The following is a 55,205-nucleotide window of genomic DNA, read 5'->3' on the forward strand; positions in this document are numbered from 1 at the left end:
AGGGTTGCGCTCGTTGCGGGACTTAACCCAACATCTCACGACACGAGCTGACGACAGCCATGCACCACCTGTACACCGACCACAAGGGGGCGCCTGTCTCCAGACGTTTCCGGTGTATGTCAAGCCTTGGTAAGGTTCTTCGCGTTGCGTCGAATTAAGCCACATGCTCCGGTCCACGAGGGTCAGCCGGTCCCCGGCCTGCACCTTCGGGCCCGTGGCCGAGGGAACCCCCTCCGTGCGGGCGGTGTCGACGATCACCTCCCACTGGCGGCCGTGGTCGACCGGCACCACGAAGTCCAGCGGCTTGGGCGAGGCGTTGAACATCAGCAGGAACGAGTCGTCGAAGATGCGTTCCCCGCGCGCGCCGGGCTCGGAGATCGCGTTGCCGTTCAGGAACACCGTGAGGGCCGACGCCCGCGCCGAGTTCCAGTCCCGCTGGGTCATCTCCGCACCCTCGGGGGTGAACCAGGCGATGTCCGACAGCTCGTCGTGGGTGCCTTCCACAGGACGCCCGTGGAAGAAGCGCCGCCTGCGGAAGACCGGGTGGTCCTTGCGCAGCCACACCATCGCGCGGGTGAACTCCAGCAGCCCGGTACCGGTGACGTCGCCGTCACCGTCGCCGTCCGGCCACGCCACCCACGCCAGCTCGTTGTCCTGGCAGTAGGCGTTGTTGTTGCCCCGCTGGGTGCGGGCGAACTCGTCACCGTGGCTGATCATCGGCACGCCCTGCGAGAGCAGCAGGGTGGCGATGAAGTTCCGCATCTGCCGCGCCCGCAGCTCCAGCACCGCCGGGTCGTCGGTGTCGCCCTCGGCTCCGCAGTTCCAGGACCGGTTGTGGCTCTCGCCGTCCCGGTTGTCCTCGCCGTTGGCGTGGTTGCGCTTGTCGTTGTACGCCACCATGTCGTGCAGGGTGAAGCCGTCGTGGCAGGTGACGAAGTTGATCGAGGCCAGCGGGCGGCGGCCGTCGTCCTGGTAGAGGTCGGACGATCCGGTCAGCCGGGACGCGAACTCCGCCAGCGTGCGCTGCTCGCCGCGCCACAGGTCCCGCACCGTGTCCCGGTACTTGCCGTTCCACTCGGTCCACAGCGGCGGGAAGTTGCCCACCTGGTAGCCGCCCTCGCCCACGTCCCACGGCTCGGCGATCAGTTTCACCTGCGAGACCACGGGATCCTGCTGCACCAGGTCGAAGAACGACGACAGCCGGTCCACCTCGTGGAACTGCCGGGCCAGGGTGGCGGCGAGGTCGAAGCGGAAGCCGTCGACGTGCATCTCGGTGACCCAGTACCGCAGCGAGTCCATGATCATCTGGAGGACGTGCGGGGAGCGCATGAGCAGGGAGTTCCCGGTGCCCGTGGTGTCCATGTAGTACCGGGGGTCGTCGGTCAGCCGGTAGTACGAGGCGTTGTCGATGCCCTTGAAGGACAGGGTCGGGCCCAGGTGGTTGCCCTCGGCGGTGTGGTTGTAGACCACGTCGAGGATGACCTCGATCCCGGCCTCGTGCAGCGCCTTCACCGCCGACTTGAACTCCAGCACCTGCTGGCCGCGGTCGCCCCAGGAGGCGTACGCGTTGTGCGGGGCGAAGAAGCCGATCGTGTTGTAGCCCCAGTAGTTGTTCAGGCCCATGTCCACGAGGCGGTGGTCGTTGACGAACTGGTGCACCGGCATCAGCTCCAGCGCGGTCACCCCCAGCTCGGTGAGGTGCTCGATGAGCGCCGGGTGCGCGAGGGCCGCGTAGGTGCCGCGCAGTTCCTCGGGGAGGCCCGGGTGCCGCATGGTCAGGCCCTTCACGTGGGCCTCGTAGAGCACCGTGTGGTGGTACTCCGTCCGGGGGCGCCGGTCGTCGCCCCAGTCGAAGTAGGGGTTGACCACCACCGAGGACATCATGTGCGGAGCCGAGTCGAGGTCGTTGCGCCGGTCGGGGTCGCCGAAGTGGTAGCCGTACACCTCCTCGCCCCACTGGATCGAGCCGCTGATCGCACGCGCGTACGGATCGAGGAGCAGCTTGGCGCTGTTGCAGCGCAGCCCGCGCTCCGGGGCGTACGGGCCGTGCACGCGGTAGCCGTACCGCTGCCCGGGCATCACGCCCGGCACGTACGCGTGCCGTACGAACGCGTCGCTCTCCCGCAGCTCGATCGCGGCCTCCGAGCCGTCGTCGTGCAGCAGACACAGCTCTACTCGGTCGGCGGCCTCCGTGAAGACCGCGAAGTTGGTGCCGGCGCCGTCGTACGTGGCACCGAGTGGATACGCCTCTCCAGGCCAGACCTGCATGGACACGACTCTTTCAGGTGTACGGCGCCGGTGCGGACGCCTTGGCTCCGAGTCCCCCGGAAGTCTCCCCGAAAGTGAGGCGACCTCTAGCACGTACGTCCTCCTACCCACCCTTCGGCATTCTCCTCCGCATGCGCCCCGGAGCGGGGTGCGAGGGAGTCTTCCCCGTACCCGGCCACGTCACCGCTATGAATCCGCTCACTCCCCGGTGTGCGGCCGACCGGAACGGGCTTGTGGATCACGGATGTTGGGAAAACCGGCCCGTCCATCGGGCTGCACCGCGGACCGCTCGCGGAGTACCCTTCCTTGATCGTTGGGACGGGGTCTCCCCGGTAGTGCTCCGGGGGAGCGGAAGGCGGTGCGCGGGTGGGCTCGGGAGGGCTGGAGCTGCCTCCTGGTGACGACGGTCACCAGGGGAACTCCGCGGACGTCCCGCCCGGTGCGGTGTCCCTGGCGCGGCCGATGAGCGCGGGCGCGATCGGTCCGGAACTGGACTGGGACACCGACGCCTGGCACGAGGTGCGCACCCGTGCGCAGCGGGCGGGCCGGGCCTACATCTGGCTCAACCTCGTCGAACAGCGGCTGCGCGCGGTCGTGGCCGCCGTCCTGCGGCCGGTCTACGAACCCGTCCACGGCGACGAATGGGTGGTCGCCGCGGCCGGACCCGCCGGCCAGGAGTGGGTGCAGCGCGCCGTCGCCGTCCGCGAGGTCAGCCGCCGCAAGGGCTACCTGCTCGACCCGGCCGACGACAACGTCCTCAGCTTCCTCACGCTGCCGCAGCTGCGCGAGCTGATGGTGCAGCACTGGCCCTGCTTCGAGCCGTACGTGGACGAGCGCCGCGACGTGGAACTCGCCCTGGACGAGCTGGAGGTCACCCGCAACGTCGTCTCCCGCAACCGGGCGCTGTCCGAGGCGGTCCTGAACCAGGCGGAGCGGGCCTCGGCGCGGCTGCTGGAGGTCCTCGGCGCGGGCGGCGACGTGCCGTCCACGCGCCGGCTGCCGGTCGACGCGGTGGAGGACCTGGTCGGCGACCGGTACGCCGACGTGGTCGCCGTGCACTCGGACCGGGTGCGGCTGCTGCGCCAGTTCCCGGCCGAGGACCTCTTCGGCAGCGCGCGGCGCGTGGACGCCCTCGGTATCGGCCTCAACCTGCTCGTGCAGAACTTCTCCGGCCGCCGCCTGCTGCGCCTGGCCGAGTCCGGTGGCCGGGTGCGGCTGCTCTTCCTGAACCCGGCCTCCAGCTCGATCAAGCGCCGCGAGCGCGAACTCGGTATCAAGCGCGGCGAGCTGAGCCGCGCCGTGGAGATGAACATCCTGCACATGCGCCGGGTGCGCTCCCGGCTGCGGGACCCGGGGGCGTTCGAGATCCAGGTCTTCGACGAGACGCCCCGCTTCACGGCCTACCTCGTCGACGGGGACGGCGCCGACGGCATCGCGGTCGTGCAGTCCTATCTGCGTCGGACGCGGGGAATGGAGGCGCCGGTGCTCGTCCTGCGGAACGGGCGCAACGGCGGCAAGGTCGTGAAGTCGGACCAGCTCGACGAAGGCGGACTTTTCCCCACCTATCGCGAGGAGTTCGAGCTGATGTGGGCGGATTCGCGGCCGGTGTCGTGAGCGCCGGTGCCGGGCCGGCCCGCCGCCGGACCGGGCGTAAGCGGAATGCGATCCTCTGATTGTCAGTGGGTCATGGGAAGGTGGTGACCACTGGGGGAACGCACCACCGAGAAGGGGGACCGCCCATGGGCTGGCACCGGGAGCTGCTGATCGGCTTCGACCTGGAGACGACGGGCACCGATCCGCGCGAGGCGCGCATCGTCACGGGGGCCGTGATCGAGGTCATGGGCGGGGAGCCGCGAGGACGCCGGGAGTGGCTGGCCGACCCCGGCGTGGAGATCCCGGCGGACGCGGTGGCGGTGCACGGCATCACCAATGAGCGGGCGGCCACCGAGGGCCGTCCCGCCGACCAGGTCGCCGACGCCATCGCCGGTGTGCTCGCGGCCTACTGGAAGACGGGCGTCCCGGTCGTCGCCTACAACGCGGCCTTCGACCTCACCCTGCTCTCCGCCGAACTGCGGCGCTACGGACTGCCGTCCCTGCGCGACCGCCTCGGCGGCCTGGACCCGGCCCCGGTCATCGACCCGTACACCATCGACCGCTCCGTCGACCGTTACCGCCGCGGCAAGCGCAACCTGGAAGCGGTCTGCCGGGAGTACGGCGTCCCGCTCGACGCCGCCCACGACGCCACGGCCGACGCCCTCGCCGCGGCCCGGCTGGCCTGCGCGATAGCCGGCCGCCACCCCAAGGTGGCGTCCCTCGGACCGGCGGACCTGCACCACCGCCAGATCGAGTGGTACGCCGAGTGGGCGGCGGACTTCCAGAGCTTCCTGCGCCGCAAGGGCGACGCCACGGCCGTCGTCGACGGGACGTGGCCGCTGCGCGAACCGGCCGACGAACGGGTCTGACCGGGCATCGGACGGCGACGCGCCCGTCAGAGGCGACGCGCGGTCAGAGGCGACGCGCGGTCAAAACGGATACCACCGCACGGTCGGGTCCCCGTCCCGCAGCGACGCCACCCGGCGTTCGAACTCCGCCAGTGCCTTCGGATTGCTCGGCGCGTGCTGGGCCACCCACGCGCAGCTGGCCGTCTCCCGGGCGCCGCGCAGCACCGCACAGCCGTCCCACTCGCGCACGTCCCAGCCGTAGGTCGCGGTGAAGGCGTCGTGCGCCTCGGCGGGCAGCCCGTAGCGGTCCCGGCTGAGCGCCATCACCACCAGGTCGTGCTCGCGCAGGTCGGCGGAGAAGGTCTCCAGGTCGACCAGGACCGGCCCGTCGGGACCGACGTGCACATTGCGGGGCAGCGCGTCGCCGTGGATCGGGCCGGGCGTCAGGTGGGGGGTGAGCGCGGCGGCGGCCGTCGCGAAGCCGTCGCGGCGCTCACGCAGATACGCGGCGTCCGCCGGATCGATCACGTCGCCCGCGAGTCGCAGCCAGCGTTCCACACCGCCCAGCAGTTCGCGGGGCGGCAGCTCGAAGGAGGGGGAGGGCAGCGCGTGGACCAGCCGGAGCAGCGCGGCCACGTCCCGGGGCTCGGCGGGCCGCACCGGGTCGGGCAGCCGCCGCCACACGGTCACCGGATGCCCCGCGACGAACAGTGCCGAGGGGTCGGCCGCCCGCACCGCCGGCACACCGGCCTCTTCCAGCCACACCGCGACGGCCAGTTCCCGGCGCGCCCGGTCGAGGAGTTCGGCGTCACGGCCCACCTTGACCGCGAGGTCACCGGCGGCGAACACCGCGTTCTCGCCGAGGGCGAGCAGCCGCGCCTCCCGCGCCGGGCCGGGCAGCACCCCTGCCGCGGCCAGCACCTCCCGCGCCCGTGCCTCGTCCATCGTCGCCTGCCTCCGTGTCGGTCGTGTCCGTGGTGCCGGTCCTCCGGTCGTGTCCGTCATGTCCGCCGGGTTCCCGCCATCCGTCGGCCAGTGTCGCATTCGCACAGGTGGGAGCGTGTGCGCGGGCTCTTGACGGGGCACGGCGCCTTCACGACCATGACCAGGCCCGTTCGAGCCGTGCAAAGGGGCTGATTCCGTGACATTGGTGACCGAGTCGAGAAAGCCGGCGCGCCGCGCGCCCGGTACGGACCGGCCACGGCGCGGCCCCGACCACGGCGCCTGGTTCCTGGTGCTGCCGGCCCTGCTTCCCATCCTGGTCCTCAGCGTCGGGCCACTGGTCTACGGCATCCTGCTCGCGTTCACCGACGCCCAGTCGGGCCGGACGGAGCCCACCGAGTGGGTCGGCACCCTGAACTTCCAGGACCTGATGCACGACACGCTGTTCTGGGAGTCGTTCAGGATCGGGCTGGTCTGGGCCGTCGGGGTCACGGTGCCGCAGTTCCTGCTCGCGCTCGGCCTCGCCCTGCTGCTCAACCAGAACCTGCGGCTGCGCTGGCTGGCCCGCGCCCTGGCGATCATCCCCTGGGCGATGCCCGAGGTCGTCGTCGGCATCATGTGGCGGCTGGTCTACAACCCGGACGCGGGCATCCTCAACGAGACCCTGCGCGATTTCGGCCTCGGCGACGGCCGGGACTGGCTCAGCGGCCTCGCCACCGCCCTGCCCGCCGTCATCGTCGTCGGCGTCTGGGCCGGCATGCCGCAGACGACGGTGGCCCTGCTCGCCGGACTGCAGAACACCCCGCGCGAGCTGCACGAGGCAGCCGCGGTCGACGGCGCCGGAGCCTGGCGCCGCTTCCGCACGGTCACCTGGCCCGCCCTCAGACCGGTCGCGCTCGCCATCACCGCGCTCAACCTCATCTGGAACTTCAACTCCTTCGCCCTGGTCTACGTGCTGACCAACGGAGGCCCCGGCGGCCGGACCCGGCTGCCGATGCTCTTCGCCTACGAGGAGGCCTTCCGGTACGGGCAGTTCGGCTATGCGGCGGCGATGGGCTGCGTCATGGTCGCCGTGATCTCGATCCTGCTGGCCGCCTTCCTCGTCGGCCGGCTCAGGGGAGGTGACGAGGCATGAGGACCTCGACCGGGGCCCGCGTGGGCCAGTACGCCGCGCTGCTCGCGTATCTCGTCTTCCTGGCCTTCCCGTTCCTCTGGCTGATCTCCACCGCGTTCAAACCGCCGCAGGAGCTTGCGAGTCTCCACCCCACCTGGATCCCGGAGAACCCCACCCTCGACAACTTCCGGCAGGCCTTCGACGAACAGCCGCTGCTGCGGGCCGCCCTCAACTCCCTGCTCGCCGCGCTCGGCGCCGCGGTGGTCGCCGTGGTGATCGCGACCCCGATGGCGTACGTCATGGCCCGGCACCGCGGCCGGCTCACCAAGGCGGCCACCGGGTGGGTCGTGGTCAGCCAGGCCTTCCCCTTCGTCCTGCTGATCATCCCGCTCTTCCTGGTCCTGAAGAACCTCCGGCTGATCAACTCCGTGCCCGGACTCGTGATGGTCTACGTCGTGTGGTCGCTGCCGTTCGCGCTGTGGATGCTCGCCGGGTACGTCCGGGCCGTGCCGGCCGAGTTGGAGGAGGCGGCGGCGGTCGACGGCGCCGGGCGGCTGCGCATCCTGGTCTCGGTGACCGCGCCACTGCTCGCGCCGGGGATCGTGGCGACGGCGATGTTCGCCTTCATCACCGCGTGGAACGAGTTCTTCTTCGCGCTGGTGCTGCTGAAGACACCGGAGAAACAGACCCTGCCGGTGATCCTCACCCACTTCATCGGCGCGGAGGGCGTCGCGGACCTCGGCCCGCTCGCCGCGGCGGCCTTCCTCGCGACGCTGCCCTCGCTGGTGGTCTTCTCACTCATCCAGCGGCGGATCACGGGCGGCATGCTCGCCGGGGCGGTGAAGAGCTGATGCCGACGCGTACGAGGATCGTGACCCTGCTGGTCTCCCTCGCCCTGCTGCTCGCGGGCTGCACGGGCGGCGGCGACGGAGCGGACGACGGGCGGATCACCCTGCGCTTCCAGTCCCTGGCCTGGCAGGACGAGTCCGTGGCGGCCAACAGGGAACTGGTGCGGGAGTGGAACGCCACCCACCCGGACGTGCGTGTCGAGTACGTCCAGGGCAGCTGGGACAGCGTCCACGACCAGCTCCTCACCTCCTTCGAGGGCGGCGAGGCCCCCGACATCATCCACGACGCCTCCGACGACCTCGCGGACTTCGCCTACGGCGGCTACCTCGCCGACCTGACCGGCCTGCTGCCCGAGCGGCTGAAGTCGGACATCCCGCAGCGCAGCTGGGAGACCGTCACCTTCGGCGACGGCGTCTACGGCGTGCCGTTCCTCCAGGAGCCCCGCGTCCTGATCGCCAACGCCGCCCTGCTGAAGAAGTCCGGCGTCCGGATCCCCACGCCCGGACACCCCTGGACCTGGGCGGAGTTCCGGCAGGTGACGAAGCGGCTGAGCGGCGACGGGAAGTACGGCGTGGCCTGGCCGCTGAAGGAGCCCGTGTCCGCCACGCTCAACCTGTCCCTGTCCACCGGCGGACAGCTGTTCCACCGCGGCGCGGACGGGAAGGTCACCGTCCGGTTCGAGGAGGGTGATCAGGTGGTGCCCCGCACCATCCACGACCAGGTCAACACGGACCACAGCGCCTCCTCCGCCACCCTCGGCAGCGGCGGCTCCGACACCCTGCCCGGCTTCTTCGCGGGCAAGTACGCGATGGTGCCGCTCGGGTTCTCCTACCGCCAGCAGATCGAGCAGCAGGCACCCGAGGGCTTCGACTGGCAGGTGCTGCCCGCCCCGGCCGGCACCGGCGGACTCACCCAGGGCGTCAGCCCGCAGACCCTGTCGATCGCCGAGGACAGCCCGCACAAGAAGGAAGCCGCCGCGTTCGTCGACTTCCTCCTCCAGCCGGACAACATGACGCGCCTCGCCCTCGGCGACTGGATGCTGCCCACCGGCACCGAGGCGCTGAAGGACCCCGCCCTGCACACGGCCGAGCACGGCTGGGCCACGGGCACCGCCCTCGCCGAAAACCTGCGCCTGGCGCCCGGGCAGTCCGTCCGGGGCTATCCCGAGTGGAAGGACAAGGTGGCCACCCCCGCACTCCAGGAGTACTACAGCGGAGCGATCGGCATGGAGGAGCTGCGCGACCGCCTGGAGAAGGACGGAAACCTCGTCCTCGCCCGCTACCAGCGCTGACGGCGCTCGCGCCGGGCGGGCGGAAAACCCGTTGCCCACCCGGCGCCCAGGTCTCTAGCGTCGTCTCCGTGGCAGCTTTCAACGCGATCTTCAACTCCGGTCTCGGCCGGGGCTGCACGCACTCCATCAGGATGCGTCGTGGCCCCGGAGCCCTGACCGGCCCGGGGTCCCCCCGCCGCTGACCAACGCGCCGGCGCATGTCACACACGCGCTGACGCATGTGACCCACGCGCGGCGGGGCTGAGCCTCCGCATCCCTTTTCGCCTTCGTCTTCCGGTCAGGGCCTTCGGCTGCCCTTTCCCCCCTTCACGGAAGACAAGGACCGCAGGCCATGGCCCGCCCCACCCAGCGTGCCCGCACGCTCTCGCAGAACTTCCTCGCCGACCGCGCCACCGCAGAGCACGTCGCCCGGCTCGCCGCCCCCGACCGTCGGCGCCCGCCCCTCGTCCTCGAAGTGGGCGCCGGCAAGGGCGCCCTCACCGAGCCGCTCGCCCGCCGCAGCCGGGAGCTGCGCGCCTACGAGATCGACCCCCGGCTCCTCCCCGGGCTCCGCGCCCGCTTCGCGGGCACGCCCCACGTCCACGTCGTCGCCGGTGACTTCCTCGCCGCGCGGCCCCCGCGCACGCCGTTCTCCGTCGCCGGGAACGTGCCCTTCTCCCGCACCGCGGACATCGTCCACTGGTGCCTCACCGCACCCGGCCTCACCGACGCCACGCTGCTCACCCAGCTCGAGTACGCCCGCAAACGCACCGGCGACTACGGCCGCTGGAGCCTGCTGACGGTCCGGACCTGGCCCCGCCACGAGTGGCGGCTGGCCGGGCGGGTGAGCCGGTACGGCTTCCGGCCGGCGCCCCGCGTCGACGCCGGGATCCTGCGCATCGAGCGCCGCCGCACCCCACTGCTCGCCGGCGCCGCCCACCGGAGCTGGCGGGATCTGGTCGAGCTGGGCTTCTCGGGAGTGGGCGGCTCCCTGCACGCGTCCCTGCGGCGTGCCCACCCCCGGCGCCGGGTGGACGCGGCGTTCCGGGCCGCGTGCCTCGACCCCGGTGTGCTCGTCGGCGAGGTGGCGCCGACGCGCTGGCTGCGGCTGCACGAGGAGCTGGCGGCATGAGGAGGAGCGTGCGAGGAAAAAGGTTGCACGAGACGTCTCGTCTCGCGTACATTCCATGCATGACCACTCCCGCTCACATCGCCATGTTCTCCATCGCCGCGCACGGCCACGTGAACCCCAGCCTGGAGGTGATCCGCGAGCTCGTCGCGCGAGGGCACCGGGTGACGTACGCGATCCCGCCGCTCTTCGCGGAGAAGGTCGCCGAGGCGGGTGCCGAACCCAAGCTGTGGAACAGCACGCTGCCCGGCCCCGACGCCGACCCGGAAGCGTGGGGGACCACGCTGCTGGACAACGTCGAGCCGTTCCTCAACGACGCGATCCAGGCGCTCCCGCAGCTCATCGAGGCGTACGAGGGAGACGAACCGGACCTGATCCTGCACGACATCTCCGCCTACCCGGCCCGGGTCCTCGGTCACCGCTGGGGCGTACCCGTGGTCTCCCTCTCGCCGTGCATGGTCGCCTGGGAGGGGTACGAGCAGGAGGTCGGCGAGCCGATGTGGGAGGAGCCTCTGAAGACCGAGCGCGGCCAGGCGTACTACGCCCGTTTCCACGCCTGGCTGGAGGAGAACGGGATCACCCAGCACCCCGACCCGTTCGCCGGCCGCCCCGACCGCTCCCTGGTGCTGATCCCCAAGGCACTCCAGCCCAACGCGGACCGGGTCGACGAGAAGAGGTACACCTTCGTCGGCGCCTGCCAGGGCGACCGCACCGCCGAGGGGGACTGGCAGCGTCCCGAGGGTGCCGAGAAGGTCGTCCTGGTGTCCCTCGGGTCCGCGTTCACCAAGCAGCCGGCCTTCTACCGGGAGTGCGTCGAGGCCTTCGCCGAGCTGCCCGGCTGGCACGTGGTGCTCCAGATCGGCAAGCACGTCGACGCCGCCGAGCTGGGTGACGTACCGGAGAACGTCGAAGTGCGCTCATGGGTGCCGCAGTTGGCGATCCTTCAGCAGGCCGACCTGTTCGTCACCCACGCGGGAGCCGGCGGCAGCCAGGAGGGACTGGCCACCGCCACGCCGATGATCGCCGTACCGCAGGCCGTGGACCAGTTCGGCAACGCGGACATGCTCCAGGGGCTCGGCGTCGCCCGCCACCTCCCCACCGAGGAGGCCACCGCCGAGGCGCTGCGCACCGCCGCCCTCGCCCTGGTCGACGACCCGGAGGTGGCCGGGCGGCTGAAGGAGTTCCAGGCCCAGATGGCACAGGAGGGCGGCACTCGACGGGCCGCGGACCTGATCGAGGCGGAGCTGGCGGCGGCGCGGGCCTGACCGCACCGAAGCGGAGGACGCCGAGACCGAAGGGCCCGTCGGTTCCCAGGGCAACTCCCGGGGAACCGACGGGCCCTTCGGCTCGCGGCCGCGCGTCGGCCGGACCGGCGGCGGTCGCTCACACCCCGACCCGCTCGCCGTCGTGATCAGGGTGTGACGCTGGTACGGGAGCCTTCCGCAGAGTTGTTGAATAAGTCACAGGAGTGTGTAGTGGTTGAACCGCGCACCCGCATCGGCGAGAGTGGCGCGCACGTCCGCGTGGCGCGCGGACCCGGCCGTCGTGCCCACCCCCACGGGGCACGACGGCCGTCCTATGGTGTGCACATGACGACGATGTACGCGGCGCTGCTGCGCGGTATCAACGTGGGCGGCGCGAAGAAGGTCCCGATGGCCGAACTGCGCTCGCTCCTGGAAGGCCTCGGCCATGACGCCGTACGCACCCATCTCCAGAGCGGCCAGGCCGTGTTCGCGTCCGGTCACGGGGACGAGGAGTCCCTGGCCGCCGAGTTGACGCGGGCGATCGAGGAGCGCTTCGGCTTCGCGGTGGACGTGATCGTGCGCGACCACGCCTATCTGCGGGCGGTCGCCGAGGAGTGCCCGTTCCCGGCCGCCGACCTGGAGGCCAAGCAGCTGCACGTCACGTACTTCTCCGCGCCGGTCGACGCGGAACGCTTCACGGCGATCGACCGGCCGGCCTTCCTCCCCGAGGAGTTCCGCCTCGGCGACCGTGCCCTGTACCTGTACGCGCCGGACGGCCTCGGCCGCTCGAAGCTCGCCGAGGCCCTCGCCAAGCCCCGTGTGAACAAGGGCGTGATCGCCACCACCCGCAACTGGAACACCGTCACCAAGCTCGTGGAGCTGACCACCCCCTGACCACCCCCTAACCGGTCCCGGCCCGGTCCCGGCCCGGTCCCTGACCGCTTCCTGACCACCCCCTGGCCGCGCAGGCCGGACGGACGCAGGATTGGGCCACTGGCACGGCGCCGAATTGGGCCGCGACGCCGTACCACCCGGCCGCTAGCGTCGGCGCCATGAACACCGCGTCACCCACTCGCGTCGACTGTTTCTTCGACCCCGCCTGCCCCTTCGCCTGGATCACCTCCCGCTGGCTGCTGGAGGTCGAACGGCAACGCCCGCTCGACCTCCGCTTCCGCGTGATGAGCCTGTACCTGCACAACACCGGCAATGACCTGCCCGACTGGTACCGGGACCTCGTCGACCGTTCGATCGGCCCGGTAAGGGTCGCGGTGGCCGCCGCCGAGCGGCACGGGAAGAAGGTGCTGCGCGACCTGTACACCGCACTCGGCACCCGTATCCACGAGCGGGGCGCCGAGGACTTCGACGCGGTGGTAGCGGAGTCCCTCGCCGAGCTGGGTCTCGCACCCGAACTGGCCGCCGCCGCGCACGACCCGGCGTACGACGACGCCGTGCGCCGCAGCCACGAGACGGGGGCCGAACCCGACTCCGGTGGCTATGTGGGGACGCCCACCATCCATGTCGATGGAACGGTGTGGTTCGGACCCGTGCTGCGGGCCGTTCCGCGCGGCACCCGCGCGGCGGAACTCTTCGACACCTTCCGCGTCCTGGCCACCGACCCCGACGTCTTCGAACTCAAGCGCACGCGCACCGGCGGGCTGTCCTTCGACTGACGACGACGGTGCGGACGCCGGGCGGTCAGGCCCCGACCGCCGCCGCCAGCACCGGCGTCCGCGCCTCGTCGTACCGCTCCAGCAGCACCCGCGCCACCTCCGGCGAGGGACCGAGGACGTCCGCCAGCACGTCCGCCCGCTCCGCGCCCCGCGCGATGCGGTCCGGCAGGAAACCGGGGGCCAGGACGTACGGCGCCACGGCCACGCGTGCGCAGCCCAGCTCCCGCAGCTCACGCACCGCGTCCTCGGTGCGCGGAAGGGATGCGGAGGCGAACGCAGGCCGCACGGCGCACCAACCGGTGTGCCGCCACTCCCGCGCGATTTCTGCGATCACTGCGATCGCCTCCGGGTCGGAGGACCCCGCCGAGGCCAGTACGACCCCGGTCGAGGACTTGTCGGCGGGCGTCAGGCCCGCCTCGTACAGGCGCCGCTCCAGCGCCGACAGCAGCAGCGGCGAGGGGCCGAGCACCTCGGCCTGCCGGATCCGCAACCGCGGGGGCGCGTCCGCGAGGACCGCCGGGATGTCCGCCTTGGCGTGGAAGGCACGGGTCAGCAGGAGCGGGAGCGCCACCACGTCCCGCACGCCCTCCGTCTCCAGCGACTCCAGCACGCCCTGCACCGAGGGCACGTTGAAGTCCAGGAAGCCGGTCTCCACCCGTACGTCCGGGCGCACCGCCCTGACCCGGCGGACCAGGGCGTGCACGGTCGCGGCGTGCCGCGGGTCGCGGCTGCCGTGGGCGATGACCAGGAGGACCGGCGGGGACGTCATGGCTGTCAGCTCCTCACCAGCAGACCGCGGCTGCGCAGCACCCACCGCTCCAGCGGGCTGAAGATCAGCAGGTCGATGGCGATGCCGACGATCAGGATGAGGAGGATCGCCTCGAAGACCATGGCCATGTCGCTGGCGTTGCGGCCGTTCTCCAGGAGCTGGCCGAGGCCGACGCCGAGGTCGGGGAAGGAGGCGATGATCTCGGCGGCCATCAGGGAGCGCCAGGAGAACGCCCAGCCCTGCTTGAGGCCCGCGACGTAACCGGGCAGCGCGGCCGGGAGCACGATGTGCCAGGTGCCCTTCAGCCCGGTCGCTCCCAGGGTGCGGCCCGCGCGCAGGTAGAGGGGGGAGACCTGGTCGACGCCGGAGACCAGGCCGTTGGCGATGGAGGGGACCGCGCCGAGCAGGATGACGGCGTACATCATCGAGTTGTTCAGGCCCAGCCAGATCACGGCCGGCGGCACCCACGCCACCGACGGCAGCGACTGGAGGCCGGACAGGATCGGGCCGATCGCGGCGCGCACGAACTTCACCCGGGCCACCAGCAGCCCCAGCGGCGTGCCGATCACCAGCGCCAGCAGGAAGCCGGACAGCCCGCGCGAGACGCTGGTCCAGATGTAGCCGAGCAGTTCGCCCTGGAGCCAGGCCTGGTGGAGCACGTCCCACACGTCGGACGGGGCGGGCAGCTTGGTCGGGTCGTCGACGATCTTGAAGGAGACCAGCGCCTGCCACACCGCCACCACCAGCAGCACGGCCGCGACCGGCGGCAGGATCTTCTGCGTGAGCGTCTGGCGGAAGGGCGTACGGCCCTTCTGCTGGGTCTCCAGCGCGTCGAGGCCCGCCTCCAGACCGGCGAGGTCGCCCGCGTCCTTGGCGGGCGTCGTGGTCTCAGTGCTGACCATGGCGGCGGATCTCCCCACGCAGTTCTTCGGTGATCTCGACGGACAGTTCCGCCACGGCGGTGTCCTCGATGCGGCGCGGATGCGGGATGCCGACCGTCCACTGGCGGGCGATGCGTCCGGGGCGGGAGGAGAGCAGTACCACGCGCTCCGCGAGCCGGACGGCCTCGCGGACGTTGTGCGTGACGAAGAGGACGGACAGCCGCGTCTCGCGCCAGATCCGGGTCAGTTCGTCGTGCAGCACGTCCCGCGTGATGGCGTCCAGCGCCGCGAACGGCTCGTCCATCAGCAGCAGCCTGCTCTCCTGGGCGAGCGCCCGGGCCATCGCGACCCGCTGGCGCATACCGCCCGACAGCTCGTGCACCCGCTTGCCGTACGCGCCCTTCAGCCGGACCAGTTCGAGCAGCTCCTCCGCCTTGTCGCGGCGCTCGGACTTGGGCACGCCCCGCAGCTTGAGGGCGAGTTCGATGTTCTTGCCCGCCGTCAGCCACGGGAACAGGGCGTGCTCCTGGAACATCAGGGCCGGCCGCCCGTCCGTGGTGATCGCCCCGGCGCTCGGCTTGTCCAGGCCCGCCACCAGGTTCAGCAGCGTGGACTTGCCGCAGCCGGAGGCCCCCAGGAGGGTGACGAACTCGCCGGGTGCGACATCGAGGGTGATGTCGTCCAGCACGAGCTGCTGCCCGGCGGGGCCGCCGAACGACTTCGAGACGTGCTCGATCCGCGCGGCGTGCGAGGCCGCCTCGGTGCCCTCGTCGGCCTTGGCGAGGGTCGTGGTCGTGGCCATGGTCGTCACCTCCTGGGAATGGTCGGGATCCGGGCCTACTGGACGCCGAGACCGGCGTCGTCGACCGCGGGTTCGCCCTTGGCCTTGAGGACCTTGTTGAGCAGCGTGAGGTCGTAGATGCCCTTGAGGTCGGGCTGCTCCAGCAGGCCCGCCTCGACGGCGTGGTCCGCCTGGGCGTCGAGGGTGGCGGCCAGCGGGTCGTCGGTCAGCCGGATCGACTCCCACGCCGGGTCCAGGACGTCGGCGGGCAGCGCCTTGCCGGTGTCCTTCTCCAGCTGCTTGTTCGCCGCGGCCCTGGCCTCGTCGGGGTTGGCCTCGATCCACTCGTTGGTGTCCACCGAGGCCTTCAGCACCGCCTCGACGACCGTCGGGTGCTCCTCGAGGAACTCCTGCCGCACGATGATGTTCGTGATCACGAACTCCTCGTCCGGCCACAGCGTCGACTCGTCCAGCAGCACCTTGCCGCCCTGCGCGACCAGCCGGGACGCGGTCGGCTCCGGCACCCACGCGCCGTCGACGGAACCGGACTCGAAGGCGCCCGGGGTCACCTTGTTGTCGCTGCGGACGACCGTCACGTCGCCCTTTCCGCTCTGCGCGTCGACCGTCCAGCCCTGCTCGGCGACCCAGTGGAGGAACGCCACGTCCTGCGTGTTGCCCAGCTGCGGGGTCGCGATGCGCTTGCCCTTGACGTCCTTCAACGACTTGATCTCGTCCGGGTTCACCACCAGCTTCACCCCGCCGGAGGCCGAACCGCCGATGATCCGCAGGTTCTTGCCGTCCGACTTGGCGTAGCCGTTGATCGCCGGGGAGGGGCCGATCCAGCCGATGTCGACGGAGCCGGAGTTCAGCGCCTCGATCTCGGACGGGCCCGCGTTGAAGACCGCGTACTTGGCCTCGGTGGCGCCCAGCTCCTTCTGGAAGAAGCCCTTCTGGTTGCCGACCAGCGCGGTGGCGTGGGTGACGTTGCCGAAGTAGCCGATCCGGACGGAGTCGAGACCGTCGATCTTCTCGGCCCCGGCGGCGATCCGGACACCTCCGTCGTCCTTGGCCTGCGAGCCGTACCCGCAGCCGGCGAGCGCCAGCAGCGGGAGGGCGGCCAGGACCGCGAGAGTGCGGCGCAGGGCGGTGGTGGCAGGCACGGGAGGTGTTCCTCTCGTTGGCCCGGCTCTCACGCCTGTCGGTAGGTCCGAGGTGTCAGGTCGTGGCCGGGAGATCGGCGGGTTTGCGTCTGCGGCGGTGAGGGCTGAGGGCGCGCGAGCGGTGCGCGTACGTCAGCGCGCACATCGCGCGACCCCGCCCTGCCCGCTGCCTTGAGCCCCGCTGCCGACGCGGCCGCCCTCCTTCGCGAACGTGGAGTAGAAGTCGGGGGAGCCCATGCTCAGAAGTCCCACCCGTCGTCGTCCGCCTCGTCGTTGACCGGCTCCGGCGTGGCGAAGGACTCGCCGGCCATGCCCGCGGTGAGCGTGGTGCCGTCGCTCGGGTCGATCAGGATGAACGAACCCGTGCGCCGCGAGTCGGCGTAGGAGTCGGCGGGCAGCGGCTCGGCCGTACGGATCTTCACCCGGCCGATGTCGTTGGCGACGAGCTGCCCGGGATGCGGGTGCAGGGACAGGTCGTCCAGCGTGAGCCGGGCCGGGATGTCCTTGACGATCGCCTTGACCGTGCGGGTGCCGTGCTTGAGCAGCACGCGGTGGCCGACGGTGAGCGGCGCGTCGGCGACGTGGCAGACGGTGGCCTCGACGTCCTGGGTGGTGGCGGGGGCGTCCTTGCTGGGGACGATCAGGTCGCCGCGGGAGACGTCGATGTCGTCCTCCAGCAGCAGCGTCACCGACTGCGGCGTCCAGGCCGCGTCGACGGGCTCGCCCAGCAGGTCGATGCCGGACACCTTCGAGGTGCGGCCCGAGGGCAGGACGGTGACGTCGTCGCCGACGCGGAAGGTGCCGGCGGCGATCTGGCCCGCGTAGCCGCGGTAGTCGGGGTGCTCGGCGGTCCGCGGGCGGATCACGTACTGCACGGGCAGCCGGGCGTGGCAGTGCGCCAGGTCGTGGCTGACCGGGACGGTCTCCAGGTGTTCGAGGACGGTCGGGCCGCCGTACCAGTCCATGACCGCCGACGGTTCCACCACGTTGTCGCCCGCGAGCGCCGAGATCGGGATCGCGGTGACCTCCGGGACGCCCAGCTCGGTCGCGTACGCCGTGAACTCCTCGGCGATCGCGGCGAACACGGGCTCCTTGTAGTCGACCAGGTCCATCTTGTTGACGGCGAGGACGACGTGCGGGACCCGCAGCAGGGCGGCGATCGCGGCGTGCCGGCGGGTCTGCTCGACGACGCCGTTGCGGGCGTCGACCAGGATCACCGTCAGCTCGGCGGTGGAGGCACCGGTGACCATGTTCCGGGTGTACTGCACGTGCCCGGGGGTGTCGGCCAGGATGAACCGGCGGCGCGGGGTGGCGAAGTAGCGGTAGGCCACGTCGATGGTGATGCCCTGCTCGCGCTCGGCCCGCAGGCCGTCGGTGAGCAGCGCGAGGTCCGGGGCTTCCTGGCCGCGGCTCGCGGAGGCGCGCGCCACTGCCTCCAGTTGGTCGACGAGGACCGACTTGGAGTCGTGCAGCAGACGGCCGACCAGGGTGGACTTGCCGTCGTCGACGGACCCGGCGGTGGCGAACCGCAGCAGGGTGGTCTCCGACAGCTGCCAGGCCGCCAAAGGCTCGGTGGGTTCGGTGGTGCTGGTCATGGCTAGAAGTACCCCTCGCGCTTGCGGTCTTCCATCGCGGCCTCGGACATCTTGTCGTCGGCGCGGGTCGCGCCGCGCTCGGTGAGCCGGGTGACGGCGATCTCGGCGATCACCTTCTCGATGCTGTCGGCGTCGGAGTCGACGGCGCCGGTGCAGGACATGTCGCCCACGGTGCGGTAGCGGACCCGCCGCTTGACCACCGTCTCGTCGTCCTTCGGGCCGCCCCACTCGCCGGCGGTCAGCCACATGCCGCTGCGTGCGAAGACCTCGCGCTCGTGGGCGTAGTAGATCGCCGGCAGTTCGATCCCCTCGCGGGCGATGTACTGCCACACGTCCAGCTCGGTCCAGTTGGAGAGCGGGAAGACGCGGACGTGCTCACCGGGGGCGTGCCGGCCGTTGTACAGGTTCCACAGCTCGGGGCGCTGGCGGCGCGGGTCCCACTGGGAGAACTCGTCGCGCAGCGAGAACACCCGCTCCTTCGCCCGCGCCTTCTCCTCGTCGCGGCGCCCGCCGCCGAAGACGGCGTCGAACTTCTCCGCCTGGATCTTCTCGGTCAGCGGCAGCGTCTGCAGCGGGTTGCGGGTGCCGTCCGGGCGCTCCTTGAGCACACCGCGGTCGATGTAGTCCTGCACGGAGGCGACGTGCAGGCGCAGCCCGTGCTTCTCGACCGTGCGGTCGCGGTACTCCAGGACCTCGGGGAAGTTGTGCCCGGTGTCCACGTGCAGCAGCGAGAACGGGACCGGCGCGGGGGCGAACGCCTTCAGCGCCAGGTGCAGCATGAGGATGGAGTCCTTGCCGCCGGAGAAGAGGATCACCGGCCGCTCGAACTCGCCCGCCACCTCGCGGAAGATGTGCACCGCCTCGGACTCGAGGGCGTCGAGGTGGGAGAGGGCGTACGGGCTGTCCGTACCCTCCGCCACTGTGGCCACGGACGTCGTCATGCCAGTCCCCTTTCGGTGAGCAGGGCGTGGACCGCCGCGGCGGACTCCTGGACGGTCTGGTCCTGCGACTCGATGCGCAGGTCGGGCGCGACGGGCTCCTCGTACGGGTCGTCGACCCCGGTGAGCCCGGTCAGCTCACCCGCGGCCTGCTTGGCGTACAGGCCCTTCACGTCGCGCACCGAGCACACCTCGACCGGGGTGGCCACGTGCACCTCCACGTACGCCGTGCCGTTCGCCTCGTGCCGCTTGCGGACCGCGTCCCGGCTGTCCGCGTACGGGGCGATCACCGGGACCAGCGCCGTGACGCCGTTGCGGGCGAGCAGTTCGGCGACGAAGCCGATGCGCTGCACGTTGGTGTGCCGGTCCTCGCGGCTGAAGCCGAGGCCCGCCGAGAGGAACTCGCGGATCTCGTCGCCGTCGAGGAGCTCAACGCGCCGGCCCTGTTCGCGGAGCCGGCCGGCCAGTTCGTGGGCGATGGTGGTCTTGCCGGCGCTGGGCAGACCCGTGAGCCAGACGGTGGCTCCGGTCGTCACAGGGTTCTCCTGAATCTCAGTCGTCGTCATGTCAGCCGTGCAGTCCGCACTCGGTCTTGGAGCGGCCCGCCCAGCGACCGGCGCGTGCGTCCTCGCCCTCCAGCACACGGCGGGTGCAGGGTGCGCAGCCCACGGAGGCATAGCCGTCCATCAGCAGCGGGTTGGTGAGGACACCGTGCTCGTCGACGTACGTTTGCACATCTTCCTGTGACCACTTGGCGATGGGAGAGACCTTCACCTTGCGCCGCTTCTCGTCCCAGCCGACCACCGGCGTGTTCGCGCGGGTCTCGGACTCGTCGCGGCGCAGGCCGGTGGCCCAGGCCTGGTAGCCCTTCAGCCCCTCCTCCAGCGGCTTCACCTTGCGCAGCGCGCAGCACAGGTCGGGGTCGCGGTCGTGCAGCCTCGGCCCGTACTCGGCGTCCTGCTCGGCGACCGTCTGCCGGGGGGTGAGCGTGATGACGTTGACGTCCATCACGGCCTCCACGGCGTCCCGGGTGCCGATGGTCTCCGGGAAGTGGTAGCCGGTGTCGAGGAACACCACGTCCACGCCGGGCAGGGCGCGGGAGGCGAGGTGGGCGACGACCGCGTCCTCCATCGAGGAGGTCACGCAGAAGCGGCCGCCGAAGGTGTCGGCCGCCCACTGGAGGATCTCCAGCGCGGAGGCGTCCTCCAGCTCGCGGCCCGCCCGCTCGGCGAGTGCCTTGAGATCCTCGGTCGTACGTTCTTCCTGAACCGCCGTCATATCGGTTCCCCTCCCGTGGAGTTGGGCTGAAGACCCCGGGCGAGGAGCCCGAGGAACTTCAACTGGAATGCGCGGTTGCACGCCCCGCATTCCCAGGCGCCGTGACCTTCCTCGTGCGGACGCAGGTCCTCGTCACCGCAGTAGGGGCAGTAGAACGGCGCGGCACGCTCCGTCATGACAGGGCCTCCTCGGAGGCGCGGGCCGCCCAGGTGGCGAAGCGCTCGCCGTCCTCGCGCTCGGCCCGGTAGCGGGTCAGGACGCGCTCCACGTAGTCCGGCAACTCCTCCGCCGTCACCTTCAGACCGCGCACCTTGCGGCCGAAGCCGGGCTCCAGGCCGAGCGCGCCGCCCAGGTGCACCTGGTAGCCCTCGACCTGCTCGCCCCGGTCGTTGAGGACCAGCTGGCCCTTGAGACCGATGTCCGCGGTCTGGATGCGGGCGCAGGCGTTCGGGCAGCCGTTGAGGTTGATGGTGAGGGGCTCGTCGAACTCCGGGAGGCGGCGCTCCAGTTCGTCGATCAGCGAGGCGCCGCGCGCCTTGGTCTCGACGATGGCGAGCTTGCAGAACTCGATGCCGGTGCAGGCCATGGTGCCGCGCCGGAAGGTGGAGGGCCGGGCGGTGAGGTCCAGCGCCTCCAGGGACTCCACCAGCGAGTCGACCTGCCCCTCCTCGACGTCGAGGACGATCATCTTCTGCTCGACCGTCGTACGGACGCGGCCCGAGCCGTGCGACTCCGCCAGGTCGGCGATCTTCGTCAGGATCGTGCCGTCGACGCGGCCGACGCGCGGGGCGAAGCCGACGTAGTAGCGGCCGTCCTTCTGCCGGTGCACGCCGATGTGGTCACGCCAGCGGCTGGTCGGGTCGGCGGGCGCCGGGCCGTCGGTGAGCTTGCGCTTCAGGTACTCGTCCTCCAGCACCTGGCGGAACTTCTCCGCGCCCCAGTCGGCGACCAGGAACTTCAGGCGGGCGCGGTTGCGCAGCCGCCGGTAGCCGTAGTCGCGGAAGATCGAGATGACGCCCTCGTAGACGTCGGGCACGTCCTCGATCGGCACCCAGGCGCCGAGGCGCACGCCCAGCTTGGGGTTGGTGGACAGGCCGCCGCCGACCCACAGGTCGAAGCCCGGCCCGTGCTCGGGGTGCTCGACGCCGACGAACGCCACGTCGTTGATCTCGTGCACCACGTCCAGCACCGGCGACCCGGAGATCGCGGTCTTGAACTTCCGCGGCAGGTTCGAGTACGCCGGGTTGTTCAGGACCCGGCGCTTCATCTCCTCCAGCGCCGGCGTGCCGTCGATGATCTCGTCCTCGGCGATGCCCGCGACCGGGGAGCCGATCATCACGCGGGGCGTGTCGCCGCAGGCGGTGACCGTGGACAGGCCGACGCCCTCCAGGCGGTTCCAGATCTCGGGGACGTCCTCGATGCGGATCCAGTGGTACTGGACGTTCTGCCGGTCGGTGATGTCGGCCGTGCCGCGCGCGAACTCCTGCGAGATCTCGCCGATGACGCGCAGTTGCGCGGTGGTCAGCGCGCCGCCGTCGATGCGGACGCGCAGCATGAAGTAGCTGTCGTCCAGCTCCTCCGGCTCCAGGACGGCCGTCTTCCCGCCGTCGATGCCCTGCTTGCGCTGGGTGTACAGCCCCCACCAGCGCATTCGGCCGCGCAGGTCACCGGGGTCGATCGAGTCGAAACCCCGCTTGGAGTAGATCGTCTCAATACGTGTCCGTACGTTGAGACCGTCGTCGTCCTTCTTGGTCTGCTCGTTGGCGTTGAGCGGGGTGAAGTGACCGGCCGCCCACTGACCCTCGCCGCGGTGACGGCTCACCTTGCGGCGTGGGGTCGCGGCAGCAGGATTCGGCGGCGTGGCGGCCATGGGTGACACGTCCTTCGGGACAGGCGGAAAGCGGCTCTGACCTGCGCGCACGGCGCATGGCATACGTGAGGCGTACGGGCGCTTCGTCGCGCGGGAATCAGGCGAATGCGAGGAATCCGGAGGTGCTGGAGGGTGCTCTCAGCGGACCGGACAGATGGCGCTGGACATGCGGCCGAGGTCGACGTGCCGCCGACTCACCAAGGCAATTCCAGTTCCAGGCATGACGGAAGCCTGGCACGGCGATCTGGACACAGTCCAGCTTCATCCAAGATGCGGACACCCTTGTCTCGTACAGCGAGACAAGGGTGTTGTGGATCACAGGGGGAGCGGTGGCCGGTCAGGCGGGGAACGCTCCGGGCCAGGGTCCCGGAGGGGCCACCTCCGCCTCCTCCTCGACCTTGGTGTCGAACAGGCGGAAGCCGCGGCGCTGGTAGTTGTCCATCGCGAACTCGCCGTCCTTGCTGCACGTGTGCAGCCACACCCGCTTGGTCGTGGCCAGCCCCGGCCACCGGTCCGCCAGGTCCCAGGCACGGGCGGCGCCGTACGCGAGCAGGTGGCCGCCGATACGCCGGCCCCGGAAGGCCGGGATCAGGCCGAAGTACTCGATCTCCACGACCCCGTCGTCCCCCGGGGTCAGCTCCACGTACCCGGCGGGCGTGCCGTGGTCGTAGGCGACCCAGGTCTCCACGCCGGGCCGCTCCAGGTGCTCCTGCCACCGCGCGTAGCTCCAGCCCAGCCGGTCCGTCCAGCGGATGTCGCCGCCGACCGAGGCGTACAGGAAGCGGCTGAACTCGGGGGAGGGCACCCCGGCGCGGACGATCCGGACGTCCCCCTCCGGCGCGGCGGCCGGCAGCAGATCGGTCGGCGCCGTCTGCTCCAGGGACCAGGTGGTCACGGCGATGTTGGTCATGCCGGTCAGGGAATCATCCGGTCCGCGGATCTGTCGATCCCCGCCCGCCCCCGCACGGCCCGGGCCCGGTGCCCGTCAGTCGAGCGCGTCCTCGATCGAGGTCAGCGGCAGCGCGAACAGCATGCGGCCGGACTGGGACCAGACCTCACCGGTCTGCGCCCAGTACGACAGGGAGCCCGCCTGTCCGCTCCAGCACCGCTGCGAGCGGTCCGCCCCGCACTCCGTGGCCCGGGCGTCCTCCGTGTCCTGGCGCCACAGGGTCCCGCGCCCGTCGTGCCCGCCGGCCGCGCGTCCCAGGTACCAGTCGGACCGTGCCGCGCCGGCCGGGCGGTGCGAGAGTACGCCTCCGACCTCGGCCGCCCCGGTCTCGTACGCCTCCACCGCGTCGACATGTCCGGAGGGGTCGGTGGCCGGCAGTCCGGTGCGGGCCGGGTCCGTGCCGAACGCGTAGCGCCACAGCCGGGTGGGGCGGTCGTCGTCCGCCGGCACCCGCTCGCTCGCCACCAGGCTGGCGGGGACCGTGCCGCGGTCCAGGGAGATCGCGCCGGGGCGGGCGGCGCCGTCGGCGTCGGCGAGCCGGTACGAGGCGACGGCGGGCAGCACGTACGGGTGGCCGTCCGCCGCCCAGCCCCCGGGCACCCGCCCGACGGCGTCCGCGTCGGTGGTGGCGCGCTGGACCCGGTCCACGTCGTACACGTACAGCGCGTCGTTGTCCCCGGCACCGGTGGTGACCAGCAGCTTGTCCTGGTACCAGACCATGCCGGAGACGGGTGAGGCGAGCCCCCGGTAGTCGTGGCCGCCGTCGACCGGGACGGCGAGGAGCGCCGAGGTGTAGCTCAGGTGGTCGGGGTCGTCTGCGTCGACGAAGGAGACCCGGGCGAGGCCGCCCTCGGGTGTCCCGTCGTCGCGGGTCCAGGCGGACAGGATGACGCGGTGGGCGCCCCAGCGCCCGTCCTCGTCGGCGTCCCCGGAGGTGGTGACCGCGCCGGGCCGCCAGCCCTCGGTGTCGCCCTCCTCCCAGCAGTAGGCGCGGGTGGCCGCGGGGGAGACCGGCAGGTCTTCGCGGTCCCCGGCCGTGCAGTCGGCGGCGTCGCGCAGCGTGTGGTCGGCGGAGCCGAGGACGGCGTCGACGCCCACCGGTTCGCCCATCGCGGTGGCGAGCCGGTCGAGCCAGGGCGACGGCACGCGGTGCTCCGTCAGCCGCAGCGCGTCGGTCTCGGCGGCGGAGGTGAGGGGCTTGAGAGCGCCGGGGTCGTCGGCAACCGTGGCCTGCGAGGCGCTGATCAGCGTGGCGGCACCCGTCAGTGCGAGGGCGGCCCCCGTCAGGGCCGCGCGCAGCGCCCTGCCCCGCCTGCGTCGGCGGTGTCTGCCGCGCTGCTTCATAGAACCTCCACGGACACCGGACCAACTGGGCTCGACGGTGGCCACGTTGACCGAGGAGCGGATGGGGCGGTCCGTAGAGGATGCTACGACAGAGGGACGGGTTCGCGGACGCGGACGATGCAAATATGCGAAAACGTGCCGTCTTTCCGGCCATCCCGGACGGCCCGGCCCGGCTCGCGCCCCTGAAGGAGCCCGCGGCCGTTCAGGGCGCCGGCAGCGACGCCCTGCGTTCCGCCACCGCCGGTGCCGTCGAGTGGGGGAGCAGGTCGCGCGGGTCGTCCGGGAGGACCACCTCGATCTCCGCGTCTTCGCAGAAACGATACGGCCGGTGCTCCAGGTAGGCCCCGAGGTACCTCCGCACCCGCGACATCTCGGCCCGTACCGTCACCGTGCGGGCCGGATCGCCGAACACGTCCTCGGCCAGCCCCGACGCGCTGCGGCCGGCGGGATGGACGGCCAGCAGGTACAGTAACTCGGCATGCCGGGGGCTCAGTTCCCGGGCCCACGCCTCCGCGCCGCCCAGCACCCGGACCGACCAGCGGCGCGGCTGCCCGAGGTCCAGCACGATCCGGACGGCGCCCTGCGGCACCGGCTCCTCGGCCGCCCGCACCAGCCAGCCCTCGCCCAGCGGCTCCAGGGTGCACGCCCCGAACGCCGGCAGCCACCTCGGCCCCGCCGTCGGGGACTTGGGCAGCGTCACCCGGTCCAGGTACGGCATCCCCGTCACCGCCGCCGTCCAGCCGTCGCGGTCCGTCACCAGTGCCCGACCGCCGAGCCGGGCCAGCACCGGCGCGGCCACCGCACGCAGCCGCTCCAGCGTCAGCACGTGCAGCTCGCGCAGCCGGGCCTCGGCGAGCTTGGCCACCGAGTCGACCCAGGCGAGCGTCGCCGGGTGCATCGTCTCCAGCGGCCCGCTCACGTCGACCACGCCGAGCAGCCGGCCGCTGCGCGGGTCGGTGATGGGCGCCCCGGCGCAGGTCCAGGTCGCCTGGGACCGAACGAAGTGCTCGGAGGCGAAGACCTGCACGGGCCGCCGGGTGACCGCCGGTGTCCCCACGCCGTTGGTGCCGACCACCTCCTCCCGCCAGTCCGCCCCGAGTTCGAAGCCGAGACCGTCGGCCTTGCGCAGCACCGGCGCGCTGCCCTCCCGCCACAGCACCCGGCCCTCGTCGTCGGCGACCACCATGATGTGGTGCGCGACGTCCGCGACCGACAGCAGACCCTCCCGCAGCACCGGCAGCACATGCCGCAGCCCCGAGGCCGCCCGCCGTCGCTGCACCTCTTCGGGGGCCAGCAGCCCGGAGCGGAAGTCGTGCTCGGGATCGACGCCGCTGCGCAGCATCCGCTCCCAGGACTGCTCGATCACCGGACGCGGCGCCACCGGAGCCCGTCCGCCCGAGAGTTTCGCGGAACGGACCTGGTCGAGCATCCGCGCCGCACGCGCCGTGTCGACGGCGGCGAACTGCGTCACGTCCATCGGCGAGAGAGCCACTGGTCCCCGTCCTCCCGGAAGCCGGATTTCGGATACTCGGATGTTCGGATGTTCGTCTGATACTCACCGCTTGCCCGTGGCACGAGGACACAGTCCGCACACAGTCGGCAGCAAGTTGCAACCCCCTGCAACCCTGGTGGACGGCCGTACCGGTGTCCAAACTTGAACCACGTCGCCCCGAGCGGCGCACGCGGCCTGAATCAGGCCGGTGTGGCGGGGGTGGTGCCGTGTCGGCGCAGCACCACCCCCGCGCCACCCGGTGGGATCAGGCCACTGCCGGCGGCCGGGCCCGCTCCACCACCGACGCCAGGTCCAGCGTGGGCGGCAGCGTGCCGAAGGCCGCGCCCCCGTCACTGCCCAGCCGCGCGGCGCAGAACGCGTCGGCGACCTCCGGCGGCGCGTACCGGACCAGCAGCGCGCCCTGGAGCACCAGCGCCAGCCGCTCCGCCAGCCGCCGCGCCCGCCCCTCGGCGGCCCCCAGATCCGCCAGCTCCGTCAGCAGACCCCTGATCGCCGCGTCCAGCCGGTGATCGGCGCCGCGCGCCAGACCCACCTCCGTCAGATACGCGTCCAGCGCCAGCGGCTCCCGCCCGAGCGCCCGCAGGACGTCCAGCGCCTGCACGTTGCCGGCGCCCTCCCAGATCGAGTTAAGCGGCGACTCGCGCACCAGCCGGGGCATCCCGGACTCCTCCACGTACCCGTTGCCGCCCAGGCACTCGGCGGCCTCCACCGCCACCGGCGCACACCGCTTGGTCACCCAGTACTTGGCCACCGGCACCGCGATCCGCAGCAGCGCACGCTCCCGCTCGTCGCCGCCCTCGGCGGCGTCGTAGGCCGCCGCCAGCCGCACCGCGAGCGTGGTGGCCGCCTCCGACTCGATCGCGAGGTCCGCGAGGACGTTGCGCATCAGCGGCTGGTCGACCAGCTTCGCGCCGAAGGCCTCCCGGTAGGCGCAGTGGTGCACCGCCTGCGCGACGGCCTGCCGCATCAGACCCGCCGACCCCAGCACGCAGTCGAGCCGGGTCGCCGCCACCATGCCGATGACGGTGCGCACCCCGCTCCCCTCCTCGCCGACCCGGCGCGCCCAGGTCCCGGCGAACTCGACCTCGGCGGAGGCGTTGGACCGGTTGCCCAGCTTGTCCTTGAGCCGCTGGATCAGGAACACGTTGCGGGTGCCGTCCGCCAGTACACGCGGCACCAGGAAGCAGGTCAGCCCTCCCGGTGCCCGCGCCAGCACCAGGAAGCCGTCCGACATCGGCGCCGAGCAGAACCACTTGTGCCCGGTCAGCTCGTACGCGCCGTCCTCGGCCAGCGGGCGCGCCGAGGTGGTGTTCGCCCGTACGTCGCTGCCGCCCTGCTTCTCCGTCATGCCCATCCCGAACAGGGCTCCGGCCTTCAGGTGGGCGGGCCGCAGCTCCCGCTCGTACACGCGGGAGGCCAGCCGCGGCTCCCACTCCGCCGCGAGCCCCGGGTCGGCGCGCAGGGCCGGCACCGCCGCGTGGGTCATCGACAGCGGGCAGCAGTTCCCGGCCTCGACCTGGGTCCACATGAGGAAGGCGGCGGCACGCCGCACGTGCCCGCCCGGCCGGGACCAGGCCGCGGTCAGGCCCGCCGAGACGCCCTTGCCCAGCAGTCGGTGCCAGGCCGGGTGGAAGCCGACCTCGTCGACACGGTTGCCGTAGCGGTCGTGGGTGCGCAGGACCGGCGGATTCTCGTTGGCCTGCGCGCCCCACTCCTGGGTCTGGACCGATCCGCAGCTGCGGCCGAGACCCGACAGCTCCTCCAGCGCCTCCTCGTGCAGCCCGGGTGCCAGATGCCGCTCGACCGCGGCCGTCAGGGCCCGGTCGGCGGTGAAGACGTCGTAGCCGACCAGCGGCGGCGCCTGATTCGTCACGGTGTGGGTACTGCCTGCCATGACCGTGAACCTACCGTGCCGGGGACCGGCGAGGAGCCGGCACCGGCCGGTGGACGTCCGCGGATGAGTGCGACCCCCCGTGACGGATACCTTTAGGTCGTGCAGCCAGCAAGTGAATCCCCTGAACGGCCCTCCGGCCGGCTCCATCGCGCCCGGGTCCTGTACCGGAACGTCTCCAAACGCAGGACCGCCTGGCTGCTGCTCAAGGACACGGTCAACTCGTGCATGGAGTACCGCATCCTCGGCCTGGCTGCCGAGGCCGCGTTCTTCACGCTGCTGTCGGTGCCGCCCCTGCTGCTGAGCGTCATCGGCCTGCTCGGCTACGTCGACCTGTGGATCGGCGCCGACACCACGGAGAGCCTGCGCACCAGCATCCTGGACGCCTCCCGCGCGGTGCTCTCCGAGCAGGGCGTCAAGCAGATCACCGAGCCGATCCTGGACGACGTGATGAAGGGCGGCCGGCCCGACGTCATCTCCCTCGGCTTCCTGTTCGCCCTGTGGTCGGGCTCCCGCGCGGTGAACGTCTTCATCGACACCATCACCGTGATGTACGGCCTCGACGGCGTCCGGGGGATCGTCAAGACCCGCCTGATGGCCTTCCTGCTGTTCCTGGTGGCCCTGCTGATCGGGTCGATCGCGCTGCCGCTGATGGTGGCCGGTCCGGACGCCGTGGTGCGGATCGTGCCCTGGTCGACGACGGTCGTCCAGGTGCTCTACTGGCCGGTCGTCATCATCCTGTCCATCGCATTCCTGACCACGCTGTACCACGTCTCCGTGCCCGTGCGGTCCCCGTGGATCGAGGACGTGCCCGGCGCGCTGGTCGCCCTCGCCATGTGGGTGCTCGGCAGCTTCCTGCTGCGCATCTACCTCACCAACACCGTCGAGGGCCCCACCATCTACGGCTCGCTCGCCGCGCCCGTCGCCGTGCTGCTGTGGATCGGCGTGTCCGCGTTCGCCGTGCTCGTCGGGGCCGCGGTCAACGCCGCCATCGACCGGGTCTGGCCGGCCGCCGCCACCGCGGCCGCCCGCGAGGCCAACGAGCGGCTGCGCCAGGCCCAGGTCGCCGAGTACGTGGCCCGCGCCGCCGCGAACGGCGAGACGGACCCCGACATGCCCTCCGAGTTCCCGGAACGCTGGTCCCGCTTCCTGCCCCCGGAGGACGTCACGTCCCGCCTGCGCACCCACGTGAAGAACACGCCGCCCGCGAACCACAACAAGCCCGAGGCCTCCTGACCGGGCCTCCCTAGGGCCGGACGGCCGGACGGGTCCGGGGCGCCGACGGTGGCGGCGCTCGCCGCCGGGACCGGGTCTTCGCGCCGCGCTCGCCCGGCGCTTCACCGACCTGGGGGGCGACCCCCCGATGGGGTACCTCACCGGCCGGCGCCCCGCCCTCGCCGCCGACCGGCTGCGCGACACCGAGGACACGCTCGGCGCGATCGCCCGCCAGGTCGGCCACGGCAGCGCGTACGCCCTGTTCACGGCCTTCGAACGGGTGTGCGGCATCAGCCCGCAGGAGCACCGGACACCGGCGTAGCCTGGCAGGCGTGTACGCGGAACGGGCGTCCCGGCTGACCGGCGCGGTGGTGTGGACCAACACCCCGACCGCGCCCGGCGGCTCGGGGCGCGTCCTGCCGGACGGCTGCATGGACCTGCTCTGGCACGACGGCCGGCTGCTCGTCGCGGGCCCCGACACCCGCGCCCACGTCACCGAGGGCGCCCCCGGCCCCTGGGCGGGCGTCCGCTTCTACCCCGGCACCGCGCCCGCCCTCCTCGGCGTCCCCGCCCACGAACTGCGCGACCGGCGTGTCGAACTCGCCGACCTCTGGCCGGCCTCCCGGGTGCGGCGGCTGACCGCGCGGGTGCACGCGTCCCCCGACCCGGCGAGCGGCCTGGAGGAGGCGGCGCTGTCCCGGGCGGCCGACACCGAGCCCGCCGACCCGATGCTGCGCCGGATCGTGACCGCCCTCGACGCCGGCCGCCCGGTGGCCGACACCGCCGACGAACTCGGCATCGGAGCCCGTCGGCTGCACCGCCGCTCACTGGCCGCCTTCGGTTACGGTCCCAAGACGCTGGCCCGGGTACTGCGGTTGCAGCGCGCCCTCGCCCTGGCCCGCGCCGGCACGCCCCTCGCCGAGACGGCCGTCCGGTCCGGTTACGCGGACCAGGCCCACCTGACGCGGGACGTGCGGCAGTTGGCGGGCGTGTCGCCCGGGGAACTACTCGGCCGGCGTGGGTAGCGGCGCGAACAGGTCGACGCCGTGGCCGTCCGGGTCGTTCACGACGGCATACCGCTGCCCCCAGACGGCGTCCCAGGGCTTGAGTTCGCCGTGGCACCCGGCGCCGGTCAGCTCCTCGTAGAGCGCGTCGACTTCCGCGGGTGTATCGCACAGCAGAGCGAGCGAATGCCGCCCACCACCGGCGGGTGGCTGCCACCCGGGCATGAAGGAACGGACGGACTCCTCGGTGTCGAGCAGCAGCCGGATCCCGCCCGGCAACTCGGCTTCGGCGTGCGGCTGGTCCCCGGCGCCCTCGGGGAACGCGAAACCGAGCCGACGGTAGAAGGTCACGGACGCGGCCATGTCGGAGACGACGAGGCCGATGGCGTTGAATCGTGCGGTCATGGGGCCACCGTAGGCAGGGCGTGCGGGGCGGTCTTGAAGGAATCGGACACGCGGGAACGGGCCCGCGAGGGGGCCAGAGGTGACCGTGCCTCAGAAGCCCCTCAAGTCACTTGAACCGCACAGGCCACGGCAACGATCATGTCTCCATGTTCGGACGCGGCAGACAACCGGAACTCAACGTCCTCGTCCTGCGCGACGCGGACGTCCTGGCCCACGGCATCCGTCAGGCGCTCGCCGAGGCGACGCCCGAGCAGCGACCCGGGCTGGAACACGCCGCCGCCCTGGTCGAGCAGGCCGCCGCGGCCTCCGACGCGGAGCTGCGCGCCCGCTGGGTCCACGAGCGCTTCGCCATGGCCGGCTACCAGGGCCCCGCGGACTCCGTGCGGGCCGTCAAGGTCCTCCGCGAGGCGGCACCCGGCCTCAGCCTGCTCTCGGCCGTCCAGCTGACGAAGGACGCCGCGGCGCACCGCCCCTGACCCGGAGGCCCTGCCGTCCGGGCCGCCCTCATGGCGGGCCGAGCGACACCGGCCCCCGCGGCGTGTCCACTGTGCAGCACAGGCCCGTCGGACCGACGCTGAGCGGGAGCGCCGTGCCGAGCGCGGACAGCGGCGGGCGGATCCCGGCAGGGTCGGGGGCGGTCGCGGTGAGGGCCAGCAGGGGAGTGACGGGCAGGCCTGCCGAGGGGTGGGGCGTGGTGCCCCAGTCGATGAGGAAGGGCACCAGACCGGAAGGGTGGACGCCGTCGGTCAGGCGCCACTCCAGGAGCGTGCCGTCGGGTCGGCGGCGGCTCATCGGGCGTACCGCGCCCGGGTCGTGGCCGCGCGCCCTGGCCGCCAGCACGGCCGCGTCCAGATCGGGCGGGCGGATTGCCCAGGACACGAACCGCGGGGCGGTGAGCCGCTCGAACCATGAGGGGCGCGGGCCGTCCGGCGGGGACCGGTCCGGGTCGGGGCCGATGATCTCCAGGTAGCCGGTGCCGCACAGCCCGACCAGGTGGTTGCGGGTGCCCAGGCCGAGGTGCGAACCGCCGGGCGCGGGGGCGACACCGGTGCGCCGGGTGAAGTCGGCGACCGTCGCCGCGAGATCGGGAGTCGCCAGGACCAGGTGGTCCAGCAGGGCGGGGAGGGCGTTCATCGCGGCCGAGCGTAAGCGGCCCGGCCCGGCTGTGGAACACCTGTGCGGCAGGATGGCCGCATGATTCGTCCCACGCGCGTCCTGCCGGTGCTGCTGCTGGCCCCGCTGCTGCTCACCGCCTGCGGCTCCGAGAAGGCGGACGCCGACCCCGCGGCCGGCACCTCCGCGAGCGCGGCCGAGGCCGCCGGCCAGGGCGAACTCGACGCCCGCGCACAGGCGCTGGGCATCGCGTCCGAGCTGGTCTACGTCACCGAGGCCCCCGGCTTCACCCTGGCCCAGCCGTCCGTCGGCGTACTCGGCGACGACGGTTTCACCGCCACCTGGGTCGCCGGCGAGAGCGGCGCCCAACTGCGCCTCGCCGTCGACCGGGGCTCGATCACGGCCGCCACCTGCCCCGACCAGCCGGTCGGCGACATGTCCGACGAGCGCACGACGTGCGAGCGCGACGGCGACGTCTGGTACCGCACCGGCGCCGGGCGACACGAGTACGCCGTGCCCGAGGCGGGCCACGTCGTGCGCGTCTCCGGCGAGACGGACGCCGTACCGCGCGACGTCCTGCGCGAGGCCGCCCTGGCCGCCCACCGCCCCGACGCCTCCGAGGCCGCCGGCCTCCTGCCCTCCGCCGAACCCGCGCCCAGCGCACCGGTGGAGCGCGGCGACCTGCCCTCGTTCGGCGACGGGGCGCCCGACAACAGCGTGGATGTCGGTGGCTGACCCGGCCCCACCGGCCGTCCCGGCCGTCCAGGGTCGGCGCCATGGCCCCCCGAGTGCTGCGCGCCGACGCCTCGGACCTCGACGTCGCGCTGGGGGAGGGGTCCGGACTGCTGACGATCCCCGGGCCGGCGCATCCGCTCGCCGAGGAGCCCGGCTCTGTGCCGCCCCGTGGCGCCTCGGACGCGAGGGCTGTCACCGAAGCCCTGACGGGCGGTCGCCGGCCGTTACTCCTCGAAGGTGGCGACGGTTTCGAGACCGGCGTGCCGCAGGGTCCGGTGGACGGCCGGGCGGGCTCCGCGGACGGTGATGGCGGCCGGTTCCGGGGCCCGGGTGACCGCCCGTAGCAGCGCGTAGGCGCAGGCCAGGTCGATGTGGTGGAGGTCGCTCATCTCCAGGGTCCACGTGCCGGGCTGCCGCAGACGGTGGTCGAGGAGGAGTTCCTCCAGTACGCGCAGTGCGTGGGCGTCCAGGTCGCCGGAGAAGGCCAGCACGGCGTGCCGCCCGTCGGCCTCGGCGATCCTCACGGAGGCGGACTGGCTCGGGCGATGAGGGTCGACGGTCACGACGGCCTCCTCGGCAGCACATGGCGGGCGTGCGTGTCCTCCATTGTCCCTCAAGCCTCGCCGAACAGGTCGTCCGGAATAGATCCGCTCGCCGTGCCGCTGTGACATGAGCAGTGCATCAGTGCGGCGAAGGGCTGGTGAGCGCGCTATGGCAGGCCGGACGGACCCAGTGGTCAGTACGCCCTACGGGGCCGTACGCGGCAGGTACGAGCACGGGATCGCGGTGTTCCGGGGCATCCCGTACGCGGCGCCCCCCTTCGGCCCTCGCCGGTTCCGGCCGCCCGTGCCGCCCGAGCCCTGGGACGGAGTACGCGACGCGGGCTCCTTCGGCCCCACGGCGCCGAAACCGCCGTACTCCGAGGCCTTCGCCCAGTACCTCTCGGACCCGGCGATCCCCGGCGACGACTGCCTCAATCTCAACGTCTGGACCCCGGAGCCGGGCCCCGGCGCCCGCCTGCCCGTCCTGGTGTGGCTGCACGGCGGCGCCCTGACCAGGGGCTCCTCCGCCGTGCCCGTCTACGACGGTCGCACCTTCGCCCGGGACGGCGTGGTCTGCGTGTCGGTCAACTACCGGCTGGGCGTCGAGGGCTACGGACTGTTCCCGGACGCCCCCGCCAACGCCGGCCTGCGCGACCAGCTCGCCGCCCTGGAGTGGGTGCGGGCGTCGGTCGAGGCCTTCGGCGGCGACCCCGACCGGGTCACCCTCGCCGGGCAGTCCGCCGGAGCCATCAGCACCGGCGCCCTGCTCGCCGCCCCGCGGGCCCAGGGGCTGTTCCGGCGGGCCGTGCTGCAGAGCGGCGCCCCGGAAGCCGCCGACCGCGACAAGGTGCGGCGCATGGTCCGCCGTATGGCCTCCCGCCTCAAGATCCCCGCCACCGCGGAGGCCTTCGCCGCCGCCGACCGGGGCGAGCTGCTGCGGGCCCAGTCCGAGGTGGGGCGGTTCAGCAGCCCGGTGCTCGGCGGACCCGCCTTCGGGATCGTCGTCGACGGAGACGTGCTTCCCCGCGACCCGCTGGAGGCCCTCGTCGAGGGCGGGGCGGCACCCGGCGTCGACCTGATGATGGGCTGGACCCGCGACGAGTACCGGCTGTGGCTGGTGCCCGGCGGCCTCCTCGAACGCGTCGACCGGCTCGGCGCGGTCGCCCTCGCCGGTGCGCGCGCCCGCGTCCACTGCGGCAACGAGGTCGTACGCGGCTACCGCGCCGTGCACGCCGGTGCCGCCGAGACCGTCGGCCAGCTGGTCACCGACCACCTGCTCCGCATCCCGATGCACCGCCTGGCCGACGCCCGACCGGGATCGTCGTACGTCTACGAGTTCGCCTGGCCGTCCGGACTGCCCGACCTCGGCGCCTGCCACGCCCTGGAACTGGGCTTCGTCTTCGACTCCGGGGACACGCCCGATGCGCGCAGGCTCGCGGGCGAGGGTGCTCCGCGGGAGCTGGCCGACGCGATGCACGGGGCGTGGGTGCGGTTCGCGGAGTCCGGGGACCCGGGCTGGACGGCGTGGGACGCCACGCATCCCGTGCGGGTCTTCGGCGACGGCGCCCCGCACACGGCGTACGGGCCGCGCGACGCCGAGTTCGACCTGTGGCAGGCCGACGTCACCATGCGAGGAATGCGGTCCAGGCGGCTGGTTCGACGGTGATGTGGGGGGCGGTGCGGGTGTTTGGGTTGTTGGCGGTCTTGGAGTCGCGGATGTGGACGGCGGTGGGGTGCGTGGCGACTTCTACGCAGTTGCCGCCGTCGCTGCCGCTGTGGCTGGACTTGCGCCACTCGTAGGCGACTTCGAGGCATTCGCCGCCTTCGCTGCCGCTGTAGCTCGACTTGAACCACTCAAGCGCGGTGCCGCTACTCATGCTTCTCCCAGGAGACGGTCCAACAAGTCCCTCGTATCCTCCGTGTTGAGGGCCTGCGTCCGCAGCATCGCATACTTCTGGGTCAGGATCCCCACCCCGTCGGGGTCGGCGATCAGTTGGCTGCCGCGGTGAGTTTCCATGTATGCGAGCCGCTGGTAGTCGGGCGTTTCCAGGAGGACGAAGGGGCCGTCCAGCCCTGCGTGTGAGGTGCGGCCGAGTGGCAGGACTTGGAGGGTGATGCCGGGCACGTCCGCGCACTCACGCAGTTTCCGAACCTGCTCGGCGTGCACTTCGTTCCCGCCCAGGCGGTCCCGCAGTACAGCTTCCCAGACGACGAAGCTGACGGTGGGCGGCACCTTGCGGTGGAGGATCTCCTGGCGCTCCATTCGCCGTGACACGAGTTGCTCGATCTCGTCCGTGTCGTAAACGGGTACACGGCTGTGGAAGACGGCTCGCGCGTACCCCTCCGTCTGGAGCTGGCCGGGCACGGCCAGGCTCGCGTAGGCGGAGATCGCAATAGCCTCCCGCTCCCGATCCAGATACTCCTCCGCCCACAACGGAACCAGATCCACCTCCGGCATCCTGCTCAACGCAGTGGACAACGCCCCCTTGGTCTCCAGGAGTTCGTCGAGCTGCTCGGCGAGATCCGGCTTCAGCGGGCGTCTGCCCTGTTCGATCGACGCGATCTGCTGCTCGCCGATGACGAACCGCTCGCCCAGCGACCTCTGCGTGTGTCCGGCGGCCTGGCGGTAGAGGGCGAGCAGCGCCCCCACCATCTTCATCGCGGAGGCGTTCCTCCGTGTCGTCGTGCCCATGAGGTCGAACTCCCCACCCGCGCCCGTACGTTCACCATCGCGCACCCGTACAGACCGGCTGTACGGCAGTGCGCTCTGTCTCATCATGGCCACGGAGCGTGACCCTCGTCACGTGAACAAGGAAACTCGACCCCCGTCCCCACGTGAACGCCTCTACCGCCGGGAACGCCGGTCCGTCCCCGCCGCGAGGGCGTTCACGCGCGAGGCGCTCGCCGAGTGGGGAGTGCGTGAGCGCGCGGACGACGTGGTGCTGTGCGTCAGCGAACTGGCGACCAACGCCCTGGTGCACGGCGTACCGCCCGGCCGGGGCTTCCTGCTGCGCCTGCTGCCGTACGGCGACGGCGTCCGCGTCGAGGTGCACGACAGCGGGGACGGCGTGCCGGCCGTGCCGCAGGCGGACGTACGGGAGCCCGGAGAGGGCGGCCGCGGGCTGCTGCTGGTGTCGGAGCTGGCGGACAAGTGGGGCGTGGGGGAGCGGGGCCCCGGCAAGATCGTGTGGTGCGAGGTGGGTGTCGACCCGGGCGACGAGCGGTCGGCCCCCGCGGCCACCGGTCAGGCCGACGACAGTGCCGACGCGATCGACGTGATCGCGCCGGGGCCCACCCGACAGCACCCGCCGACCAGCCGGGCTCCGGCGGCCCGCCAGCCCCGCACCTGATCGGCGGTGAACGAGGAACGCCCCCGCCACGCCCGCGCCTCCGCGTCCCAGACCTCGCCGCTGTTGGGATAGGCGACGACCGGCTTGCCGGTGACCCGGGCGGCCGTCTCGACCGCGCCGGCCACATCCTCGGGGGCGCAGCAGTTGACGCCCACCGCGATCACTTCGTCCGCGTCCGCCGCCAGGGCGAAGGCGTCCTCCACCGGCTGGCCGGCGCGGGTACGGTCGCCCGCGATGGTGTACGACAACCAGGCCGGCACGCCGAGTCCGCGCACCGACCGCAGCAGTGCCGCCGCCTCGTCGGTGTCCGGCACCGTCTCCAGCGCGAGGACGTCGGGCCGGGCGGCGGCCAGGACCTCGAGGCGGGGCCGGTGGAAGCGCTCGAGCTCCCCGGTGCCGAGCCCGTACCGGCCCCGGTACTCGGAGCCGTCCGCGAGCATCGCCCCGTACGGGCCGGCCGACGCCGCCACCCACAGCGGACGCGTCACCCGGGCCCGGCGGGCGGCGTCCCGGGCCGACTCCACGCTGAGGACGAGTAGTTCGGCGGCCCGCTCCCGGCCGATGCCGCGCCGGGCGAAGCCCTCGAACGTGGCCTGGTAGCTGGAAGTGATCGCCACGTCCGCACCCGCTTCGAAGTAGGCGAGATGGGCCTCGGTGATCGCTCCGGGATCCTCGGCGAGCAGCCGGGCCGACCACAGTTCGTCGCTCAGGTCGTGCCCGGCGGACTCCAGCTGGTTGGACATCCCGCCGTCGAGTACGAGCGGGCCGGAGGCGAGGACGTCGGCGAAGTCGCTGGTCATGACACGAGGCTAGCCAGTCCACCCGGACGCGTCGCTCGGGTGGCGGCGTCGGACCCGTTGACCTCTCCATGCCACACCCTTACCTTTTCGACGTTCGTAATCACAGATGGTGTTCGATATGACGAACCAGTCGTGTCGTGCGCCCTGTCGAGAGGCAGCCCGCATGAGCCGCGCCGACGATCAGCCCGCACAGCCCGCAGCACCCGGTCGACGTCTGCTGTTGAAGGGAGCCGCGGTCGCGGGGGCCCTGGCGGCGGTCCCCGCCGCCCCCGCCGTCGCCTCCGCCGCGTCCGCCGCCCCCGGCAAGGCGGCGGCCCCGTACCTGAACCCGCTCGTCCGCAACCGCGCCGACCCGCACATCCGCCGGCACACCGACGGCTTCTACTACTTCACGGCGACCGCCCCCGAGTACGACCGCATCATCCTGCGCCGCTCCCGCACCCTGAACGGCCTCGCGACCGCCCACGAGTCCGTCATCTGGCGCAAGCACGCCACCGGCGACATGGGCGCGCACATCTGGGCGCCGGAAATGCACCGCGTCGGCGGCAAGTGGTACATCTACTTCGCCGCCGCGCCCGCCGAGCGCGTCTGGGACATCCGCATCTGGGTCCTGGAGAACTCCCACCCCAACCCCTTCCGCGGCACCTGGGTGGAGCGGGGCCAGGTGAAGACGGCCTGGGAGACCTTCTCCCTCGACGCCACCACCTTCAGCCACCGCGGCACCCGCTACCTCGCCTGGGCCCAGTACGAGCCCGGCATGGACAACAACACCGCCCTATGGCTGTCGGAGATGGCGAACCCCTGGACGCTGAAGGGCCCGCAGATACGGCTCTCCACGCCCGAGTACGACTGGGAGTGCGTCGGCTTCAAGGTCAACGAGGGCGCCTCCGTCATCGCCCGCAACGGCCGCCTGTTCATGACCTACTCGGCCAGCGCCACCGACGCCAACTACTGCATGGGCCTGCTGACCGTCGACGCGGACGCCGACCTGATGGACCCCGCGAACTGGTCGAAGTCACCGACCCCGGTCTTCACCAGCAACGACACCACCGGTCAGTACGGTCCCGGCCACAACTGCTTCACCGTCGACCGGGACGGCCGCACCGACGTCCTCGTCTACCACGCCCGCCAGTACAAGGAGATCGACGGCGACCCGCTGAACGACCCCAACCGGCACACCCGCGTCCAGAGACTCGGCTGGAAGGCGGACGGCACCCCGGACTTCGGCGTCCCGGTCGCCGACACGGCGAGGGGACGGGCGTGAGACGCTCCGCCGCCACACTGGCGGTGGCCGTCACGCTGGCCGCCGGTGCCCTGACGGTCGTACCCGCTCAGGCCCGGGCCCAGGACCAGGCACCGGACCGGCCCTCCGGGATGGCCAACTGCACGACTGCGGCCTGCCACTTCGACGTCCCGCCGGGCACGTACGACGTGAAGGTGCTGCTCGGCGGCGAGGACGCCGCCCGTACCGCCATCGGCGGCGAGAGCAGGCGGGCCCTGCTTCCCGAGACCGCCACGGCGGCCGGCGAGCGGATCGCCCGCAGCTTCACCGTGGACGTCCGCACACCCGAGGGCGAGCCCACCGGGCCCGACGGCAGCCCGGGCCTGGACCTGACGATCGGCGGGTCGGCGCCCGCCCTGGCCGGTATCAGGGTGACCCCGGCCCGGCACGCGCGGCAGGTCATCCTCGTCGGGGACTCCACGGTCTGCGACCAGCCGGGGGAGCCGTACTCCGGCTGGGGCCAGCAACTGCCGCGGTACCTCCGCAAGGGCCTGTCCGTCGCCAACCACGCCGACTCCGGGGACAGCACGGTCAGTTACCTGGCCGATCAGCGGCTCTGGGGTACCGTCCGGTCGCGGATCCACCCGGGTGACCTGGTGCTCGTCCAACTCGCGCACAACGACAAGACGACCGACGGCGCCACCTACCGGGCCAACCTTCAGGCGCTGGTGGCGGGTGTGCGGGAGCAGGGCGGCCGGCCCGTCCTCGTGACACCGGTCGTGCGCCGCTGGTTCAACGCCGACGGCACCCTCGACAACGACACCGCGCTGCTCGTCAACGGTCTCGGCGTCGACCACCCGGCCGTCGTCCGCTCGGTCGCCGCCGCCGAGGACGTGCCGCTGATCGACCTGACCGCGAAGACGAAGGCGCTCGTGGAGTCCCTGGGCGTGGAGGGCTCCAAGGCCCTCTACCTCTACGACGAGAAGCGGGACAACACCCACACCTCCGCGCACGGCGCCACCGTCTACGCGGGCCTGGTCCGGGACGGGCTCGTCGACCAGCACCTGGTGCCGCCCGGTGCCGTACGGGTGGGGGTCAGCTCTGCAGTCGGCGCCGCATCTGCGACAGACGCCGGTCGAAACGGAGGTTGAACCAGGTCAGCCAGCCCATGGCCGCCACCGCGAGGGCGAGGGTCCAGCTCCCGGCGGTGACGGAGCCGGAGACGAACCACAGGATCGACGTCCCGAAGAAGATGACGGCCAGGAGCGGGAACGCCCACCAGCGGTTGCGCCGCAGCCGCCGCTGACGGGAGTCGACCAGCGCCGCCATGGTCTGCCGGCGACGCGGATCCTCGGGAGGCGGCCCGCCCTTGAGGATCCGCCGTTCCATGGCGGGCACGTCGTCCGGCTGCGCACCGGTGTCCCGGGAGTCCTGCCGACGGCGGCGGCGTACCAGGAACACGATCCACAGGCTCATCAGGGTCGCACTGATCAGGGCGTACAGCCACGCGTCGAAACCGTCCACGATCAATCGGAAGGTCAGGTTCGCGGCCAGTGCGACCAGGCCGATGACCGACAGCCTGTCTCGCCAACGCCTTCCGGTGAATTCGTCGTGCCGCTCAGGTGTTCTCATGCTCACCTCTCGGTGGTCGGGCCTGGTCGTGACGCCGCGTGAGCGTCCAGGTACCCGCCCGAAAGGCGAGAACACTTCGGCCGGCACCGAACCAACCGGCCCATAGCGTGCGGGACATGAACGACACGATCACCGCCACTCCCGCCACTCCCGCCACTCCCGCCACTCCCGCCACTCCCGCCACGGTCACCACCGGCACGCCCGCCGACGCCGTCACCGGCATGGTCGACCACGTCCTGGCCCTGGCCGCCACCTGGACCCACTGGGACGGGCGGCCCGCGCACGTCGACGACCGCGTCTACACCCCGCACAAGGCGATCCGGCGCGTCGCCGACCACATGGTCGACCACCTCGCGGAGCTGGAGGCGCGGTTGGCCGGAGAGGAGACGCAGCCCGACCACTGGCACGCCTCCACGGTCACCACGGACGCGGACCGCGCCCCCTTCACACAGGAGGACCTCGACGAGGCCCGCAGCCGCCTCACCCGGCTCGCCCGGATCTGGGCCAACCGCCTCGACGCGCTCACCGACGAGCAGCTCGACCACTCGCCCGGCGAGGGCTGGAGCTTCCGCGAACTCGCCGTGCACCTCACGGAATCCGCGTACTACGCCGACGCGGTGGGTGACCTGTCGTGACCGCCTTCGCCGACCTCCACCGCGCCGGCGAGCCCCTGCTGCTGCCGTGCGCCTGGGACCACGCCTCCGCGTTCGCCCTCGCCGGGCAGGGCTTCCGGGCGGTCGGCACGACCAGCCTGGGTGTCGCGGCGGCTGGCGGGCTGCCCGACGGGGCGTCGGCGACCCGCGACGAGACGCTGCGGCTGGCCCTCGCCCTGGGATCGGGGCCGTTCCTGCTGTCCGTCGACGCGGAGGACGGCTTCAGCGACGACCCCGACGAGGTGGGGGAGTTCGCGCGGCAACTGGCTGCGGTCGGAGCCGTCGGCGTCAATCTGGAGGACGGCCTCGGACCCGTCGGCCGGCACGCGGCGAAGATCGCCGCGGTCAGGTCGGCGGCTCCCGGCCTGTTCGTCAACGCCCGTACGGACACGTACTGGCTCGGGGACCACGACGGCGACGGCGAGGGCCGCGTCGCCGAGACGATGCGGCGCCTCGACGCCTACCGCGAGGCCGGCGCGGACGGCGTCTTCGTCCCCGGCCTCACCGACCCCGGCCGGATCGCGGCCCTGGTCGCCCACTTCGACGTCCCGCTCAACATCCTCTACTCGCCCACCGGTCCGGCCCTCCCGCACCTCGCCGACCTCGGCGTGGGCCGGGTCAGCCTCGGCTCGCTGCTGTACCGGCGGGCACTGGGCGCCGTCCTGGAGACGGCGGCCGACATCCGCGCGGGCCGGGAAGTGCGGGGCGCGGCACCGGCGTACGACGAGGTGCGGGCGCTGAGCCGGGGGCATGAGGGCCCCGGATAGGGTCACGGCATGTCGAACGAGTATCCAGCCGCACCGGGTCCCGACGGGCGGACCACCGCCGACGGGCAGCCCACCGGGCCCCAGGGCGGCCCGTACGGACCCCCGCCGGGGACCACTCCGCCGGGCGCCCACCCCGCACCGCCCGCCCTCGGCGCCCCGGGAGGATCCGGCGCTCCCGGCGGGTACCCCGCGCCCGGCGGGTACGGCGGCCAGGCCGGGTACGGCGCCCCGGACTCCTACGGTGCGCCCGGCGGCTACGGCGCTCCCGGCGCGTACGGCGGTGCTCCTGGTGCGTACGGCGGCGCTCCCGGCGGGTACACGGGCGCCCCGTACCCCTACGCCCCCGTGCCGCCGCCGACCATGCCGGGCAGTGTGCGCGCCGCGCAGATCCTGATCTGGGTGATGGCGGGGCTGGTGATGCTGGTCGTGGTCATCTGGGGAGCCGGCGTCGGCGCGGAGGACGCGGGCCGGCTCTTCGCCACGAACCTGATGGGTTGGGTGCTGTTCGTCCTCGCCTTCAGGTACGGCACGGGCGGCAACGGTGTGCGGGTCGCGTCCATCGTGCTGGCGAGCGTGCAGATCGTGATGTCGCTCGGTGGGATCGCCCAGGGGAACGGGGGCGGCGGCCTCCCGCTGTTCGGTGCGATCGCCATCGTGGTCCTGCTCAACCAGGGTGCCGCGGCGCGGTGGTTCAAGCGCCCGCGCGCGGGCGGGCTGCCGTACGGTCAGTGACCGCGGGCGCCGTCCGTGTCCCGGGGCCAGTTCGCCAGCGCCACGTGCAGGGCGTCGACAGCCTTGTCCCAGGACGCCTGTACGTCGCGCGGGGCGCCGAAGCCGCCGGTGGCCTCCAGGGCGCAGTAGCCGTGGAAGGTGCTGCGCAGCAGGCGTACCGCGTCGGTGAGGTCGGGTTCGGTCAGGCCGTAGGCACGGAGCATGCCGTAGGTGATCTCGGCGGTGCGGCGCAGGGCGGGGGAGTCGGCGACGAGGGACTGGTCGACGCGGATCTGGGTCGCGGCGTAGCGGCCGGGGTGGCGCAGGGCGTACGCCCGGTAGGCGCCCGCGAAAGCGGCCAGCGCCTCCTTCCCGGCCCGGCCGGCCACCGCCGCCGCGATCTCGTCGATCAGTTCGCCGCCGGCCAGCAGCGCGACCCGCACGCGCAGGTCCTGGAGGTTTTTGACGTGCGTGTAGAGGCTGGCGTCCTTCACCCCGAAGCGCCGGGCGAGCGCCGAGACGGTGACGCTCTCGAACCCGGTCGCGTCGGCGAGGTCGGCGGCGGCCGCGACGACGCGGTCGGTTGTAAGACCCGCTCGGGGCATGGGCCACCTTCCCGGATTCCTAGGACTCCTAGGTTTCATGCTAGGGCAGGCCGGGCGGCAGCCGGGGCTCACCTCTGAGTCGTTAAACGTTCATCTTCTGCCTCGATTCTCCTCACAGCCGCGCACGGCGGCGGTATCCAGGAGGACTTCATGGGGCACGGTCACGGACACGGGCACACGCACGGCCATCACCACCACGGACACGCACACACGCACGACCACGAGCACGAGGCCGCACAGCCCCTGCCCGCCGCCTTCGACACCAGCGTTCCCGACGAGGCCCTGAGCCCCGAACAGCAGTCGCGCCGCGGCCTGCTGCACCGCGCCGGCCTGCTCGGCGCCGGACTCGCCGCCGGCACCGTCCTCGCCCAGACCGCGACCGCCGCCCCCGCACAGGCCGCGAGCGACGGCCGCCGCAAGAAGGGCTTCCTCTGGCTCGCCGGCGACCACCACATCCACACCCAGTACAGCAGCGACGGCAAGTACCGCGTCGTCGACCAGGTACGCCAGGGCGCCCGGCACGGCATGGACTGGCTGGTCATCACCGACCACGGCAGCGTCACGCACGCCAAGATCGGCGTGGAGAAGGTCAACCCGGACATCCGCGAGGCCCGCGACGCCCACGAGGACACCCTCGTCTTCCAGGGCCTGGAGTGGAACATCCCGGCCGCCGAGCACGGCACCGTCTTCGTCCACCCCGGCAAGAACGAGGTCTCCGTCCTCAAGCAGTTCGAGACCGACTACGACGGCAGCGTCAAGGGCGCCGGCGACTCCACGCCCGCCAACGAGGCCCTCGCCGTCGCCGGGCTCTCCTTCCTCGCCGACCAGGTCAAGCGACGCAAGGTCAAGGACGCCCTGATGCTCGCCAACCATCCGGCGCGCAAGGGCATCGACTCGCCGCACGAGATCCGTGCCTGGCGCGACGCCACCTCCGAGCGCCACCAGATCGCCGTCGGCTTCGAGGGCGCCCCCGGCCACCAGGCGGCCGGTCTGCCGAAGCCGCTCGGCATGGGCCGCGCCCGCGGCATCTACGACGGCAGCCCGGGCGCCAACTCCTTCCCCGGCTACCCGCTGGAGAGCTACCGCACCTGGGGCGGCTTCGACTGGATGACCGCCACCGTCGGCGGCCTGTGGGACAGCCTCATCGCCGAGGGCCGCCCCTGGTGGATCACCGCCAACTCCGACTCCCACCAGGTGTACGCCGACACCGCCGCCCGCGGCGGCGGCGACTTCAACGCCAACGGCCGCTACGACGACCCCGTCTACGCCGGGCGGATCGACGTCACCCAGGGCGACTTCTGGCCCGGCCAGTACAGCCGCACCCACGTCGGCTCCGACGGCTTCTCCTACGCCGCCGTCATGGACGGCATCCGCGCCGGACGCGTCTGGGTCGACCACGGGCAGCTCATCAGCGGCCTCGACGTCCGCGTGTCGGGCGGTGGCCGCTGGGCGACGCTCGGCGGCGCCCTGCACGTCCGCAAGGGCACACGGGTCACCCTGTCGATGGACGTGGCCCTGGCCGGCGGCCCCAACTGGGCGGGGTTCACCCCGAAGCTGGCCCGGGTCGACGTCATCCAGGGCGACGTGACCGGCACGGTCGCCGACAAGGACACCTTCACCGCGCCGACGGCCCGGGTGGTCAAGTCGTACGAGGTGAACAAGGACACCGGCACCGTCCGGCTCACCTACGATCTCGGCCGCGTCGACCACCCCGTCTACCTCCGCACGCGCGGCACCGACGGCAACCGGTCCGCCGTCGGCGCCCTGGGCGCGAAGGTCGACCCGGCGGGCCCCGCCATCGACGTCGTCGGCGACGCCGACCCGTGGCGCGACCTGTGGTTCTACTCCAACCCGGTGTGGATCCTGCCGTCGTGACGCCGCCCTCCGCGCCGTACGCCATCGGCATCGACACCGACGCGACGACGCTGCGCGAGGCCGATCACCTGCTCCAGGCGCTCGCGGCCGAACTCGACCTCCCCGAGGGCGTCTTCGGCTGCACGCACCTGGTGCGGGACGGCCGTCCGCGCGTCGCCCTGTCGCTCGCGACGGAGGCCGTGGCGGCGGAGCCGGTCCTGCGCACCGCCCGGGACCGGCTCACCGCCCTGGGGTACGAGGTCCGCGACGGCGCCCCGGACGAGGTCGGCCGCGCCGTCCTCTACCCGGGCGCGGGCGCCCTCACCGGCACGCTGACGCTCGCGGAACTGCTCGCGCGCTCCGCGATCGACCGGGTGACGGTACTGGGCACGCCGGACGAACCGGCCCCGGACGCCCGGCTGGTCACCCGGGAACACGTCCGCCCCCAGTGGCACGACGGCCGCCTCGTCCTGGCCGCCATGCCCGCCGCGGGCGGCACCCTGGTGCCGTTCGAGGACCCCGACCCGACGCCGTGCTGCGCGGACCACTGACCCGTCCGCGCGGCCGTCCTCACCTGGGCGGCGGAGCGGCGCGGCACCACGTCGGTCGCCCTGGCGGCCGGCGCCCGCGGCGTGCTCATCGCGGTCGCCGCGCTGTTCACGCCGATCCGCCGGGCGGGCCGCGCCTGAGCGGCGAGGGGCGCACGCGCCGTCGCCGCCGGACGCGGGCGGCCGCGTTCAGTCCGCCAGCACCCCGCGCACGAACGCGTTGGTGAACTTCCCCGCCGGGTCCAGGGCCCCGGTCAGCGCCCGGAAATCGGCCAGCCGCGGGTAGAGCGCGCGCAGTTCGCCCGCCGGCGTCGTGAACACCTTCCCCCAGTGCGGCCGGGCCGCGAACGGGGCCAGCGCCTCCTCCAGCCGCCGCACCACCGGCAGCACCGCCGCCGTGTCCTCGACCCAGGTGAAGTGCGCGGCCACGGTGTCCCGCCCGTACGCCGGGCTCAGCCACTGCCCGTCGGCGGCGACCGTGCGCACCTCGCAGGTCTGCAGCACCGGTGCGACGGTCTCCCGTATCGCGTCCATCGCGCGCAGGGCGTCCAGCGCGTGCTCGCGCGGCATCAGGTACTCCGACTGGACCTCGGCGCCGCTGCTGGGCGTGAACTCGGCGCGGAAGTGCGGCAGCCGCTCGTGCCAGGGCCCCGGCACCCCGAACTGCTCGGTGCAGTTGACCGCGGGCATGCCCGGCACCGGGTGCATCTTCTCGGCGGCCGGGGCGGCGTACGGGAACTCGGGCAGCGGCTGGTCGGTGCGCCGCTTCAGCCACACCTGCCGGAAGCCGGGGGCCCGCCAGTCGGTGAAGAGGCTCACGCTGTACGCCGCCGCCATCACCGTGCCGAACGTCGCCGTGTCCAGTCCGGCGAGCGGCAGCTCGGTGAAGACGTGCTGCTCGACCTCGTAGGCCGGCTCCAGGTCGAGGGTGAGCGCGGTCACGACGCCCAGCGCGCCGAGTGAGGTCACCGCGCCGCCGAACCGCTCGTCGCCTCGTGCGACGGTCACCGTCGAGCCGTCCGCCGTGACCAGCTCCACCTCACGCACCACCGACGCCAGCGAGCCGTTGCCCACCCCGGAGCCATGCGTTCCGGTCGCCACCGACCCGGCGACCGAGATGTGCGGCAGCGACGCCATGTTCGGCAGCGCCAGCCCCCGCCCGTGCACCAGCCGGGCCAGCTCCGCGTACCGGACGCCGCCGCCCACCCGCACCGTACGGGCCGCCGTGTCGACGTCCACCTCGGCCGGGAGCGCGGCCAGCGACAGCAGTACGCCCTCGGCTCCCGGCTCGGCGATCTCGTTGAAGGAGTGCCCGCTGCCCAGCACCCGCACCCGCGCGCTGTCCGCCACCAGGGCCCGCAGCGCGTCCAGTGAGTGCGGCCGGAGCAGCTCCTTGGCCGTGTAGGTGATGTTGCCGGCCCAATTGGTCACGGTGATGTCGGTCATACCGCGGAAACCTACCCGGCGCGCCTGGAAGGGGCCCCGGGCGGGAAGCCGCACCGGCGGGGGCATACCGTGAGAAGTCGAACGCCTGAGCCGGGAGGAGACACGGATGGGCAGCCGCACCGCGCTGGTCGAGGATCTTATGGAGCGCTTTCCGCATGTGCCGCGGGAAGCCGTCTTCAAGGAGGACCTGCTCCGCGGCGGGGTTGCCTTCGACCCCTCCGCGCTCAGTGACAACGAGGACGGCGAGGTCAAGCCGAAGTCGTACTTCATCTTCTCCTTCGACCACGGCACCCTGCCGGAGCTGGGCGAGGCCGCGCTGCGCCGCCCGCCCGAGGAGATCATCCTCACCGGCGGCCCCTACGACCTGCGCCGCACCGTCGTCTCGGTCCGCGTGAACCCGGCCTCCCCCTACCGGGTCGCCGCCGACGAGCACGGCCAGCTCGGCCTCTACCTCGACGGCAAGCGCATCTCGGACGTCGGCGTGCCGCCCATGCCCGAGTACTACCGGCACACCCTCTCCAACGGGAAGTCGGTCATGGAGGTGGCCCCGACCATCCAGTGGGGCTACCTGATCTACCTGACCGCCTTCCGGGTCTGCCAGTACTTCGGCGCCAAGGAGGAGTGCCAGTACTGCGACATCAACCACAACTGGCGCCAGCACAAGGCGGCGGGCCGCCCGTACACGGGCGTGAAGGACGTCGACGAGGTCCTCGAAGCACTGGACATCATCAACACCTACGACACGGCCAAGACGTCCACCGCCTACACCCTCACCGGCGGCGCCATCACGTCGAAGGTCCAGGGCCTGGACGAGGCGGACTTCTACGGGCGCTACGCCAAGGCCATCGAGGAGCACTTCCCCGGCCGATGGATCGGCAAGGTCGTCGCCCAGGCCCTGCCCAAGGACGACGTCCAGCGCTTCAAGGACTACGGCGTCCAGATCTACCACCCCAACTACGAGGTGTGGGACGAGTACCTGTTCAAGATGTACTGCCCCGGCAAGGAGCGGTACGTCGGCCGCGACGAGTGGCACAAGCGCATCCTGGACTCCACCGACGTCTTCGGCGCGCGCAACGTCATCCCGAACTTCGTGGCGGGCGTGGAGATGGCCGAGCCCTTCGGCTTCAAGACGGTCGACGAGGCCATCGCGTCCACCACCGAGGGCCTGCGCTTCTTCATGTCGCACGGCATCACGCCCCGGTTCACCACCTGGTGCCCCGAGCCCACCACCCCGCTCGGCAAGGCCAACCCGCAGGGCGCGCCGCTGGAGTACCACATCCGGCTGCTGGAGGCCTACCGCGCCACGATGGACGAGTTCGGCCTCTCCTCGCCCCCCGGCTACGGCCTGCCCGGCGCCGGCCGCGCGGTCTTCTCGGTCAGCTCCTTCATGGACAGCCTGCCGGAGGACGAACCCGTCGAGGTGTGAGCCGCGGGTCGAGACGTTCCGGCCCGGCTTCCGTACGACTCCCGCGGGGGCCGGGCTCGCTCCGGGCCGGCGGTCCGCGCACCTCGGGCGCCGCCTGTGAACACGGCGCTTGTCAGTCGTGCCGGAGACGTGCGAAGCTCTGCGCCTGCCGTGAGGCCGTGCCCCAACTCCACCGACAATGCGGTGAGTTGACCTCGCCCGTGGACGCAGTGGATGCAGGAGTCCGATGTCCGACCTGCCGAGCCCCCAGGACGCCGCCGAGGCCGCGCTGCTCGACGAGTGCTGGGACACGGTGCTCTCCTACGCCGACCTGTGCACCGCCGGCTCGGAGGCCGCCGTCCGGCTCGCCACCGAGGCGTTCGCCCACGGCATGCGCGAGGTCCGCGCCGCCGACGCGGCCGAGGCGCGCAGCACCGCCCGCCGCCCGTGCCGGCTGCCCCGCGTCCCACTGCTCCTGACCGCCGTACGCACCACCGCGGCGGCCTGGGAGGACGACGGGCGGGGCCACGAACTCGACTCCGAACTGCGGCTGTGGCTGGGCTCCGACCGGGCCGCCCGCTACGCCGGACCGCCGCCGCGCCGCCCGCTCGCGCTGCGCGGCCTCAAGGACATGCAGGCACCCGACGCGGAACTGCTGTGGCTGGCCGACGTGGAGGCCCTGCCGCTGCCCGTGGTGGCCCGCCGGCTCGGCCTCGACCCGGCCACCGCGTCCGACGAACTCGCCCAGGTGCGCGAACTGTTCCGGGACCGCTGCCGCCGGGGCCACCTCGACGCGCCGAGGGACGCGCGGTGCCGCGGCTACGCCCGGCTGCTGGACGCGGTGACCAGATCGCCGGCCGCCGACACCCCCGAAGACCTCTCCCGCCACCTCGCCACCTGCCCCGACTGCGCCGAGGCCGCCGCCTGTCTGCGCCCGCACGGCGGCGGCCTGCCCGCGGCCCTCGCCGCCGGCGTCATCGGCTGGGGCGGCCTCGCCTACCTGGAACGCCGCCGCCGCGCCGCCGAGGTACGACTCGGCGCCGGGCGCCCCGCACCGGGCGACGACGACCGCGCCGACGAGCCGCCGGACGGCGCCCACAAGGCCCGCGTCGTCCGCGGCGGCCTCCTCGCCACCGCCGTCCTGGTGTCCCTGCTGGCGCTCACCGTCTCCCTGATGCCCTTCGGCGACACCGCCGAGGACACCGCGGCGTCCACCGACACCGTGGACCGCCGCCCGGCCGCCGCCCCGGACCGCGCACAGCCGACGGCGGACCCACCGCCGTCGCCGGACGCGTCACCGCCGCCCGCCGACAGCACCGCCCCCGCACCCGGCAAGACCCCGGAGCGGAAGGACCCCGGCCCGCCCGATCCGGAACCCCAGGGCACCGCCACGCCCACCGCGAGCACCGAGGACCCGCCCGGCCGTGACCGGCACCCGGCCCCGGACCCCGGCCCGGCCGCCCCCGCCGCCTGCCACGTCCGCTACGACCTCGTCAACCAGTGGCCCGACGGCTTCCAGGCCACCGTCACCGTCACCACCCGCAGTGCCCTCGACTCCTGGCACGTCGCCTGGACCTTCCCCGACGGCCAGCGGATCGGTCAGATGTGGGACGCGGGCCATTCCCGGAGCGGCGCCCGGGTCACCGCCACCGCCGCCGAGTACAACAGCTCGGTCCCCGCGGGGGGCCGTCTCGCCTTCGGCTTCCTCGCCTCCTGGCGCGGCAAGAACTCCCCGCCGGACGACTTCACCCTGAACGGCCGGGCGTGCGAACGGTCCTGACGCTCCGGACCCGCACCCCTCTGGCCGGGCATGCCGGCCCGGGTCACGAGGAGACCGGGCGGGGTCGCACGGCGAGCGCCTCCTTCGCCGTGGGACCGGACTCGGGGTCGTACCGGCGCAGGCCCACCAGGACGAGTGCGCAGACGGCGACCACCATGGCGGCACCGACGTAGAGCTGCGTCGCGGACGCACCCGCGTCCTTGAGCATGCCGGCGATGGTCGGGGACAGGATGGCGCCGATGCGCCCCATCCCGAGTGCCCAGCCCATGCCGACGCTGCGGACGTTGGCCGGGTAGAGCGGCGGACCGACGGTGTACGCACCGGCGATGCAGCCGTTGATCAGAGCACCGACGACCACGCCGATGCCGAACCCGAGCCACAGGGTCGACGTGCTCACGATGAAGACGATCATTATCGCGGCCGAGAGGAGGGAGAACCCGATCAGTACCACCCGCGGCGTGCGCACTCGGGCGGCGACGCCGTAGAGGACCGAGCCGATGGTGCCGCCGACCGAGATCGCCATCCCGGCGGTCACCGCCGCGCTCTCGGAGAGGCCCTCCTCGACCAGGAGCGTGGGGGTCCAGCTGTTGACGAAGTAGAAGCCGAACATGATCGTGATGAAGACGAGCCAGAGCAGGATCGTCGGCGTCAGCAGCTGCTTGAGCCATCCCGAGCCGGCCCGTTCGGTGCCCGTCCGGGTGGCGGCCGCCCGGTCGAGGTCGGTGTCGGTGACGGCCTCCATCCGCATCCGGGCCAGCGTCCGGTTGATCCGTTCCAGCGCGCCGCTCGGACGGCGCTGCTCCAGGAAGGCGACCGACTCCGGCATGACGACGGCGATCACTACCAGGGCGAGCAGGGTCCCGACACCGCCGGCGTAGAAGACGATCCGCCAGTCGCCGCCCACGGTGGCCTTCGCGACCAGGCTCGCCGCGGTGGCACCGATCCCGTACCCGGCGGTGTAGATGCCGATGGACAGGCCGCGGTTCTTGGCGTTGGAGAACTCGCTGGCGATCACGTTGGTGCTGGCCAGGATGGCGCCGACACCGATGCCGGTGACGAGGCGGAAGACGCCCATCACCGTCGCCGACGATGCCGCCGCCGCGCCGAACATGCCGATCGTGCCGAGGGTGAGGCTGATCAGGACCAGCGGGCGCCGGCCGATGAGGTCGGCGAAGGGGGCGAGCAGCATCGAGCCGATCGCCATCCCGACCAGGCCGACCGAGACCAGCAGGCCGAACTCCGAGCCGCTGAGCGCGAACTCCTCGGTGACCGACGGCCCGGTGAAGGCGACCGCCATGACGTCGAAGCCGTCCAGGCAGTTCATGAAGGTGCAGAGGGCGACGATCAGCCATTGGTAGCCGCTCATCGGTGCCTGCGAGATGCGTGCGGTGATGTTCATGGGTGTCCAGGTGGTGAGGGATCCTGTGGACCCGGTGGTGCACCGGCTCAGGTGAGGCGGAGGGAGAGGACAGCGGGATCTCCCGATCCGCTGCCGGATGCCACAGCTCGGGAGACGCACACGCACAGCCTGTCCGAGCGTTCCTTCTGGGACTCGCTCAGGAAGACGTCGCGGTGGTCGATGGTGCCGGTGGAGTCGGTCACCTTCGCCAGACACAGCCCGCACTCGCCCTTGCGGCAGTCCGAGAGCGTGTCGATCCCGGCTGCCGCGAGGGCGTCGAGGATCGAGGTGTCGGGTGCGACGGTGATCTCCCGGCCGAGGTCGGGGAGGCGTACCAGGAACTCCTCGGCCGGGTACCGGCCGCTGGAACCGAACGTCTCGAAGCGCAGGTTGGTCGCCGGCAGGTCGTGCTCGGCCCAGCTCCGTGAGATCGCGTTCATGAGCCCGATCGGGCCGCACATGTAGAGCTCGGTGCCCGCGGCGGCCGGTGTCCGGGCGATCCCGGCGACGAGGTCGCCGACCGCCAGCGAGGTGCCCTCGTCGTCGACGTGGACGCGGACGCGGTCGCCGTGCTCGGCGGCCAGATCGTCGACGTACGCCATCACGGCGCGGCTGCGACCGACGAGCACCAGCTGGTAGTCGGCACCGCGCCGGCGCAGCGCGGAGGCCATGGCCACCAGCGCGGTGACGCCGATGCCGCCGGCGACGAGTACGTAGCGGGTGGCGCCGACCGCGAGCGGGAAGTTCTGCAACGGCCCGGTGACGGTCAGCTCGTCCCCGACCCGCAGCCGGTGCATCGCCGCCGAGCCACCGGACGAGGTGGGGGAGAGCCGCACGCTGAGCGTCAGCCGGCGGCCACCGTCCTCGGAGCGCACCACGGAATAGGAACGCACCCGGCGGGCACCGTCCCCGGTCTCGACATCCACGTCGAGGTGCGTGCCGGGCGCGGCGTGCTCGGGCCGCTCGGGGGCCAGGACGATGCGGCGGATCCCGTCGGCGACGTCGGAGACCTCGACCACCCGGGCCCGCTGCCGGCGGGCCTGTGTCTGCACCGCCATCTCAGGCCCCCCGACCGGCGGCCGGCGCGGAGGAGGGGCGCCCCTCGGCCGCGAGCATGCGCTCCAGGATCTGGCGTACCCACATCCCGCCTGCGTCGATGTTGAGGCTGTAGAACTCGTGCCCGGGGTTGGTGTCGATGGCGCGCTGCTGGGCGCTCAGCATCTCCTCGTCCTCACCGAAGACCCCGTGCACCGCCTGGCGCAGCTGGGTGGTGATGGTCTGGCTGTCCAGGCGGTAGTTGCGCATGAACGCCCAGAAGTAGTGGGAGGTGCGGTCGGTCTCGGGGGTGATCGTGTTCATCACGTACCCGTTGACGCCCTGGCTGCGATCCCCCTCGGGCGCACCGGTACCCGCCTTCGCCACACCGACGTCGATGCGGATCGTGCCCGGCGCCTCGAACGTGATGATCTGCCAGCGGTCGACCTTGCCGGCGAAGCCCGGGAACTTGTCCCGCATGTTCTTCAGCCAGAACGGCGGGGCGTCGATGTCGCGCATCCACCGGGTGACGGTCACCGTGTTGCCCTCGTGAGTCACGTCGAACTCGGCCTCGGACAGCTCCTCCTGGCCGATGGTCGAGGAGTGCACGAACTCCTCGTGGGTGAGGTCCATGAGGTTGTCGAGGACGAGCTGGTAGTTGCAGTCGGCGTGGATCGTCTCGCCGTCGCCGGCCCAGGCCGGGTCGTCCATCTGGTGCATGTCGGGCACCGTGCCCGGATCGGCCAGGTCCGGATCGCCGACCCAGACCCAGACGTACCGGTAACGCTCGACGACAGGGTAGGAGGGGACCACCGCGCTGGGGTTGATCGTCTCCTGGGCGGGCATTCCGGTGCAGCGACCGGTCGCGTTGTAGCGCAGACCGTGGTAAGGGCACTGCAGCTCGTCGCCCAGGATCCTGCCCTTCGACAGCGGCGCGAGCCGGTGCCAGCAGGCGTCCGCGAGAGCGACCGCGCGGCCCTCGGTGTTGCGCCACAACGCCAGCGGCACGCCGGCGACCGTACGGGCCAGCGGCTGCTTGCCGGTGACCTCGTGGTCCCAGGCGGCGACGTACCAGGCGTTGCGGGGGTGGTTGAAGATCTTCGCGGCAGCGGTGGCCGGTGGCGCGGTGTCCGTCGCGGGGGAGGCGGTGCGGGGCATGAGAACTCCCTATGAAGAGAGGTAAGTGTTGTGCGGGCCACAAACTAACTATGGATATAGTGAGATGGCAATGGTCTGTAGCCTGGGAAATCCGGAAGGGGGGTCGCCTTGTCGCTGCGTTACGCGCTGATCGCGCTGCTCACCGGTCGTCCGATGACCGGGTACGACATCTCGAAGAGCTTCAGCCGCTCGGTGGCCCACGTCTGGCACGCCCCGGACTCGCAGATCTATCCCGAGCTCAACCGGATGGAGCGCGACGGGCTGCTCACCTCGGCCGAGGTGCCCTGGGGCAAGAAGGGGACGAAGAAGGAGTACCACGTCACCGACGCCGGCCTCGCCGACTTCCGGGAGTGGATGGAGTCCCCGCTGACGCCTCAGCGGCAGCGCGACCCGGCGTACCTGAAGGCGGCCTACTTCGACTTCGCCGACCCCGCGTCGGTGCGTGAGCAGCTCCGGCAACAGCAGGCGTACTGGGAAGAGCAGTTGAGCATGCTCGAAGGCACCCGGGCCGCGCTCGTCGACCGCACCCACCCCACCCTGGCCGCCCGCCTGTCCAAACTGACCGAGCGCGAGGCCGAGTTCGCGGTGCGCTACAAGGTGTACGCCTACGACGGCCTCATCGCCCGCGCCCGCGCGGAGCTGGCCTGGATCGCGGACGGTTTCGCGCTCGTCGACGAGCTGTACGGCTCCTGAGTCCCAGAAGCGTGCGTCAGACGATCTCCATCCCGAAGACCCCGTCCGTCAGGCCACGAGGCGAAGCGCGAACGCCAGGGAGCGGGTGAAGACCTCCTCCACCTGGTCGTCGGGCAGCCCGTGCCAGCCGTGGTCGGCGCCCCGCACCGTCCGCAGCTCGACCGGCGACCCGGCCTTCTCCAGTGCCGAGGCGAGGGATCGGCTGTGTGAGCAGTCCACCATGGTGTCCTCGTCTCCGTGGACGAGAAGGAACGGTGGTGCGTCGGCGTGGGCGTGGGTGAGCGGGCCGGCCGCACGGGCACGCTCCGGGGCGGCGGCCGGGGCCGTGCCGAGCATGAGCGCCTCTGGGGTGGCGGGGTCCTCGGGAGTGAAGCGGCCCCGTGCGGTGGTGAGGTCGCTCGGTCCGTACCAGATCACGGCGCCGGCCAGCGGCGGGTCGGCGTGGGTGAGAGCGAGGAGTGAGGCGAGATGTCCGCCGGCGGACTCGCCCCACACGACCGTTCTGCCGGTGTCGATGCCGAGTTCGGCGGAGCGCAGGGTGAGCCAGCGAAGGGCGGCGCGCAGATCGTCGAGGGGGGCGGGGAAGGTGGCCTCGCCGCTGAGCCGGTAGTCGACGCAGGCGACGGCGAGGCCCGCTGCCGCGATGCGTGCGAAGGGCCGGGGGGCCCAGTGGCGCGTGCGCATCCCCATGTCGTCGCGCCGGCCTCGTCGCCAGGCGCCGCCGTGTACGAACAGCACCAGCGGAAGGGGCCCCGCCGGTGGGGCCCCGGGCAACCAGAGATCGAGTTCCAGGGGGCGGCTGCTCTCGACTTCGGCGTAGGGCACACCGCGCAGTTCGCGTACGCCGGGCTCGCTCGGGGCGGCGGGCGGCAGCGGAGCGTGGTCGGGGTGGGGTGCGGCGATCAGTTCCCGCAGCGAGGGCCCGGTCGCCGTCATCGGGTCCGCCACTGGTGGTCGGGCAGGAAGCGCACGTCGTACTGCTTGGGGACGCTGGCGAACTTGTGGGGAGCCGGGACGACGGGCTGGTGGGGCAGGCCGAGTTGGTCCGCGGGCGCGCCGAGGTTCTCGAAGAACCGCTCGAAGGTGCCTCCCGGGCCCGCGGCGACGCCGACGACCTGGCTGTGGTGGCGCTCCATGCGGTAGGCGTGCCGGCAGTTCTTGGGTACGAAGCCGAAGTCGCCGGGGGTGAGCAACTTCTCCTGCTGATCGCCCTCGGTGTCCTCGACGAACAGCCGGA

At 72.3% G+C, this 55,205-nt stretch carries 54 protein-coding genes, 1 rRNA gene and 3 pseudogenes (1 of these 58 running past the window's edge); 26 read left to right on the forward strand and 32 right to left on the reverse strand.

Annotated elements, in window-relative coordinates; translation table 11 throughout:
• Together ACFW48_RS35120 and glgX are read right to left on the reverse strand one after the other, a co-directional pair.
• Positions 1–170, reverse strand: a 16S ribosomal RNA gene (locus tag ACFW48_RS35120); the annotation flags it as partial.
• Positions 163–2,268: pseudogene (glgX, locus tag ACFW48_RS35125) on the reverse strand (glycogen debranching protein GlgX); the annotation flags it as partial. The pseudogene glgX and the gene ACFW48_RS35120, both read right to left, overlap by 8 nt.
• Positions 2,269–2,634: 366 nt before the next feature.
• Between glgX and ACFW48_RS35130 the strand changes: the two are divergent.
• Complete coding sequence (locus ACFW48_RS35130; RefSeq protein ID WP_386322190.1) at positions 2,635–3,882, forward strand: SAV2148 family HEPN domain-containing protein; 1,248 nt, start codon at positions 2,635–2,637, stop codon at positions 3,880–3,882.
• Between the two features lie 125 nt (positions 3,883–4,007).
• Entirely contained in the window at positions 4,008–4,730 is a 723-nt protein-coding gene (locus ACFW48_RS35135; protein WP_345626534.1) for a 3'-5' exonuclease, read from the forward strand.
• A gap of 60 nt (positions 4,731–4,790) precedes the next feature.
• On the opposite strand, the gene ACFW48_RS35140 is transcribed toward ACFW48_RS35135, so the two are convergent.
• Positions 4,791–5,654: a phosphotransferase enzyme family protein gene (locus ACFW48_RS35140; RefSeq protein WP_386322192.1), complete on the reverse strand. Its 864-nt coding sequence runs from the start codon at positions 5,652–5,654 to the stop codon at positions 4,791–4,793.
• A gap of 196 nt (positions 5,655–5,850) precedes the next feature.
• Here ACFW48_RS35140 and ACFW48_RS35145 point away from each other — a divergent pair, with 196 nt between their 5' ends.
• From ACFW48_RS35145 to ACFW48_RS35175, 7 genes are all read left to right on the forward strand, one after another.
• Positions 5,851–6,786, forward strand: a complete 936-nt coding sequence (locus ACFW48_RS35145; RefSeq protein WP_386322194.1) for a carbohydrate ABC transporter permease — start codon at positions 5,851–5,853, stop codon at positions 6,784–6,786.
• Positions 6,783–7,616 (forward strand): carbohydrate ABC transporter permease, encoded by an 834-nt coding sequence (locus ACFW48_RS35150; RefSeq protein ID WP_386322196.1) that lies wholly within the window; start codon positions 6,783–6,785, stop codon positions 7,614–7,616. Before ACFW48_RS35145 ends, ACFW48_RS35150 begins: the two co-directional genes overlap by 4 nt.
• Positions 7,616–8,905 (forward strand): ABC transporter substrate-binding protein, encoded by a 1,290-nt coding sequence (locus ACFW48_RS35155; RefSeq protein ID WP_386322198.1) that lies wholly within the window; start codon positions 7,616–7,618, stop codon positions 8,903–8,905. The genes ACFW48_RS35150 and ACFW48_RS35155 overlap by 1 nt, the downstream gene beginning before the upstream one ends.
• 331 nt (positions 8,906–9,236) lie before the next feature.
• A complete protein-coding gene (gene erm(O) / locus ACFW48_RS35160) occupies positions 9,237–10,016 on the forward strand; it encodes a 23S rRNA (adenine(2058)-N(6))-methyltransferase Erm(O) (RefSeq protein ID WP_386322200.1) in 780 nt (259 codons plus the stop codon).
• Positions 10,017–10,024: 8 nt separating this feature from the next.
• Positions 10,025–11,278 carry a glycosyltransferase gene (locus tag ACFW48_RS35165; RefSeq protein WP_386322312.1) on the forward strand — a complete coding sequence of 418 codons (1,254 nt, stop codon included), beginning with the start codon at positions 10,025–10,027 and terminating at the stop codon, positions 11,276–11,278.
• A 324-nt stretch (positions 11,279–11,602) separates the two neighbouring features.
• Positions 11,603–12,151, forward strand: coding sequence for a DUF1697 domain-containing protein (locus tag ACFW48_RS35170; RefSeq protein WP_386322202.1), 549 nt, complete (start codon positions 11,603–11,605; stop codon positions 12,149–12,151).
• 158 nt (positions 12,152–12,309) lie between these two features.
• Complete coding sequence (locus ACFW48_RS35175) at positions 12,310–12,927, forward strand: DsbA family protein (protein WP_386322204.1); 618 nt, start codon at positions 12,310–12,312, stop codon at positions 12,925–12,927.
• A gap of 25 nt (positions 12,928–12,952) precedes the next feature.
• Here the strand turns inward: ACFW48_RS35175 and ACFW48_RS35180 are convergent, their stop codons facing one another.
• The 15 genes from ACFW48_RS35180 to ACFW48_RS35250 form a co-directional block, all read right to left on the reverse strand.
• Positions 12,953–13,696, reverse strand: a complete 744-nt coding sequence (locus ACFW48_RS35180; RefSeq protein WP_386322206.1) for a sirohydrochlorin chelatase — start codon at positions 13,694–13,696, stop codon at positions 12,953–12,955.
• A gap of 5 nt (positions 13,697–13,701) precedes the next feature.
• Complete coding sequence (locus ACFW48_RS35185; RefSeq protein ID WP_386322208.1) at positions 13,702–14,598, reverse strand: ABC transporter permease; 897 nt, start codon at positions 14,596–14,598, stop codon at positions 13,702–13,704.
• The gene (locus tag ACFW48_RS35190) at positions 14,585–15,379 is read right to left on the reverse strand and encodes an ABC transporter ATP-binding protein (protein ID WP_386322210.1); all 795 of its coding nucleotides are present in this window, start codon (positions 15,377–15,379) and stop codon (positions 14,585–14,587) included. The genes ACFW48_RS35185 and ACFW48_RS35190 overlap by 14 nt, the downstream gene beginning before the upstream one ends.
• 35 nt (positions 15,380–15,414) lie before the next feature.
• On the reverse strand, positions 15,415–16,518 hold the full coding sequence (locus ACFW48_RS35195; RefSeq protein ID WP_386322212.1) for an aliphatic sulfonate ABC transporter substrate-binding protein: 1,104 nt from the start codon (positions 16,516–16,518) through the stop codon (positions 15,415–15,417).
• Positions 16,519–16,757: 239 nt separating this feature from the next.
• The gene (locus tag ACFW48_RS35200) at positions 16,758–18,113 is read right to left on the reverse strand and encodes a sulfate adenylyltransferase subunit 1 (protein ID WP_386322214.1); all 1,356 of its coding nucleotides are present in this window, start codon (positions 18,111–18,113) and stop codon (positions 16,758–16,760) included.
• Between the two features lie 2 nt (positions 18,114–18,115).
• Complete coding sequence (gene cysD, locus ACFW48_RS35205) at positions 18,116–19,054, reverse strand: sulfate adenylyltransferase subunit CysD (RefSeq protein WP_386322215.1); 939 nt, start codon at positions 19,052–19,054, stop codon at positions 18,116–18,118.
• On the reverse strand, positions 19,051–19,617 hold the full coding sequence (gene cysC / locus ACFW48_RS35210; RefSeq protein WP_386322217.1) for an adenylyl-sulfate kinase: 567 nt from the start codon (positions 19,615–19,617) through the stop codon (positions 19,051–19,053). Before cysC ends, cysD begins: the two co-directional genes overlap by 4 nt.
• A gap of 1 nt (position 19,618) precedes the next feature.
• A complete protein-coding gene (locus ACFW48_RS35215; RefSeq protein WP_386322218.1) occupies positions 19,619–20,329 on the reverse strand; it encodes a phosphoadenylyl-sulfate reductase in 711 nt (236 codons plus the stop codon).
• Positions 20,326–20,505: a hypothetical protein gene (locus tag ACFW48_RS35220; protein ID WP_121749832.1), complete on the reverse strand. Its 180-nt coding sequence runs from the start codon at positions 20,503–20,505 to the stop codon at positions 20,326–20,328. Before ACFW48_RS35220 ends, ACFW48_RS35215 begins: the two co-directional genes overlap by 4 nt.
• The gene (gene sirA, locus ACFW48_RS35225) at positions 20,502–22,199 is read right to left on the reverse strand and encodes a sulfite reductase SirA (RefSeq protein ID WP_386322219.1); all 1,698 of its coding nucleotides are present in this window, start codon (positions 22,197–22,199) and stop codon (positions 20,502–20,504) included. The genes ACFW48_RS35220 and sirA overlap by 4 nt, the downstream gene beginning before the upstream one ends.
• A 138-nt stretch (positions 22,200–22,337) precedes the next feature.
• Complete coding sequence (locus ACFW48_RS35230; RefSeq protein ID WP_351391960.1) at positions 22,338–22,421, reverse strand: putative leader peptide; 84 nt, start codon at positions 22,419–22,421, stop codon at positions 22,338–22,340.
• A gap of 115 nt (positions 22,422–22,536) precedes the next feature.
• Positions 22,537–23,109 carry a GNAT family N-acetyltransferase gene (locus ACFW48_RS35235; RefSeq protein WP_386322220.1) on the reverse strand — a complete coding sequence of 191 codons (573 nt, stop codon included), beginning with the start codon at positions 23,107–23,109 and terminating at the stop codon, positions 22,537–22,539.
• A 75-nt stretch (positions 23,110–23,184) separates the two neighbouring features.
• Entirely contained in the window at positions 23,185–24,492 is a 1,308-nt protein-coding gene (locus ACFW48_RS35240; protein ID WP_386322222.1) for a hypothetical protein, read from the reverse strand.
• 202 nt (positions 24,493–24,694) lie between these two features.
• The gene (locus tag ACFW48_RS35245; protein WP_386322224.1) at positions 24,695–25,984 is read right to left on the reverse strand and encodes a GAF domain-containing protein; all 1,290 of its coding nucleotides are present in this window, start codon (positions 25,982–25,984) and stop codon (positions 24,695–24,697) included.
• Positions 25,985–26,249: 265 nt separating this feature from the next.
• Entirely contained in the window at positions 26,250–27,899 is a 1,650-nt protein-coding gene (locus tag ACFW48_RS35250; protein WP_386322226.1) for an acyl-CoA dehydrogenase family protein, read from the reverse strand.
• A gap of 99 nt (positions 27,900–27,998) precedes the next feature.
• On the opposite strand from ACFW48_RS35250, the gene ACFW48_RS35255 reads away from it, so the two are divergent.
• The 3 genes and pseudogenes from ACFW48_RS35255 (at position 27,999) to ACFW48_RS35265 (ending at position 30,136) form a co-directional block, all read left to right on the forward strand.
• Entirely contained in the window at positions 27,999–29,132 is a 1,134-nt protein-coding gene (locus ACFW48_RS35255) for a YihY/virulence factor BrkB family protein (RefSeq protein ID WP_386322228.1), read from the forward strand.
• A 45-nt stretch (positions 29,133–29,177) separates the two neighbouring features.
• Positions 29,178–29,433: pseudogene (locus tag ACFW48_RS35260) on the forward strand (helix-turn-helix domain-containing protein); the annotation flags it as partial.
• 10 nt (positions 29,434–29,443) lie between these two features.
• A complete protein-coding gene (locus ACFW48_RS35265) occupies positions 29,444–30,136 on the forward strand; it encodes a helix-turn-helix domain-containing protein (RefSeq protein ID WP_386322230.1) in 693 nt (230 codons plus the stop codon).
• Here the strand turns inward: ACFW48_RS35265 and ACFW48_RS35270 are convergent.
• Entirely contained in the window at positions 30,116–30,520 is a 405-nt protein-coding gene (locus tag ACFW48_RS35270) for a VOC family protein (RefSeq protein ID WP_386322232.1), read from the reverse strand. The two genes, ACFW48_RS35265 and ACFW48_RS35270, sit on opposite strands and share 21 nt — an antisense overlap.
• Before the next feature lie 146 nt (positions 30,521–30,666).
• On the opposite strand from ACFW48_RS35270, the gene ACFW48_RS35275 reads away from it, so the two are divergent.
• Entirely contained in the window at positions 30,667–30,996 is a 330-nt protein-coding gene (locus ACFW48_RS35275; protein ID WP_386322234.1) for a hypothetical protein, read from the forward strand.
• 28 nt (positions 30,997–31,024) lie between these two features.
• Here ACFW48_RS35275 and ACFW48_RS35280 read toward each other — a convergent pair whose 3' ends face one another.
• Positions 31,025–31,654 carry a VOC family protein gene (locus tag ACFW48_RS35280; protein WP_386322236.1) on the reverse strand — a complete coding sequence of 210 codons (630 nt, stop codon included), beginning with the start codon at positions 31,652–31,654 and terminating at the stop codon, positions 31,025–31,027.
• Between the two features lie 60 nt (positions 31,655–31,714).
• Between ACFW48_RS35280 and ACFW48_RS35285 the strand changes: the two genes are divergently transcribed.
• Complete coding sequence (locus tag ACFW48_RS35285; RefSeq protein WP_386322238.1) at positions 31,715–32,368, forward strand: hypothetical protein; 654 nt, start codon at positions 31,715–31,717, stop codon at positions 32,366–32,368.
• A gap of 224 nt (positions 32,369–32,592) precedes the next feature.
• Here the strand turns inward: ACFW48_RS35285 and ACFW48_RS35290 are convergent, their stop codons facing one another.
• The gene (locus ACFW48_RS35290; protein ID WP_386322240.1) at positions 32,593–32,931 is read right to left on the reverse strand and encodes an STAS domain-containing protein; all 339 of its coding nucleotides are present in this window, start codon (positions 32,929–32,931) and stop codon (positions 32,593–32,595) included.
• 148 nt (positions 32,932–33,079) lie between these two features.
• Here ACFW48_RS35290 and ACFW48_RS35295 point away from each other — a divergent pair, with 148 nt between their 5' ends.
• Complete coding sequence (locus ACFW48_RS35295; protein WP_386322242.1) at positions 33,080–34,576, forward strand: carboxylesterase/lipase family protein; 1,497 nt, start codon at positions 33,080–33,082, stop codon at positions 34,574–34,576.
• Here ACFW48_RS35295 and ACFW48_RS35300 read toward each other — a convergent pair.
• Together ACFW48_RS35300 and ACFW48_RS35305 are read right to left on the reverse strand one after the other, a co-directional pair.
• Entirely contained in the window at positions 34,533–34,787 is a 255-nt protein-coding gene (locus tag ACFW48_RS35300) for a DUF397 domain-containing protein (RefSeq protein ID WP_386322244.1), read from the reverse strand. The two genes, ACFW48_RS35295 and ACFW48_RS35300, sit on opposite strands and share 44 nt — an antisense overlap.
• Positions 34,784–35,602 (reverse strand): helix-turn-helix domain-containing protein, encoded by an 819-nt coding sequence (locus ACFW48_RS35305; protein WP_386322246.1) that lies wholly within the window; start codon positions 35,600–35,602, stop codon positions 34,784–34,786. Before ACFW48_RS35305 ends, ACFW48_RS35300 begins: the two co-directional genes overlap by 4 nt.
• An 85-nt stretch (positions 35,603–35,687) precedes the next feature.
• Here ACFW48_RS35305 and ACFW48_RS35310 point away from each other — a divergent pair.
• Positions 35,688–36,128, forward strand: a pseudogene (locus tag ACFW48_RS35310) (ATP-binding protein); the annotation flags it as partial.
• A gap of 26 nt (positions 36,129–36,154) precedes the next feature.
• On the opposite strand, the gene mmuM reads toward ACFW48_RS35310, so the two are convergent.
• Positions 36,155–37,060: a homocysteine S-methyltransferase gene (mmuM, locus tag ACFW48_RS35315; protein ID WP_386322248.1), complete on the reverse strand. Its 906-nt coding sequence runs from the start codon at positions 37,058–37,060 to the stop codon at positions 36,155–36,157.
• Between the two features lie 163 nt (positions 37,061–37,223).
• On the opposite strand from mmuM, the gene ACFW48_RS35320 reads away from it, so the two are divergent.
• Positions 37,224–38,324, forward strand: a complete 1,101-nt coding sequence (locus ACFW48_RS35320; protein ID WP_386322250.1) for a family 43 glycosylhydrolase — start codon at positions 37,224–37,226, stop codon at positions 38,322–38,324.
• Positions 38,321–39,433 (forward strand): rhamnogalacturonan acetylesterase, encoded by a 1,113-nt coding sequence (locus ACFW48_RS35325; RefSeq protein WP_386322252.1) that lies wholly within the window; start codon positions 38,321–38,323, stop codon positions 39,431–39,433. Before ACFW48_RS35320 ends, ACFW48_RS35325 begins: the two co-directional genes overlap by 4 nt.
• On the opposite strand, the gene ACFW48_RS35330 is transcribed toward ACFW48_RS35325, so the two are convergent.
• Positions 39,378–39,914: a hypothetical protein gene (locus tag ACFW48_RS35330; RefSeq protein WP_386322254.1), complete on the reverse strand. Its 537-nt coding sequence runs from the start codon at positions 39,912–39,914 to the stop codon at positions 39,378–39,380. The two genes, ACFW48_RS35325 and ACFW48_RS35330, sit on opposite strands and share 56 nt — an antisense overlap.
• 107 nt (positions 39,915–40,021) lie before the next feature.
• On the opposite strand from ACFW48_RS35330, the gene ACFW48_RS35335 reads away from it, so the two are divergent.
• From ACFW48_RS35335 to ACFW48_RS35345, 3 genes are read left to right on the forward strand one after another with little or no spacing between them, the layout of a single operon-like run.
• On the forward strand, positions 40,022–40,549 hold the full coding sequence (locus ACFW48_RS35335) for a hypothetical protein (protein WP_386322256.1): 528 nt from the start codon (positions 40,022–40,024) through the stop codon (positions 40,547–40,549).
• Positions 40,546–41,334 (forward strand): isocitrate lyase/phosphoenolpyruvate mutase family protein, encoded by a 789-nt coding sequence (locus tag ACFW48_RS35340; protein WP_386322257.1) that lies wholly within the window; start codon positions 40,546–40,548, stop codon positions 41,332–41,334. The genes ACFW48_RS35335 and ACFW48_RS35340 overlap by 4 nt, the downstream gene beginning before the upstream one ends.
• 9 nt (positions 41,335–41,343) lie before the next feature.
• Positions 41,344–42,066 (forward strand): hypothetical protein, encoded by a 723-nt coding sequence (locus ACFW48_RS35345; protein WP_386322259.1) that lies wholly within the window; start codon positions 41,344–41,346, stop codon positions 42,064–42,066.
• Here the strand turns inward: ACFW48_RS35345 and ACFW48_RS35350 are convergent.
• On the reverse strand, positions 42,060–42,650 hold the full coding sequence (locus ACFW48_RS35350; protein WP_386322261.1) for a TetR/AcrR family transcriptional regulator: 591 nt from the start codon (positions 42,648–42,650) through the stop codon (positions 42,060–42,062). The genes ACFW48_RS35345 and ACFW48_RS35350 overlap by 7 nt on opposite strands.
• A 150-nt stretch (positions 42,651–42,800) precedes the next feature.
• On the opposite strand from ACFW48_RS35350, the gene ACFW48_RS35355 reads away from it, so the two are divergent.
• Together ACFW48_RS35355 and ACFW48_RS35360 are read left to right on the forward strand one after the other, a co-directional pair.
• Positions 42,801–44,525 carry a PHP domain-containing protein gene (locus tag ACFW48_RS35355; protein ID WP_386322263.1) on the forward strand — a complete coding sequence of 575 codons (1,725 nt, stop codon included), beginning with the start codon at positions 42,801–42,803 and terminating at the stop codon, positions 44,523–44,525.
• Positions 44,522–45,055, forward strand: a complete 534-nt coding sequence (locus tag ACFW48_RS35360) for a hypothetical protein (RefSeq protein ID WP_386322265.1) — start codon at positions 44,522–44,524, stop codon at positions 45,053–45,055. The genes ACFW48_RS35355 and ACFW48_RS35360 overlap by 4 nt, the downstream gene beginning before the upstream one ends.
• A gap of 186 nt (positions 45,056–45,241) precedes the next feature.
• Here ACFW48_RS35360 and ACFW48_RS35365 read toward each other — a convergent pair whose 3' ends face one another.
• Entirely contained in the window at positions 45,242–46,498 is a 1,257-nt protein-coding gene (locus ACFW48_RS35365) for an FAD-binding protein (protein ID WP_386322267.1), read from the reverse strand.
• Between the two features lie 106 nt (positions 46,499–46,604).
• On the opposite strand from ACFW48_RS35365, the gene ACFW48_RS35370 reads away from it, so the two are divergent.
• Positions 46,605–47,924 (forward strand): radical SAM protein, encoded by a 1,320-nt coding sequence (locus tag ACFW48_RS35370; RefSeq protein WP_386322269.1) that lies wholly within the window; start codon positions 46,605–46,607, stop codon positions 47,922–47,924.
• A gap of 226 nt (positions 47,925–48,150) precedes the next feature.
• Positions 48,151–49,683 (forward strand): cellulose binding domain-containing protein, encoded by a 1,533-nt coding sequence (locus ACFW48_RS35375; RefSeq protein ID WP_386322271.1) that lies wholly within the window; start codon positions 48,151–48,153, stop codon positions 49,681–49,683.
• A gap of 43 nt (positions 49,684–49,726) precedes the next feature.
• Here the strand turns inward: ACFW48_RS35375 and ACFW48_RS35380 are convergent, their stop codons facing one another.
• Genes ACFW48_RS35380 through ACFW48_RS35390 form a run of 3 tightly spaced genes read right to left on the reverse strand, consistent with a single transcriptional unit; the run spans position 49,727 to position 53,275 of the window.
• A complete protein-coding gene (locus ACFW48_RS35380) occupies positions 49,727–51,082 on the reverse strand; it encodes an MFS transporter (protein WP_386322273.1) in 1,356 nt (451 codons plus the stop codon).
• A gap of 47 nt (positions 51,083–51,129) precedes the next feature.
• Positions 51,130–52,140, reverse strand: coding sequence for a PDR/VanB family oxidoreductase (locus tag ACFW48_RS35385; RefSeq protein ID WP_386322275.1), 1,011 nt, complete (start codon positions 52,138–52,140; stop codon positions 51,130–51,132).
• 1 nt (position 52,141) lies between these two features.
• Entirely contained in the window at positions 52,142–53,275 is a 1,134-nt protein-coding gene (locus ACFW48_RS35390) for a Rieske 2Fe-2S domain-containing protein (protein ID WP_386322277.1), read from the reverse strand.
• Positions 53,276–53,383: 108 nt separating this feature from the next.
• Between ACFW48_RS35390 and ACFW48_RS35395 the strand changes: the two genes are divergently transcribed.
• On the forward strand, positions 53,384–53,968 hold the full coding sequence (locus ACFW48_RS35395; RefSeq protein ID WP_386322278.1) for a PadR family transcriptional regulator: 585 nt from the start codon (positions 53,384–53,386) through the stop codon (positions 53,966–53,968).
• Between the two features lie 48 nt (positions 53,969–54,016).
• Here the strand turns inward: ACFW48_RS35395 and ACFW48_RS35400 are convergent, their stop codons facing one another.
• Both ACFW48_RS35400 and ACFW48_RS35405 read right to left on the reverse strand, forming a co-directional pair.
• Positions 54,017–54,904: an alpha/beta hydrolase fold domain-containing protein gene (locus ACFW48_RS35400; RefSeq protein WP_386322279.1), complete on the reverse strand. Its 888-nt coding sequence runs from the start codon at positions 54,902–54,904 to the stop codon at positions 54,017–54,019.
• Positions 54,901–55,205: the 3' portion of a quercetin 2,3-dioxygenase gene (locus ACFW48_RS35405; RefSeq protein ID WP_386322281.1), read on the reverse strand. It continues 253 nt past the right edge of the window; only the last 305 of its 558 coding nucleotides appear in the window; the start codon falls outside the window, past its right edge — the gene reads right to left on this strand; it ends in the stop codon at positions 54,901–54,903. Before ACFW48_RS35405 ends, ACFW48_RS35400 begins: the two co-directional genes overlap by 4 nt.

Origin of the sequence: Streptomyces sp. NPDC058812 (genome assembly GCF_042744565.1) — a bacterium.
Classification (GTDB): Bacteria; Actinomycetota; Actinomycetes; order Streptomycetales; family Streptomycetaceae; genus Streptomyces; species Streptomyces thinghirensis.

Excerpts from the sequence above, each read along its gene's own strand:
- ACFW48_RS35135 (WP_345626534.1), top strand. The coding sequence starts at position 4,008 with ATGGGCTGGCACCGGGAGCTGCTGATCGGCTTCGACCTGGAGACGACG.
- ACFW48_RS35140 (WP_386322192.1), bottom strand. The coding sequence starts at position 5,654 with ATGGACGAGGCACGGGCGCGGGAGGTGCTGGCCGCGGCAGGGGTGCTG.
- ACFW48_RS35150 (WP_386322196.1), top strand. The coding sequence starts at position 6,783 with ATGAGGACCTCGACCGGGGCCCGCGTGGGCCAGTACGCCGCGCTGCTC.
- ACFW48_RS35155 (WP_386322198.1), top strand. The coding sequence starts at position 7,616 with ATGCCGACGCGTACGAGGATCGTGACCCTGCTGGTCTCCCTCGCCCTG.
- ACFW48_RS35170 (WP_386322202.1), top strand. The coding sequence starts at position 11,603 with ATGACGACGATGTACGCGGCGCTGCTGCGCGGTATCAACGTGGGCGGC.
- ACFW48_RS35175 (WP_386322204.1), top strand. The coding sequence starts at position 12,310 with ATGAACACCGCGTCACCCACTCGCGTCGACTGTTTCTTCGACCCCGCC.
- ACFW48_RS35180 (WP_386322206.1), bottom strand. The coding sequence starts at position 13,696 with ATGACGTCCCCGCCGGTCCTCCTGGTCATCGCCCACGGCAGCCGCGAC.
- ACFW48_RS35185 (WP_386322208.1), bottom strand. The coding sequence starts at position 14,598 with ATGGTCAGCACTGAGACCACGACGCCCGCCAAGGACGCGGGCGACCTC.
- ACFW48_RS35190 (WP_386322210.1), bottom strand. The coding sequence starts at position 15,379 with ATGGCCACGACCACGACCCTCGCCAAGGCCGACGAGGGCACCGAGGCG.
- ACFW48_RS35200 (WP_386322214.1), bottom strand. The coding sequence starts at position 18,113 with ATGACCAGCACCACCGAACCCACCGAGCCTTTGGCGGCCTGGCAGCTG.
- cysD (WP_386322215.1), bottom strand. The coding sequence starts at position 19,054 with ATGACGACGTCCGTGGCCACAGTGGCGGAGGGTACGGACAGCCCGTAC.
- cysC (WP_386322217.1), bottom strand. The coding sequence starts at position 19,617 with ATGACGACGACTGAGATTCAGGAGAACCCTGTGACGACCGGAGCCACC.
- ACFW48_RS35215 (WP_386322218.1), bottom strand. The coding sequence starts at position 20,329 with ATGACGGCGGTTCAGGAAGAACGTACGACCGAGGATCTCAAGGCACTC.
- ACFW48_RS35220 (WP_121749832.1), bottom strand. The coding sequence starts at position 20,505 with ATGACGGAGCGTGCCGCGCCGTTCTACTGCCCCTACTGCGGTGACGAG.
- sirA (WP_386322219.1), bottom strand. The coding sequence starts at position 22,199 with ATGGCCGCCACGCCGCCGAATCCTGCTGCCGCGACCCCACGCCGCAAG.
- ACFW48_RS35230 (WP_351391960.1), bottom strand. The coding sequence starts at position 22,421 with ATGCCTGGAACTGGAATTGCCTTGGTGAGTCGGCGGCACGTCGACCTC.
- ACFW48_RS35235 (WP_386322220.1), bottom strand. The coding sequence starts at position 23,109 with ATGACCAACATCGCCGTGACCACCTGGTCCCTGGAGCAGACGGCGCCG.
- ACFW48_RS35240 (WP_386322222.1), bottom strand. The coding sequence starts at position 24,492 with ATGAAGCAGCGCGGCAGACACCGCCGACGCAGGCGGGGCAGGGCGCTG.
- ACFW48_RS35250 (WP_386322226.1), bottom strand. The coding sequence starts at position 27,899 with ATGGCAGGCAGTACCCACACCGTGACGAATCAGGCGCCGCCGCTGGTC.
- ACFW48_RS35270 (WP_386322232.1), bottom strand. The coding sequence starts at position 30,520 with ATGACCGCACGATTCAACGCCATCGGCCTCGTCGTCTCCGACATGGCC.
- ACFW48_RS35275 (WP_386322234.1), top strand. The coding sequence starts at position 30,667 with ATGTTCGGACGCGGCAGACAACCGGAACTCAACGTCCTCGTCCTGCGC.
- ACFW48_RS35280 (WP_386322236.1), bottom strand. The coding sequence starts at position 31,654 with ATGAACGCCCTCCCCGCCCTGCTGGACCACCTGGTCCTGGCGACTCCC.
- ACFW48_RS35285 (WP_386322238.1), top strand. The coding sequence starts at position 31,715 with ATGATTCGTCCCACGCGCGTCCTGCCGGTGCTGCTGCTGGCCCCGCTG.
- ACFW48_RS35295 (WP_386322242.1), top strand. The coding sequence starts at position 33,080 with ATGGCAGGCCGGACGGACCCAGTGGTCAGTACGCCCTACGGGGCCGTA.
- ACFW48_RS35300 (WP_386322244.1), bottom strand. The coding sequence starts at position 34,787 with ATGAGTAGCGGCACCGCGCTTGAGTGGTTCAAGTCGAGCTACAGCGGC.
- ACFW48_RS35305 (WP_386322246.1), bottom strand. The coding sequence starts at position 35,602 with ATGGGCACGACGACACGGAGGAACGCCTCCGCGATGAAGATGGTGGGG.
- mmuM (WP_386322248.1), bottom strand. The coding sequence starts at position 37,060 with ATGACCAGCGACTTCGCCGACGTCCTCGCCTCCGGCCCGCTCGTACTC.
- ACFW48_RS35320 (WP_386322250.1), top strand. The coding sequence starts at position 37,224 with ATGAGCCGCGCCGACGATCAGCCCGCACAGCCCGCAGCACCCGGTCGA.
- ACFW48_RS35330 (WP_386322254.1), bottom strand. The coding sequence starts at position 39,914 with ATGAGAACACCTGAGCGGCACGACGAATTCACCGGAAGGCGTTGGCGA.
- ACFW48_RS35345 (WP_386322259.1), top strand. The coding sequence starts at position 41,344 with ATGTCGAACGAGTATCCAGCCGCACCGGGTCCCGACGGGCGGACCACC.
- ACFW48_RS35350 (WP_386322261.1), bottom strand. The coding sequence starts at position 42,650 with ATGCCCCGAGCGGGTCTTACAACCGACCGCGTCGTCGCGGCCGCCGCC.
- ACFW48_RS35355 (WP_386322263.1), top strand. The coding sequence starts at position 42,801 with ATGGGGCACGGTCACGGACACGGGCACACGCACGGCCATCACCACCAC.
- ACFW48_RS35365 (WP_386322267.1), bottom strand. The coding sequence starts at position 46,498 with ATGACCGACATCACCGTGACCAATTGGGCCGGCAACATCACCTACACG.
- ACFW48_RS35370 (WP_386322269.1), top strand. The coding sequence starts at position 46,605 with ATGGGCAGCCGCACCGCGCTGGTCGAGGATCTTATGGAGCGCTTTCCG.
- ACFW48_RS35375 (WP_386322271.1), top strand. The coding sequence starts at position 48,151 with ATGTCCGACCTGCCGAGCCCCCAGGACGCCGCCGAGGCCGCGCTGCTC.
- ACFW48_RS35380 (WP_386322273.1), bottom strand. The coding sequence starts at position 51,082 with ATGAACATCACCGCACGCATCTCGCAGGCACCGATGAGCGGCTACCAA.
- ACFW48_RS35385 (WP_386322275.1), bottom strand. The coding sequence starts at position 52,140 with ATGGCGGTGCAGACACAGGCCCGCCGGCAGCGGGCCCGGGTGGTCGAG.
- ACFW48_RS35390 (WP_386322277.1), bottom strand. The coding sequence starts at position 53,275 with ATGCCCCGCACCGCCTCCCCCGCGACGGACACCGCGCCACCGGCCACC.
- ACFW48_RS35400 (WP_386322279.1), bottom strand. The coding sequence starts at position 54,904 with ATGACGGCGACCGGGCCCTCGCTGCGGGAACTGATCGCCGCACCCCAC.